The organism is Burkholderia latens, from assembly GCF_902499045.1.
In the GTDB taxonomy this organism is placed as follows: domain Bacteria; phylum Pseudomonadota; class Gammaproteobacteria; order Burkholderiales; family Burkholderiaceae; genus Burkholderia; species Burkholderia latens.
In genome coordinates, this window is sequence record NZ_CABVPL010000016.1 from 1 (window position 1) to 57094 (window position 57094).

The 57094-nt window shown below is 67.8% G+C and carries 48 protein-coding genes and 3 pseudogenes (1 of these 51 cut by a window edge); 34 read left to right on the forward strand and 17 right to left on the reverse strand.

The features are described from left to right. Together BSE24067_RS13560 and hpnA are read right to left on the reverse strand one after the other, a co-directional pair. Positions 1–223: pseudogene (locus BSE24067_RS13560) on the reverse strand (phage tail protein); the annotation flags it as partial. Between the two features lie 108 nt (positions 224–331). Continuing rightward, complete coding sequence (gene hpnA, locus BSE24067_RS13565; protein ID WP_151065038.1) at positions 332–1339, reverse strand: hopanoid-associated sugar epimerase; 1008 nt, start codon at positions 1337–1339, stop codon at positions 332–334. A gap of 354 nt (positions 1340–1693) precedes the next feature. On the opposite strand from hpnA, the gene BSE24067_RS13570 reads away from it, so the two are divergent. From BSE24067_RS13570 to BSE24067_RS13580, 3 genes are all read left to right on the forward strand, one after another. Continuing rightward, positions 1694–1990 carry an acylphosphatase gene (locus BSE24067_RS13570; protein ID WP_060108687.1) on the forward strand — a complete coding sequence of 99 codons (297 nt, stop codon included), beginning with the start codon at positions 1694–1696 and terminating at the stop codon, positions 1988–1990. Positions 1991–2004: 14 nt separating this feature from the next. Further along, a complete protein-coding gene (gene rarD, locus BSE24067_RS13575; RefSeq protein ID WP_151065037.1) occupies positions 2005–2904 on the forward strand; it encodes an EamA family transporter RarD in 900 nt (299 codons plus the stop codon). 392 nt (positions 2905–3296) lie between these two features. Next, positions 3297–4421, forward strand: coding sequence for an OpgC domain-containing protein (locus BSE24067_RS13580; protein WP_151065036.1), 1125 nt, complete (start codon positions 3297–3299; stop codon positions 4419–4421). Between the two features lie 63 nt (positions 4422–4484). Here the strand turns inward: BSE24067_RS13580 and BSE24067_RS13585 are convergent, their stop codons facing one another. Both BSE24067_RS13585 and BSE24067_RS13590 read right to left on the reverse strand, forming a co-directional pair. Further along, positions 4485–4691 carry a hypothetical protein gene (locus BSE24067_RS13585; protein WP_151065035.1) on the reverse strand — a complete coding sequence of 69 codons (207 nt, stop codon included), beginning with the start codon at positions 4689–4691 and terminating at the stop codon, positions 4485–4487. 120 nt (positions 4692–4811) lie between these two features. Continuing rightward, complete coding sequence (locus BSE24067_RS13590) at positions 4812–6335, reverse strand: peptide MFS transporter (protein ID WP_151065034.1); 1524 nt, start codon at positions 6333–6335, stop codon at positions 4812–4814. 498 nt (positions 6336–6833) lie between these two features. Here BSE24067_RS13590 and BSE24067_RS13595 point away from each other — a divergent pair, with 498 nt between their 5' ends. From BSE24067_RS13595 to BSE24067_RS13625, 7 genes are all read left to right on the forward strand, one after another. After that, the gene (locus BSE24067_RS13595) at positions 6834–7412 is read left to right on the forward strand and encodes a cupin domain-containing protein (protein WP_151065033.1); all 579 of its coding nucleotides are present in this window, start codon (positions 6834–6836) and stop codon (positions 7410–7412) included. A gap of 178 nt (positions 7413–7590) precedes the next feature. Further along, on the forward strand, positions 7591–9204 hold the full coding sequence (locus BSE24067_RS13600; RefSeq protein ID WP_151065032.1) for a peptide ABC transporter substrate-binding protein: 1614 nt from the start codon (positions 7591–7593) through the stop codon (positions 9202–9204). A gap of 11 nt (positions 9205–9215) precedes the next feature. After that, positions 9216–10154, forward strand: a complete 939-nt coding sequence (locus tag BSE24067_RS13605; protein WP_151065031.1) for an ABC transporter permease subunit — start codon at positions 9216–9218, stop codon at positions 10152–10154. Between the two features lie 13 nt (positions 10155–10167). Continuing rightward, the gene (locus tag BSE24067_RS13610; RefSeq protein WP_151065030.1) at positions 10168–11070 is read left to right on the forward strand and encodes an ABC transporter permease; all 903 of its coding nucleotides are present in this window, start codon (positions 10168–10170) and stop codon (positions 11068–11070) included. A 1-nt stretch (position 11071) separates the two neighbouring features. Further along, entirely contained in the window at positions 11072–12064 is a 993-nt protein-coding gene (locus BSE24067_RS13615; RefSeq protein WP_151065029.1) for an ABC transporter ATP-binding protein, read from the forward strand. After that, on the forward strand, positions 12061–13083 hold the full coding sequence (locus BSE24067_RS13620; RefSeq protein WP_170297480.1) for an ABC transporter ATP-binding protein: 1023 nt from the start codon (positions 12061–12063) through the stop codon (positions 13081–13083). The genes BSE24067_RS13615 and BSE24067_RS13620 overlap by 4 nt, the downstream gene beginning before the upstream one ends. 171 nt (positions 13084–13254) lie before the next feature. Then, positions 13255–14727, forward strand: coding sequence for an OprD family porin (locus BSE24067_RS13625; RefSeq protein WP_151065027.1), 1473 nt, complete (start codon positions 13255–13257; stop codon positions 14725–14727). Between the two features lie 66 nt (positions 14728–14793). On the opposite strand, the gene BSE24067_RS13630 is transcribed toward BSE24067_RS13625, so the two are convergent. The 3 genes and pseudogenes from BSE24067_RS13630 to BSE24067_RS13640 form a co-directional block, all read right to left on the reverse strand. Beyond that, the gene (locus tag BSE24067_RS13630; protein ID WP_151065026.1) at positions 14794–15786 is read right to left on the reverse strand and encodes a DedA family protein/thiosulfate sulfurtransferase GlpE; all 993 of its coding nucleotides are present in this window, start codon (positions 15784–15786) and stop codon (positions 14794–14796) included. Positions 15787–15949: 163 nt separating this feature from the next. Next, positions 15950–16219, reverse strand: a complete 270-nt coding sequence (locus tag BSE24067_RS13635; protein WP_151065024.1) for a hypothetical protein — start codon at positions 16217–16219, stop codon at positions 15950–15952. Between the two features lie 237 nt (positions 16220–16456). Further along, a pseudogene (locus BSE24067_RS13640) lies at positions 16457–18762 on the reverse strand (phosphocholine-specific phospholipase C). A 482-nt stretch (positions 18763–19244) separates the two neighbouring features. Between BSE24067_RS13640 and BSE24067_RS13645 the strand changes: the two are divergent. Beyond that, a complete protein-coding gene (locus BSE24067_RS13645) occupies positions 19245–19745 on the forward strand; it encodes a GNAT family N-acetyltransferase (protein WP_151065023.1) in 501 nt (166 codons plus the stop codon). Between the two features lie 528 nt (positions 19746–20273). Continuing rightward, entirely contained in the window at positions 20274–21869 is a 1596-nt protein-coding gene (locus tag BSE24067_RS13650; protein WP_151065022.1) for a thioredoxin family protein, read from the forward strand. A 52-nt stretch (positions 21870–21921) separates the two neighbouring features. On the opposite strand, the gene BSE24067_RS13655 is transcribed toward BSE24067_RS13650, so the two are convergent. Then, positions 21922–22173 carry a DUF4148 domain-containing protein gene (locus BSE24067_RS13655; RefSeq protein WP_151065021.1) on the reverse strand — a complete coding sequence of 84 codons (252 nt, stop codon included), beginning with the start codon at positions 22171–22173 and terminating at the stop codon, positions 21922–21924. A gap of 272 nt (positions 22174–22445) precedes the next feature. Further along, the gene (locus BSE24067_RS13660) at positions 22446–23849 is read right to left on the reverse strand and encodes a GntP family permease (RefSeq protein ID WP_151065020.1); all 1404 of its coding nucleotides are present in this window, start codon (positions 23847–23849) and stop codon (positions 22446–22448) included. A gap of 327 nt (positions 23850–24176) precedes the next feature. On the opposite strand from BSE24067_RS13660, the gene BSE24067_RS13665 reads away from it, so the two are divergent. The 5 genes from BSE24067_RS13665 to BSE24067_RS13680 all read left to right on the forward strand — a co-directional run bounded on the left by BSE24067_RS13665 (position 24177) and on the right by BSE24067_RS13680 (position 29944). Continuing rightward, positions 24177–25664 carry a sigma-54 interaction domain-containing protein gene (locus BSE24067_RS13665; protein ID WP_151065019.1) on the forward strand — a complete coding sequence of 496 codons (1488 nt, stop codon included), beginning with the start codon at positions 24177–24179 and terminating at the stop codon, positions 25662–25664. A 66-nt stretch (positions 25665–25730) separates the two neighbouring features. Then, positions 25731–26270, forward strand: a complete 540-nt coding sequence (locus BSE24067_RS13670) for a BON domain-containing protein (protein WP_151065018.1) — start codon at positions 25731–25733, stop codon at positions 26268–26270. Between the two features lie 61 nt (positions 26271–26331). Beyond that, positions 26332–26616, forward strand: coding sequence for a hypothetical protein (locus BSE24067_RS32510; RefSeq protein ID WP_244122218.1), 285 nt, complete (start codon positions 26332–26334; stop codon positions 26614–26616). 102 nt (positions 26617–26718) lie between these two features. Continuing rightward, the gene (locus BSE24067_RS13675; protein ID WP_151065017.1) at positions 26719–27015 is read left to right on the forward strand and encodes an H-NS histone family protein; all 297 of its coding nucleotides are present in this window, start codon (positions 26719–26721) and stop codon (positions 27013–27015) included. A 571-nt stretch (positions 27016–27586) separates the two neighbouring features. Continuing rightward, on the forward strand, positions 27587–29944 hold the full coding sequence (locus BSE24067_RS13680) for a GNAT family N-acetyltransferase (RefSeq protein WP_151065016.1): 2358 nt from the start codon (positions 27587–27589) through the stop codon (positions 29942–29944). Between the two features lie 713 nt (positions 29945–30657). Here BSE24067_RS13680 and BSE24067_RS13685 read toward each other — a convergent pair. Then, on the reverse strand, positions 30658–31209 hold the full coding sequence (locus BSE24067_RS13685; RefSeq protein WP_151065015.1) for a hypothetical protein: 552 nt from the start codon (positions 31207–31209) through the stop codon (positions 30658–30660). Positions 31210–31516: 307 nt separating this feature from the next. Continuing rightward, entirely contained in the window at positions 31517–32341 is an 825-nt protein-coding gene (locus tag BSE24067_RS13690; RefSeq protein WP_420883493.1) for an IclR family transcriptional regulator, read from the reverse strand. A 479-nt stretch (positions 32342–32820) separates the two neighbouring features. Between BSE24067_RS13690 and BSE24067_RS13695 the strand changes: the two genes are divergently transcribed. Next, positions 32821–33669, forward strand: coding sequence for an ureidoglycolate lyase (locus BSE24067_RS13695; RefSeq protein ID WP_151065014.1), 849 nt, complete (start codon positions 32821–32823; stop codon positions 33667–33669). A 187-nt stretch (positions 33670–33856) separates the two neighbouring features. Here BSE24067_RS13695 and BSE24067_RS13700 read toward each other — a convergent pair whose 3' ends face one another. After that, positions 33857–34240, reverse strand: a complete 384-nt coding sequence (locus BSE24067_RS13700) for a VOC family protein (protein ID WP_151065013.1) — start codon at positions 34238–34240, stop codon at positions 33857–33859. Between the two features lie 232 nt (positions 34241–34472). On the opposite strand from BSE24067_RS13700, the gene BSE24067_RS13705 reads away from it, so the two are divergent. Further along, positions 34473–35129 (forward strand): CGNR zinc finger domain-containing protein, encoded by a 657-nt coding sequence (locus tag BSE24067_RS13705; RefSeq protein WP_151065012.1) that lies wholly within the window; start codon positions 34473–34475, stop codon positions 35127–35129. Positions 35130–35191: 62 nt separating this feature from the next. Here the strand turns inward: BSE24067_RS13705 and prpR are convergent, their stop codons facing one another. After that, positions 35192–37183, reverse strand: coding sequence for a propionate catabolism operon regulatory protein PrpR (prpR, locus tag BSE24067_RS13710; RefSeq protein ID WP_151065011.1), 1992 nt, complete (start codon positions 37181–37183; stop codon positions 35192–35194). Positions 37184–37353: 170 nt separating this feature from the next. On the opposite strand from prpR, the gene prpB reads away from it, so the two are divergent. The 7 genes and pseudogenes from prpB (at position 37354) to BSE24067_RS13745 (ending at position 45404) form a co-directional block, all read left to right on the forward strand. Further along, positions 37354–38247 carry a methylisocitrate lyase gene (gene prpB / locus BSE24067_RS13715; protein ID WP_151065010.1) on the forward strand — a complete coding sequence of 298 codons (894 nt, stop codon included), beginning with the start codon at positions 37354–37356 and terminating at the stop codon, positions 38245–38247. 107 nt (positions 38248–38354) lie between these two features. Further along, positions 38355–39527: a bifunctional 2-methylcitrate synthase/citrate synthase gene (gene prpC, locus BSE24067_RS13720; protein ID WP_040138846.1), complete on the forward strand. Its 1173-nt coding sequence runs from the start codon at positions 38355–38357 to the stop codon at positions 39525–39527. An 85-nt stretch (positions 39528–39612) separates the two neighbouring features. Continuing rightward, entirely contained in the window at positions 39613–42207 is a 2595-nt protein-coding gene (acnD, locus tag BSE24067_RS13725; RefSeq protein ID WP_151065009.1) for a Fe/S-dependent 2-methylisocitrate dehydratase AcnD, read from the forward strand. Between the two features lie 27 nt (positions 42208–42234). Beyond that, positions 42235–43425 carry a 2-methylaconitate cis-trans isomerase PrpF gene (gene prpF, locus BSE24067_RS13730; protein WP_151065008.1) on the forward strand — a complete coding sequence of 397 codons (1191 nt, stop codon included), beginning with the start codon at positions 42235–42237 and terminating at the stop codon, positions 43423–43425. A 282-nt stretch (positions 43426–43707) separates the two neighbouring features. Then, positions 43708–44760 (forward strand): CaiB/BaiF CoA transferase family protein, encoded by a 1053-nt coding sequence (locus BSE24067_RS13735; protein WP_151065007.1) that lies wholly within the window; start codon positions 43708–43710, stop codon positions 44758–44760. Positions 44761–44945: 185 nt separating this feature from the next. Further along, complete coding sequence (locus BSE24067_RS13740; RefSeq protein WP_244130503.1) at positions 44946–45125, forward strand: type II toxin-antitoxin system Phd/YefM family antitoxin; 180 nt, start codon at positions 44946–44948, stop codon at positions 45123–45125. Then, positions 45122–45404 (forward strand): annotated as a pseudogene (locus BSE24067_RS13745) (type II toxin-antitoxin system RelE family toxin). The gene BSE24067_RS13740 and the pseudogene BSE24067_RS13745 overlap by 4 nt, the downstream one beginning before the upstream one ends. Positions 45405–45475: 71 nt before the next feature. On the opposite strand, the gene BSE24067_RS13750 reads toward BSE24067_RS13745, so the two are convergent. Then, positions 45476–45919 (reverse strand): PaaI family thioesterase, encoded by a 444-nt coding sequence (locus BSE24067_RS13750; RefSeq protein ID WP_151065006.1) that lies wholly within the window; start codon positions 45917–45919, stop codon positions 45476–45478. A gap of 312 nt (positions 45920–46231) precedes the next feature. Here BSE24067_RS13750 and BSE24067_RS13755 point away from each other — a divergent pair, with 312 nt between their 5' ends. Continuing rightward, positions 46232–47866 carry a methyl-accepting chemotaxis protein gene (locus BSE24067_RS13755; protein WP_151065005.1) on the forward strand — a complete coding sequence of 545 codons (1635 nt, stop codon included), beginning with the start codon at positions 46232–46234 and terminating at the stop codon, positions 47864–47866. On the opposite strand, the gene BSE24067_RS13760 is transcribed toward BSE24067_RS13755, so the two are convergent. After that, a complete protein-coding gene (locus tag BSE24067_RS13760; RefSeq protein WP_151065004.1) occupies positions 47839–48948 on the reverse strand; it encodes an AGE family epimerase/isomerase in 1110 nt (369 codons plus the stop codon). The two genes, BSE24067_RS13755 and BSE24067_RS13760, sit on opposite strands and share 28 nt — an antisense overlap. 112 nt (positions 48949–49060) lie before the next feature. On the opposite strand from BSE24067_RS13760, the gene BSE24067_RS13765 reads away from it, so the two are divergent. From BSE24067_RS13765 to BSE24067_RS13790, 6 genes are all read left to right on the forward strand, one after another. Continuing rightward, entirely contained in the window at positions 49061–49759 is a 699-nt protein-coding gene (locus BSE24067_RS13765; RefSeq protein WP_151065003.1) for an MgtC/SapB family protein, read from the forward strand. 104 nt (positions 49760–49863) lie between these two features. Continuing rightward, a complete protein-coding gene (locus BSE24067_RS13770; protein WP_151065002.1) occupies positions 49864–51285 on the forward strand; it encodes a flagellar hook-length control protein FliK in 1422 nt (473 codons plus the stop codon). 174 nt (positions 51286–51459) lie between these two features. Next, the gene (locus BSE24067_RS13775; RefSeq protein ID WP_170297478.1) at positions 51460–51615 is read left to right on the forward strand and encodes a hypothetical protein; all 156 of its coding nucleotides are present in this window, start codon (positions 51460–51462) and stop codon (positions 51613–51615) included. Positions 51616–51757: 142 nt separating this feature from the next. Next, positions 51758–52237, forward strand: a complete 480-nt coding sequence (locus tag BSE24067_RS13780; RefSeq protein WP_151065001.1) for a GNAT family N-acetyltransferase — start codon at positions 51758–51760, stop codon at positions 52235–52237. A gap of 192 nt (positions 52238–52429) precedes the next feature. After that, on the forward strand, positions 52430–52756 hold the full coding sequence (locus tag BSE24067_RS32970; protein WP_341826497.1) for a L,D-transpeptidase: 327 nt from the start codon (positions 52430–52432) through the stop codon (positions 52754–52756). A 1-nt stretch (position 52757) separates the two neighbouring features. After that, positions 52758–52994, forward strand: a complete 237-nt coding sequence (locus BSE24067_RS13790; RefSeq protein ID WP_151065000.1) for a hypothetical protein — start codon at positions 52758–52760, stop codon at positions 52992–52994. 61 nt (positions 52995–53055) lie between these two features. On the opposite strand, the gene BSE24067_RS13795 is transcribed toward BSE24067_RS13790, so the two are convergent. Further along, positions 53056–55887 (reverse strand): heavy metal translocating P-type ATPase, encoded by a 2832-nt coding sequence (locus tag BSE24067_RS13795; protein WP_174904780.1) that lies wholly within the window; start codon positions 55885–55887, stop codon positions 53056–53058. 268 nt (positions 55888–56155) lie between these two features. Further along, positions 56156–56329, reverse strand: coding sequence for a hypothetical protein (locus BSE24067_RS13800; protein ID WP_170297567.1), 174 nt, complete (start codon positions 56327–56329; stop codon positions 56156–56158). On the opposite strand from BSE24067_RS13800, the gene BSE24067_RS13805 reads away from it, so the two are divergent. Beyond that, positions 56268–57094: the 5' portion of a DUF1254 domain-containing protein gene (locus BSE24067_RS13805; RefSeq protein WP_151068733.1), read on the forward strand. Its footprint extends 613 nt past the window's final position; only the first 827 of its 1440 coding nucleotides appear in the window; its start codon is at positions 56268–56270; its stop codon lies off the right edge, out of view. The two genes, BSE24067_RS13800 and BSE24067_RS13805, sit on opposite strands and share 62 nt — an antisense overlap.

Sequence of the window (57094 nt, forward strand, 5' to 3'; positions counted from 1 at the left end):
GCTGTGCGGCTTCGGCGTCGGCGGCTGCGGCCGTGTGGCGCTGCGCGGCGGCCTGTGCTTCGGCCTCGGCGGCGGCGTGACGCGCGGCGGCGGCCTGGGCTTCCGCTGCAGCGGCGCGCGCGAACGCTTCCGCGCTGCGTGCCGCCTGCTGCGCGGCGTGGTGATCGTGGAGGAGCTGATCGACGCCCGCGTTCAGCGAATCGATCTGATCGTTCAGGTTCATGCGTGTCTTCTCTGCGTAAGACCCGCGATTTTAACCGTTGCGCCGGTGCCGGTCCGTCGCCGACGTGTAACAAAGTGCGCAAAGCGGCGCGGTTTGCGCCGCTTTGTGTTACTTCAGGTAGCCCGCCGAGCCGAACCAGTCGAGCGCGTCGCGCAGCCCTTCGCGGTACGGGCGCGCACGGTAGCCGAGTTCGCGCTCGGCCTTCGCCGACGTGAAGTACATCTTGTTCTTCGACATCCGCAGCCCGTCGACGGTCACGAACGGCTCCTTCTTCGTGAACTTCGCGACGGCCTCCGCGCCGACCGCGAGCGGGTAGAGCGGCCAGCGCGGCAGCGCGATCGTCGGCGCCTTGCGGCCCGTCATCTGCGCGATGTCGGCGAGCATCTGCTGCAGCGGCAGGTTCTCGCCGCCGAGGATGTAGCGCTCGCCGATCCGGCCGCGCTCGAGCGCGAGGAAGTGGCCGTGCGCGACGTCGTCGACGTGCACCAGGTTCAGCCCCGTGTCGACGAACGCGGGAATCTTGCCGAGCGCGGCTTCGACGATGATGCGGCCCGTCGGCGTCGGCTTCACGTCGCGCGGGCCGATCGGCGTCGACGGGTTCACGATCACGGCCGGCAGCCCTTCGTCGGCGATCATCCGCTCGACCGCGCGTTCGGCCAGCACCTTGCTGCGCTTGTATACGCCGATCGCCTGCTCGGCGGTCAGCGGCCGGTTCTCGTCGGACGGGTCGCCCGCGCTCGTGACCTTCAGCGTCGCGACGCTGCTCGTGTAGACGATCCGCTCGACGCCTTCCGCACGGGCGGCGCGCATCGTCGCGACCGCGCCTTCGAGGTTCGCGCGCTCGATCTCGTCCGGATCCGGCGCCCACAGCCGGTAGTCGGCCGCCACGTGCAGCAGGTAGCGCACGCCGCGCAGCGCGGCGCGCATCGACTGCTCGTCGCGCATGTCGCCGGTGACGATCTCGGCGTCGAGATCCGCGACGTTCGTGCGCGGGCTGGTCGGGCGCACCAGCACGCGCACCGCATAGCCCTTCTGCTGCGCGATGCGTGCGACGGCCGAGCCGACGAAACCGGACGCGCCGGTGACGAGAACGAGATCGCGGGTGGTATCAGTCATGCGTTTCCTTCAGTGCCGCGCGCGGCGCGGCGGTTGTGCGTCGGCGAGATTGTACGTGGTCGGCGCGCACGGCGACGCGAGCGCCGTGCTCGGGCTCGCAGGCACCGGCGAGCAGCCAATGCGCGCGCGCGTCGCGGCCGCACCAGGAGCCGGACTGAATGCCGGGGGCCCCGCCGCGGCGGGTTGCGCCAACTGCGGTTTCCGGTGCCGCGCGCTCGCGACGGTCGTCCCGCGCGATGGTGCGGGCCCGGGCAGCGACGCCCGCGCGCGCCAGACCCGCCGGCCCGTGTGCGAAGCGGCCGACGCGACTACAATGCCGGGCTTGAACGGAATGCACGACGGGAGGGCGACGCGATGAGCCGCAATGAACTGGACGAACGGATCGAGACCTACTACGTGCGGGTGCGCGGCGTCGTGCAGGGCGTCGGTTTCCGTCACGCGACGGTGCGCGAGGCGCATGCGCTGAAGCTGCGCGGCTGGGTCGCGAATCTCGAGGACGGCAGCGTCGAGGCGATGATCCAGGGCCCCGGCGCGCAGATCGACCGGATGCTCGCGTGGCTGCGTCACGGGCCGCCGTCCGCGCGCGTGACCGAAGTCACGTTCGAGGAGCGCCGGATCGAAAAGCGCTTCGAGCGCTTCCAGCAGCAATAAGGTAAAAAAACGACATGACGGGGTATCCGGAGGCCGGGCGCGGGATCGCGCTGTCGGTGATCGCGTCGACGCTGTTCGCGCTGATGTCCGCGTACGCGAAGCTCCTCGCGCCGCTCACCGGGCTCGACATCTTCGCGTGGCGCATCCTGTGGACGGTGCCGGGCGCACTCGCGCTGATCGCGCTGCGCGGCCGCTGGCCGGCGCTCGTCGAACTCGTGAGGCGCGGCCTGCGAGACTGGCGGTTGCTGGTTGCGCTGCCGGCGAGCGCGGCGCTGCTCGGCCTGCAGCTGTGGCTGTTTCTGTGGGCGCCATTGCACGGGCGCATGCTCGAAGTGTCGCTCGGCTACTTCCTGCTGCCGCTGACGATGGTGATCGTCGGCCGCTTCTACTATCACGAACGGCTCGATCCGCTGCAGTGGATGGCGGTCGCATGCGCGGCGCTCGGCGTCGCGCACGAGGTGTGGGCGACCCGCGCGTTCGCGTGGCCGACGCTCGTCGTCGCGCTCGGCTATCCGCCGTATTTCGTGCTGCGCCGCCGGATCAACGCCGATTCGCTGGCCGCGTTCGCGCTCGAGATCGTGCTGCTGTGCCCGGTCGCGTTCGCGATGGTGTCGGCGAGCCCGACGGCGGTCGCCCATCGTCCGCTGCTGTGGGCCGTGCTGTTGCCGGGCCTCGGCGTGCTCAGCACGCTCGCGCTCGCGAGCTACCTGAAGGCGAGCCGGATGCTGCCGATGGCGCTGTTCGGGATCCTCGGCTACGTCGAACCCGTGCTGCTCGTCGCGGTGTCGCTGCTGCTGCTCGGCGAAACGCTGAGCATCGCGCAACTCGCGACTTATGGCCCGATCTGGGTCGCAGTTGCATTGACCGCGTGGCACAGCGCGATGCTGATGCGGCGTCTGCCCGCGCGGGGCTGAACGCCGCCGCGCACGACGCAAGCGCGACAGCCATGCCGTGCGAAACGCGTCGCGCATCGACATTCGCGCGTTCACTCGCGCTGCTGACACCGGACTGGCATCGCGCTGACGCCAGTCTGGCTGCCCCGCCAATTCTGTATCGCCGTTGTCACCGGTGTAATCGAACACAAGATTCCGTTGCACTTTGTTACTTAGGGTATCCCCCAATCGGCCATAGACTGATCTGACCGTCTTCTCTTCGTATGCAGCTTTTCCATGAACGGTCATCTCCGTGCCCGGCCGACCGGGTTGGCGCGATGCGGGCATACGCGTATCGCGGCTGACCGCGCTCGCCTTCTCCTTGCCGGATTTTCAAGCGGTGCATGCTGCACCGTCGTCGTGCAGGTGCGGCCATGTCGTTGAACGCGCCGCCTGCCGTCCCGATGCCGCCGGCCCGCGGCGCTCGCCTGATCGAGGTCGACTTCTTCCGCGGCATCGTGCTGCTGATGATCGTCGTCGATCACATCGGCGCGAGCCTGCTGTCGCGCGTGACGCTGCACACGTTCGCGCTGTGCGACGCGGCGGAAGTGTTCGTGTTCCTCGGCGGCTTCGCGACCGCGAGCGCATACGGTGCGATCGCCGACCGCCACGGCGCGCGCGCCGCGCAGCGTCGTTTCGTGCGCCGCGCGATGCAGATCTACCGCGCGTTTCTCGCGACGTCGACGCTGATGCTCGTCGTGTCCGCGGTGCTCGACCATTACGGGATCGACGCGCCGAATCTCGCGCTCGACGACGTCAGCGTGATGCTCGCGTCGCCGCTCACGGGCGCGGCCGAGCTGCTCACGTTCCAGCGCCAGCCGTATCTCGCGTCGGTGTTGCCGATGTACGTGCTGTTCGCGCTCGCGTCGCCGGTCATCGTCCCGTTCGCGCGCCGCCATCCGTGGCAGCTCGTCGCGTTCAGCGCGGCGTCGTGGCTCGCGGCCGGCTGGCTCGGCCGCGAGCTGCTGGACACCGACGCGTTCCGCTGGAGCTTCAACCCGTTCGCATGGCAACTGATGTTCGTCGCCGGCGTGCTCGCGCGCTGCCAGCCGTTCTACCGGCACGTCGCGCTCGGCCGCTGGGGCGCCGCGGCGACCGGTCTCGCGTGCGCGATCGTGCTCGGCTGCGCGAGCTACAAGCTGTTCTCGGGCTTGCCGGTGCCGGAAGGCGTGCTCAAGCGCGATCTCGCGCTGCCGCGCATCGTGAGCTTCGCCGCGATCGCATGGCTGATGGCCGATTGCGTGCGCTACGGCTGGATCGCGCGCATCGCGCAGGCCGTGCAGCCCGTCGTCGCGGTCGGGCGGCGCGGGCTGATCTGCTTCGTCGCGGGCGCGGCGATTTCGCTCGTCATCGATTCGCTGCTGCATCCGGTCGCGAACGACGCCGAGCTGCGGCACATCGGCGTGGGCGTCGCGGCCGACGCATGCGCGGTCGGGCTGATGATGGCCGTGGCCGGTTCGGGAGCGTGGTTCGCGCGCTGGCGCGGCGCGGCCGCGTGAGCGGCGCGCGAGAATGGACGAGCGCACCAGCGGCGTGCGGGGCGCCGCGCGGCGCCGGTGCGGTCAGTGAGGTGAGCCGATACGGGAGCGGGGGGCGGTGGTCGGGTCGTCGGATTCGGCTTCGTCGCGCTCGTCTGACTTCGGCTCGTCCTGCTGCGCGAGCACCGCGTCGGCTTCGGCCGCGGCCCGGGCTGCGCGTATCGCGGTGCAGCGCTGCGCGTGCCGGATGTCCGACAGAATCCTCAACAGCCGAGTCGTTTTGCTTTTCATGACCTTCTCCCGCCAGTGCGCATCGAGACGGAGCGGATGCGCCGTTGCAACCAGTGTAGGACGTGCTGGCCGCGCCGGCGGGAGAATGTGGCGTGCACGCCGCACGCCGAGGGATAGTACTTACTGCGCCGACGCCATAGCCTGCGCCTGCACCGCTTCTTCGTCGCGGCGCTCTTCCGCGCAGCGTTGATGCTGGCGCGACAGGCGGTTCATCATCGGCAGCAGCAGCAGCGCGAGCAGCATGCCGATCGCGGCGAGCCAGCCGAGCTTTTCGAACAGCGACAGGTAGAGCGGCAGCGATTCGGTGGCCGGCAGTTCGTGCGACGGCATCTGCGCGAAGTTCGCGACGACGCTGCCCAGATACTGCGACACGCCCGTCGCGACGAAATACGCGCCCATCATGAAGCCGCTCATGCGCGCCGGCACGTAGCGGGCGATCATCGCGAGGCCGAGGCCGCTCACCAGCAGTTCGCCGAGCGAGTAGAGGCCGTAGCCCCACACCATGAACCACGACGACACGCGGCCGTCCACCGCGTAGCGGCCGCTGATCGTGAACACCAGGTAGCCCGCGGCCACCGCGCCGAAGCCGAGTGCGTACTTCGCGGCGACCGGCAGGTCACGGCCGCTTTTCGACACCGCGTTGTAGATCCACACGAGCACCGGGCTCAGCATCATGATCCAGATCGGGTTCAGTGCCTGGAACTGCGCGGCGCTCCACGTGAACAGCGTCGTGCCGAACAGGATGAAGCGCGGATCGACGTTGCGCAGCGCGAACAGCGTCAGCGACGTCGACATCTGCACGTAGAAGATGAAGAACAGGATCACCTGGCCGATCAGCACGAGCGCCGCGATCAGGCCCGCGCGCTCCGAGCGCTCCGACTTCGCGATCATGTACGCGAAGATTGCGAGGATCGCGAACGCGGCCGTCCACACGCTCGCGACCGCGAGCTGCTTGTGCTGCAGCACGTACAGCGTGACCAGCGCGAGCGCGACGCCGCCAGCCGCCACCGCGCCGAGGCGCTTCCAGCGGATCGGCTCGTCGTCCGGCTGCGAGCCGATGTGCGCGAGCGTGCGGTGCATCAGCATGAAGTTCAGGATCGCGAGCAGCATGCCGGCGCAGCAGACGGCGAACGCGGTGTGCCAGCCCCAGTGATCCTTGATCCACGGCGTCGCGAGCATCGACACGGTCGAGCCGATGTTGACGGCCATGTAGTAGATCGTGAACGCGCTGTCGATGCGCGCATCGTCGCCTTCGTAGATGCGGCGTACGAGGTTCGCCGCGTTGGCCTTGAACAGGCCGTTGCCGACGACGATCACGCCGAGTGACGCGTACATGTACGCGAGCGCATCGTTTGGCACCGCCAGCATTAGGTAGCCGGCGCACAGCACGGCCGCGCCGATGATCATCGTGCGACGGGCGCCGAGCACCTTGTCGCCGATCCAGCCGCCGATCGACGGCGACGCATAGACGAGCGCGGTAAACGCGCCCCACGTCAGGTTCGCATGGCTGTCGGTGAAACCGAGCCGGTCGACCATGAAGAGGACCAGGAGCGCGGCCATGCCGTAGTAGCCGAAGCGCTCCCACATTTCGATGAGGAAGACCGTCGTAAACGATCGGGTTTGTGAAACAGGTGCGTGCATCATCAATCTCGTTTGAAACGGACGGCGCGGATCGCGCGTCGCCTGGGGGTCGAACTGGCGCCGGAGCACAGTGGCCGGGTAGGCTTTGCGTCGGCGATGGAGCAGTCGGGCGGGTTAGCCCGGGCCGGGGTCGGACTCCGCGTCGAAAGGCGGGGCGAGCCCCCGACCGGCGCGCGAATGGTAACGTTTGCCGGTCCGGTGCGTCGGGTCCGCGCCACTCAGGGAAACTCCTGATATGGCAGCAGCTTTCAGGAACATTCGTCTCATCATTTACTTGTAAGCTTCGCGCCGGTTCTCCGCAGATTCCCGGAGAGCCGCTTGCAGCTTGCCTGTGAAGCCGGCGAGTCTGGCAAGATAGCGCGTCGTTTCGCTCGCTTCGGGCCCTGTTTAGTGCACCGGGCTCAATACCGAAGACGTGTGCGAAGCCGAAGATTAAGCTATCTCGGATTAACTTAGTTACTTTCCATCAAACATTTTTTGACGACCACTTTTCGGCCTGCTATGGTTCCCCCCACTGAAAACTCGCGAGCGGCAGACGCTGTCGCACTCGGCAGCAAGATTCGCGCGTTGCGCCAACGACTGAAGCGCACGCTCGACGACACGGCTACCGCCGCGGGGATTTCGAAGCCGTTTCTGTCTCAAGTCGAACGCGGGCTCGCGTCGCCGTCGCTGACGTCGCTGGCCGGTATTGCCCACGCGCTCGGCGTGACGGTGCAGTACTTCGTGGATACGCCGAGCGAAGAGCGCTCGGTCTGCAGAGGCGAGCAACTGCGCTTCTTCGGATTCGCCGATTCGGCGAACCTGTTCGCGAGGCTGACGAACGTGTCCGAAGGGCGTCAGCTCGAGGCGATCCTCGTGCGGATGCCGCCGGGGCAGAAACGGTCGGAAGTGACGACACATGCGGGAGAGGAGTTCCTGTATGTGATTGAAGGGGAAGTGTCGCTGACGCTGGAAGGCAAGACGTTCGTCCTGCAGGCCGGCGACAGTTCGCACTACCAGTCGACGGTCCCGCACAGCTGGGTCAACACCGCGAAGATCGAGTCGGTGGTGGTCTGGGTCGGTACGCCGCGGCTGTTCTAACGCACGGGTATTCCTTCGTTTCCGCGACGGGATGCCTGTCGAAAGAAACGTAAGGAATACTAAGATGCAATACGAGAATCACGGGCCTCCTCAATCGCTGCACCCGTCAGCGTCTCACGCGTAAGCCGCGGCATCCGCCGCGCGACGCTCACCGAACAACCTTCTCAAGACTGCCACGATGAAATCCTTGCATGCCATGTCGGCCGTGCTGGCCGCGCTCGCCCTGACGACGCCCGCCGCTCACGCCGTGACCGTTCCGTCGAACGTCGCGCTCGCTCCGCAACAGGACCTGACGCGACAGGTGCCGGCCGAAGTCGAGTCGCTCGACCCCGCACACATCGAGTCGTGGACCGGCAACACGATCGGCCTCGACCTGTTCGAAGGGCTCGCGCGCATCGACGCGGCCGGCCAGGTCGTGCCGGGCGTCGCGCTGTCGTGGGAGCGCAAGACGCCGCAGACGTGGATCTTCAAGCTGCGCCACGATGCGAAGTGGAGCAACGGCCAGCCGGTGACGGCCGCCGATTTCGTCTATTCATGGCAGCGCCTCGTCGATCCGAAGACGGGCTCGAAGTACACGATCCTCGTCGAGTTCATCAAGAACTCGAAGGACATCATCGCCGGCAAGGCCGCGCCGACGACGCTCGGCGTGCGCGCGCCCGACCCGTACACGCTCGAAGTGACGACCGACGTGCCGGTCGCGTTCTTCCCCGAGCTGACCGCGATGGCGCCGCTCGCACCGGTGAACAAGGACACCGTCGCGAAGTTCGGCGACGCATGGACGCGCCCCGGCAACATCGTCAGCAACGGCGCGTACCAGCTCGTCGACTGGCAGCCGAACAATCGCATCGTCGCGACGAAGGACGCGAAGTACTGGAACGCGTCGAAGGTCGTGATCAACAAGGTCACGTATCTGCCGATCGAAAGCGACGAAACCGCGATGCGCATGTACCAGGCCGGCCAGATCGACTACAGCTACTCGATCCCGTCGGGCATCTTCCAGCAGGTCAGCAAGCAGTTCGGCGGCGAATTGCGCCCGGGCCTGCAGCTCGCGACCTACTACTACTACCTGAACAACAGCGATGCCGCGCTGAAGGACAAGCGCGTGCGGCAGGCGCTGTCGATGGTCATCGATCGCGACGTGCTCACGTCGAAGCTCACGCAGGCCGGCGAGAAGCCGATGTACGGGCTGATGCCGAACGGCACGAAGGGCGTGCAGCCGTTCACGCCGGAATGGGCGTCGTGGCCGATGGCCAAGCGTGTCGCGACCGCGAAGGACCTGCTGAAGCAGGCCGGCTATTCGGACGCGAAGCCGCTGTCGTTCACGCTCACGTACAACACCAACGACCTGCACAAGAAGGTCGCGCTGTTTGCCGCATCGGAATGGCGCACGAAGCTCGGCGTCAACACGAAGCTCGAGAACGTCGAGTTCAAGGTGCTGATGAAGGAGCGGCATGACGGCAAGGTGCAGATCGCGCGCGACGGCTGGTTCGCCGACTACAACGACGCGATGACCTTCTTCGACCTGATCCGCTGCGGCAGCTCGCAGAACACCGTCGGCTACTGCAACAAGCAGATGGATACGCTCGTCGAGGAAGGCAACCAGAAGCTCGACGACAAGGCGCGCGCCGCGCTGCTCACGCAGGCGCACGACATGGCGATGAAGGACACGCCGATGGTGCCGCTGTTCCAGTACTCGGCCGACCGCCTCGTGAAGCCGTACGTGGGCGGCTACTCGCTGAAGAACGTGATCGACATGCGTGCTTCGCAGGACATGTACCTGATCAAGCACTGAGCGGAGCGATCATGCTGGCCTACGCATTGAGGCGCACGTTGTGGGCGGTGCCGACGATCCTCGCCGTCATCACCGTCTGCTACCTGCTGCTGCACTTCACGCCCGGCGGTCCGTTCGATACGGAGAAGCAGCTGTCCGCGGCGACGCTCGCGAACCTGAACGCGAAGTACCACCTCGACGAGCCGCTGTGGAAGCAGTACCTGCTGTATCTCGGTTCGCTGCTGCAAGGCGATCTCGGCCCGTCGTTCCGCTACGTCGACTGGTCGGTGAACGATCTCGTGAAGAAGGCGCTGCCCGTGAGTCTCGGCGTGGGCGGCGTGTCGATCCCGATCTCGATCGTGGTCGGCGTGCTGCTTGGCACCGTCGCGGCCGTGCGCCGCGACAGCGTGATCGACCGCTTCGTGATGCTGATCGGCAACTTCGGCAACGTCGTGCCGCCGTTCGTGCTCGGCCCCGTCATGGTGTGGATCTTCGCGATCCTGCTGAAGACGTCGGAAGGCAACGGCTGGCTGCCGGCCGGCGGCTGGGGCGACGGCGGCTGGCGGTACCGGCTGCTGCCGATCGCGCTGCTGACCCTCATCAACGTGTCGCTGCTCGCGCGCGTGATGCGCGGCTCGATGATCGAGACGCTGTCGAGCAACTACATCCGCACCGCGCGCGCGAAGGGCCTGCCGGGCTCGACGATCGTGCTGCGCCACGCGCTCAAGCCCGCGCTGATGCCGGTCGTGTCGCTGTTCGGCACGGTCTGCATCACGTCGATCACCGCGGCCGTCGTCACCGAGTCGGTGTTCGCGCTGCCGGGGCTCGGGCAGCTCGTCGTGAACGGCGCGATCAACCGCGACTACACGCTGGTGCTCGGCCTCGTCGTGCTGACGACCGTCTGCGCGGTGCTGTTCAACCTGCTGGTCGACCTCGCGTACGCGTGGCTCGATCCGCGCATCCGTTATTGAGCGAGGCACTGCGATGACTCCGACTACTCCCGTCGTCAGTCTGCCCGTGCAGACCGACTCGCCGCCGCGTTCGCGCTCGCCGCTCGCGCTCGCGTTCGCGCGCTTCCTTCACAACCGCGCGGCCGTGTTCAGCCTCGTGCTGCTCGCGCTGATCACGCTCGCGTGCTTCGTCGGCCCGTGGCTGCTCGCGGCCGACCCTGCCGCGAGCGACTGGGCCGCGATCAGCCTGCCGCCGACGCTCGCGAACCAGCACTGGTTCGGCACCGACGAGCTCGGCCGCGACCTGCTCGTGCGCACGCTGATCGGCGGGCGCGTATCGATCGAGGTCGGCCTGCTCGGCACGCTGGTGTCCGGCCTGTTCGGCGTCGCATGGGGCGCGACCGCCGGCTTCGCGGGCGGCCGCGTCGACTCCGCGATGATGCGCGTCGTCGACATGATGTACGCGATCCCGTACCTGCTGATCGCGATCCTGATGATGACCCTGTTCGGCCGCTCGTTCATGCTGGTCGTGCTGACGATCAGCGCGTTCTCGTGGATCGACATGGCGCGCGTCGTGCGCGGCCAGACGCTGTCGCTGCGCAACCGCGAGTTCGTCGATGCGGCGCGCGCGATCGGCGTGTCGCCGGCGTCGATCGTGCTGCGCCACGTCGTGCCGAACCTGCTCGGCGTGGTCGTCGTGTACGCGACCGTATCCGTGCCGAACATCGTGCTCACCGAGTCGGTGCTGTCGTTCCTCGGCCTTGGCGTGCAGGAACCGATGACGAGCTGGGGCGTGCTGATTCAGGACGGCGCGCAGAAACTCGAATCGATGCCGTGGCTGCTGCTGGCGCCGGCCATCATGCTGTGCGTGACGCTCTACTGCGTGAACTTCGTTGGCGACGGCCTGCGTGACGCGCTCGACCCGAAGGATCGCTGACATGACCGCTCTGCTGGAAGTTGAAAACCTCGGCGTGCGCTTCACGCGCAAGGACGCCGCGCCGGTCGACGCCGTGAGCGGCGTGTCGTTCTCGCTCGAAGCCGGCAAGACGCTCGGCATCGTCGGCGAGTCGGGCTCGGGCAAGAGCCAGACCGTGATGGCGCTGCTCGGCCTGCTGGCGGCCAACGGCACGACGACGGGCGCCGCGCGCTATCGCGGCGAGAACCTGCTCGACATGGATACGCGCGCGCTGAACGCGGTGCGAGGCGACCGGATCGCGATGATCTTCCAGGATCCGATGACGTCGCTGAATCCGTTCCTGACGATCGAGCGGCAGATGACCGAGACGCTGCAGCTGCATCGCAAGCTGTCGCGCAAGGAAGCGACGAAGCGCGCGATCGACGCGCTCGAATCGGTGCGGATTCCCGACGCGGCGCGCCGCATCCGCATGTATCCGCACGAGTTCTCCGGCGGCATGCGCCAGCGCGTGATGATCGCGATGGCGCTCCTGTCCGAGCCGGAAATTCTGATCGCCGACGAGCCGACCACCGCGCTCGACGTGACCGTGCAGGCGCAGATCATCGACCTGTTGCGCGAGCTGAACCGCGAGCGCGGCACCGCGATCGTGCTGATCACGCACGACATGGGCGTGGTCGCCGGCCTCGCGGACGACGTGATGGTCATGTACGCGGGCCGCACCGTCGAATATGCGCCGGCCGAATCGATCTTCGCGGCGCCGTCGCATCCGTACACGATCGGCCTGCTCAACGCGCTGCCGCGGCTGACCGACGCCGACGACGCGCCGCTCGTCGCGATTCCCGGCAATCCGCCGATGCCCGGCAGCGCGCCGTCCGGCTGCGCGTTCGCGAAACGCTGCACGTATGCGGAGGAGCGTTGCGGCACCGCGCGCCCCGCGCTCGAAACCTATGGCGCGGCGGGCGCGGTGCGCGCGTGCCACCGGCCGCTGGCCGATCTGACGGAGGGGCTGCGATGAGCGTCGATGAACGCCGCCATGCCGGCGCGACGGACGACACGCTGCTGTCCGTCGATGATCTGAAAGTGCATTTCCGCGTGCCGCTCGGCGGCTATCCATGGTCGCCGAAGGGCACGCTGCGCGCGGTCGACGGCGTGTCGTTCGACGTGAAGCGCGGCGAAACCGTCGGGCTCGTCGGCGAATCGGGCTGCGGGAAGTCGACGCTCGCGCGCGCGCTGATCGGCCTCGTGCCGATGACGGCCGGCACGGTGCGCTGGCGCGGCGAAGCGGTCGCGCCCGACCACCTGCGCGGCACCGCGATGCGCCGCGAAGTGCAGATGATCTTCCAGGATCCGCTCGCGTCGCTCGATCCGCGCATGACGATCGAACAGATCGTCGCGGAGCCGCTCGTCACGCACCATGCGGGCCTCGGCCGCGCCGAAGTGCGGCGCCGCGTGCTGACGATGCTCGAGCGCGTCGGCCTCAACGCGCACCACCTGCTGCGCTATCCGCATGAATTCTCCGGCGGGCAGTGCCAGCGCGTCGGTATCGCGCGTGCGCTGATCAGCGAGCCCAGGCTCGTGATCTGCGACGAGCCCGTGTCGGCACTCGACGTGTCGATCCAGGCGCAGATCGTGAACCTGCTGCGCGATCTGCAACGCGAACTGTCGCTGTCCTATCTGTTCGTCGCGCACGATCTGGCGGTGGTGAAGGCCATCAGCCAGCGCGTGCTCGTGATGTATCTCGGCCGCGTGATGGAGTTCGGCACGCGGCATGACGTGTACGGCGTGCCGCAGCACCCGTACACGAAGGCGCTGCTCGACGCGGCGCCGACGCCGGAGCCGGCGCGCGAGCGTGCTCGCCGTCCGATGCTGCTGGCGGGCGAGATGCCGTCGCCGCTCAACCCGCCGTCCGGCTGCGCGTTCCGCACGCGCTGCCCGGTCGCGATCGACGCGTGCGCGCACGACGTGCCGCTGCCGGAAGTGCGGCACGGCTCGGCGGCGCGCGTCGCGTGCATTCGGGCGGGTGCGGCGGCGTGAAGTGAACCGCAGTGACGCAGCAAACATAACAAAGGCAGGTCAACAGGGGCAGGTGCGGCGCGAACCAGCTTCGCGCCGCGGGTAAAGGCGCGTCCGTCACCGGGCCCGCCGGGAGGGCCGGAAGCAGATCGCAACCGGCGTGGACGACATCAACACAAGACGAGAATTACGATGAAAAAGCAGAAGACGATCGGGACGGCATCGAAGATGCTGCTTGCATGGGGCCTGCCGGCACTCGCCGGCGTATCGCTGAGCGGCGTCGCGCATGCCGACGACGCGGCCCCCGCACCGCTGACGGTCGCGCAGGCCGCGCCGTCGGCCGGCGCCGGCACATCCGTTGCGCAGGCAACGACCCCGAACGCCATTGTCAACGCGGAAGCGACGCAGGCGGTCACGCCGCCGGAAGAGCCGTCGGCACAGTCGAAGTCGAACGGCTTCATCGCCGACAGCCACCTGAACTTCCTGTTCCGCAACTACTCGGACGTGCTCGACAACAAGGGCGGCCCGCATCGCCATGCATGGGTGCAGGGCGCGATGGCGAACTTCGAGTCGGGGTTCACGACCGGCCTGATCGGCATCGGGTTCGACGCGTCGCTGTATGCGGCGCTGAAGCTCGACGGCGGCGCGGGCGCCGGCAGCATGGTGCACATCGCGAAGGGCGGCGGCGGTTCGAACCAGCTCGCGTGGGCGTATCCGGGCATTTACGACGTGAAGGCGCGCATCTCGAACACGGTGGTCAAGTACGGTCTGCAGGCCGTCGACAACCCGTTCATGGAACAGCACGACAACCGCGCGTTGCCGCCGACGTTCCTCGGCGCGACGATCGTCAGCAACGAATTCAAGAACGTGATGCTCGAGGCCGGCAGCTTCACGAAGACCGATGCGCGCGGCCATACGACGCTCACGAACCTGACGACGCAGTACGGTGGCACGCGCGTCAATCGCCTGACCTACGTCGGCGGCACGTGGGACTACTCGCCGAACGGCGAAGTCGCGCTGTACGCAAACCAGGCCGACGACGTGTGGCACCAGTACTACGCGTCGGTGAAGCACAGCATCGGCGATACGAAGTCGATCAAGTGGACCGGCTTCGGTAACGTTTACTCGACGCACGATACCGGCGACGCCCTGCAGGGCAAGATCAACAACAACGCGTACAGCCTGTCGCTCGCCGCGCAGCACGGCCCGCACGAACTGCTGGTCGGATATCAGCAGGTGCTCGGCGATCAGTTCTTCGATTACCTGAACGAAACGAACGGCATCTTCCTGACCAACTCGATGGACGTCGACTACAACGCGCCGCACGAAAAGTCGCTGCAGCTGCGTTACACGTTCTACGGCAAGGAAGCGGGCCTGCCGGGCTTCAAGGCGATGATCTGGGGCGTGACGGGCTGGGGCGCCGACGGCAGCGCCGGGGCCGCGAACGATCCGAGCAAGTCGAGCATCTACTGGAGCAACGGCGCGCCGGTGCAGGGCCGTCACCACGAGTTCGGCTTCATCCCGTCGTACACGTTCCAGAGCGGCAAGCTGAAGGACACGAAGGTCACGTTCATCGCGATGTGGCACAACGGTTCCGCGCACTACTCGGACGCGACCAACAAGGAGTACCGCCTGGTCGTCAACGTGCCGCTGCACGCGTTCTGATCGAAGGGACGCGCAACGCCCCCGCCGCATTTTCCGGTTTCGCGCGGCCGGCCTGGCGTGGTTCGGTCAGGCCGGCTTGTGCAATCCCGCCACCGGATCGTTCGCGGCGGGCATCTCTTCGACCAGCGACGTGAGCTGGCGCCCGGTGTCGCGCCACGCATCGAGGCCGCCGCGCAGCGGCAGCGCATCGGTGAAGCCGGCGTCGAGCAGGCGCTTGGCCATCAGCGCGGCCGTCACTTCGTTCGGGCACGAGCAGTACACGACGAACTTCTGCGACAGCGGATAGCGCGCGACGATGTCCGCGATGTCCCGCTCGTCCGCGAACTGCGCGCCCGGAATCGTGAACGGGTCGAGCTTGCGATGCTCGGGCGAGCGCACGTCGAGCACCACCGGCGCGGCCGGATCGTTCAATAGCCGGTCGAGCTCGTCGACGCCGATGCGCGCGCTCGCGAGCTGGCGGATCAGTGCGCGGCGCCGCATCCAGCGCACGGCCGCATAGACCGCCAGCAGCGCGACGATGACCAGCAGTACCGCGCGGCCGAGCCGGCTTGCGCCGGCGAACAGCCAGTCGATCTGCCGATAGAACACCAGCCCGGCGACGAGTCCGACGATCGTCCACAGCGCGGCGCCGAGCGCGTCGTAGCCGGCGAACGTGCGATAGCGCGTGCCGAGCGCGCCCGCCATCGGCACCGATACCAGCGACAGCCCGGGAATGAACCGTGCTACCGCGAGCACGCGCACGCCGTAACGGCCGAAGAAACGTTCGGTCTTCTTCACGCACGTATCGCGCGACAGCGACAGCCGGCAGATCGTCTTCAGCGTCGCGCCGCCATAGCGCCGCCCGGCCACGTACCACACCGTGTCGCCGATCAGCGCGCCGAGCACCGACAGCGCGATCACCGTCACGAGCTGCGAGCCGATCATTGCCGGATGCATCGCGGCCATCGCGCCGAACAGCACGAGCGTCGGCATCGCGGGCACCGGCAGGCCGACGGCCGCCGCCAGCACGTTGGCGAACACGAGAAGCGGCCCGTATTGGGCGACGAGGTCACGGAGCATGGCGGCTGGCCGAAAAGGAAGCGCGTGGGCAGGATGCGCAGATGCGCCGATTATCGGCGATTTTCGAGCCGGCGGCGGGGAATGACGGAAAGCGCCTGGCGGCGTCAGGGAGATACGGGCGGGGCGGTGAGCCGGTGCGCTGCGTTCGGCTCACCGGTCGACATCAGGAGGGCGTGCGTGCGAGCGACGCGGCGCCGTGGTTTTCGCCGGGCAGCTCGGCGCCGTGCGAGCGGATCGCCGCGATCAGTTCGGCCGGCGTGATCTCATAGCGGACTTCGCGGTGAATGCCGGGCTTGCGTTCGTCGATCTCGATCAGCAGCACGCTCTTGCCGTCGCCGGTCGATTCGAGCCGGAGCGAGCGCAGTTCACGGCCGTCGGCCGCGTCGTGTTCGGTGAGCAGGGTCATTGCCCCGGATGAGCCGGTAGTGCGCATCGAACCTATCCTCGTTGTCGTGTGTGCCAGTTGGCGAAGATGTCGTTGTTGAATGCAGCTTGACGAAGTTTAACGCGAACGGGCCGCGACACCGAGCATTTTCGTGGGCGCGAAATGAGGGCTGCACCACCTATCCCTCTGATGTTTGAGCCGCACCGGGCGGGCGTTTCAGCCGGATCGGGCCGCGCCGCGCCCGGCGCCCGGCCCGTGTCGCGGGCCGGGCCGGCGCGCGCGCCGTCAGAAGCGGTCGGCGAGCCCCATCGCCGGATCGCTGACCGAGTGCCGGCCCGTTTCGACGCGGCCGGCGATGCGGCGAGAGAAGCTCGCGTCGCTGTCGGCGGTCACGATGAAGTCGTACCAGTGGCCGGTCGAGTCGAGCTTCCAGTGCAGTTCCGATTGCTCGCCGGCGCGCACCGTGACCGTCCATGTCGTGCCCGCGTCGTTGCCGTGGCCGCGATCGTCGTTCGCGCCGCGGGCCGGCAGCGGGCCGTACACCTTGTTCGACTTCACCGTGAAGCGCACCGTGCCGCCGCCGTGGTTGCGCAGCCGCAGATGCAGGTTGCCGCTTGCGCCCGCGTAGCCGACCCGGATCTCCGGATGCGGCGCGCGCCGGCGAGCCGGGCCAGGTCGCCGGTGAAGCGGCGATGAAAGCCGTTCGGGCCGAGCACCCACAGGTCGTATTTGCCGCCGTCGTCCGCGCGTGCCGCCCAGTCGCCGTGCAGTGCCTTGCCCGGCTCGACGACGTAGCGGCGCGGCACGCGGTCGAGGTGCAGCTTGTCATAGACATGGAACACCGCCGCCGCGCGGCCGGTGTTCGAGAACTTCAGCGTGACGATGCCGTTGCCCGCGTCCGCTTGCGCGCTCGCATGCAGCTCGTACGGCAGCGCACGCGACGGACGCACGCCGATCGCCTGCGCGGGCAGCGACGGCGCGGCGGGCGGCGTGATCTTCGGCGCGGCCTGCTGCGCGGCGCTCAGCGCGTCGACCTGGCTCTTCGTCGTGCGGCCCGCGAGTGTCGGCAGCGGCTCGTGGTTCGGCGCGCGGAAGTTGAACGCGCTCGTCAGGTCGCCGCACACCGCGCGGCGATACGCGCTGATCTGCGGCTCGACGACGCCGAAGCGCTTCTCGAGGAAGAGCAGCGTCGACGTATGGTCGAACACCTGCGAGTTGACCCAGCCGCCGCGGCTCCACGGCGACACGACCCACATCGGCACGCGCGGGCCCGGGCCGTACGGACGGCCGTCGGCCGCGGGCTGGCTCGGCGTCGCCGGTGCGAAGTCGTGGTACTCGACCGCGACGTCGGCGGCCGCGAGCGTATGGCCGCCCGCGAGCGAGCCGTCCGCGTTACGCGACGGTACGGCCGGCGACGGCATGTGATCGAAGAAGCCGTCGTTCTCGTCGTAGTTGATCAGCAGCACGGTCTTGCTCCATACGTCCGGATTCGCGGTCAGCGCGTCGAGCACCGCCTGCACGTACCACGCGCCCTGTGCGGGGCTCGACGGCCCAGGGTGTTCGCTGTACACCGACGGCGGGATGATCCACGACACCTCGGGCAGCTTGCCGTTGCGGATGTCGTCGCGGAACGTTTCGAGAAAGCCGTACGGCATCGTGTTGCCGAAGCCTTTCGCGAGCGGGCTCAGCGGATCGTCGATTGCCGGATCGTAGAACGCGCCGGCCGCCGTCACCGGCTGCGTGATGTCCGTCGACGCGACATACGCGGGCCGGCGCGCGGCCGGCATTTGCTCGATGGCCGCGCGCCAGTGGCGGAAGCTCATCATCTCGTTGCAGCCGAAGTTGTCGATCAGGCTCTGGTACACCTTCCAGCCCACGCCGGCTTGCTGCAGCCGGTCGGCGTACGTCGTCCACGTCCAGCCCTGGCTCGACGGGCCGATGTCGTTGCCGCCGTTGAACTGGTTGTTCAGCGCGGCGACCTTCACGCGGCTGCCGTCGGCCGGGCTGATGCCGTTCGGGCCGTTGGTGCCGCTCCAGTAGAACAGCCGGTTCGCGATCGTGCCCGTGTGCATCCCGCAGTGGTAGTGGTCGCACAGCGTGAACGCATCGGCGAGCGCGCGCTAGAACGGCACTTCCGCCGCGTCGTAATAGCCCATCGACAGCGGCGTCTTCGCGTCGGGCCAGCGGTTCATCCGGCCGTGGTCCCACGCGGCCTGCGCGTCGGCCCACGTGTGCGGCGTGCCGCCCGCGCGCTGTGCGTTGCCCTGGCTCGCATCGAGGTGGTAAGGCGTGAAGGTCGTCGCGGGCGTCGTTTTCGTGTAGGTCTGGTGGAACACGTCGCGGCCGTTCGGCGACGGCACCGCGAAGCGGTCGCCATAACCGCGTACGCCCCTGAACGTGCCGAAGTAGCCGTCGAATGCGCGGTTCTCCATCATCAGCAGCACGACGTGCTTGACGTCGTTGATGGTCCCCGTTTCGTGAAACGCGGGAATCGCGAGCGCGCGGCGGATGCTCGGCGGAAACGCGGACAGTGCCGCGGCGGCGAGGCCGGAGGTGGCGGTCTGCTGGAGGAACTTGCGGCGTGACGTCATGACGTTCTGATCCTTTGAGAGGGGAGCGGTCTGGTTGTGCCCATGCGTCGCGTGCGTTCGAATGCGTCGGCCGTTGTCGCGGTCCTGCGCGCTGCATGCTCGTGATGCGCGGGGCAGGACGTCGGCACACGCGGGCCGGCGAGTGCCGGGCAGGGCGGCGCCCAGTTTAGGGAGCGCAGATGACGTCGACGTGATACGGAAGCGACATGACGTACCACGGTTGTTACGTTGCGTGCGCAACTAATTCAAGATGTGGCGTGACGAACCGGAACGGTCATGAATTACCGGTTTTCGCCGAAGCGACCCGGAAGGAATTGCCGATTGCGTGAAACTCGCGTGACGCCAGTTGGTTGCATGGGCAACGGCATCGTGTCGCTCATCGGTCATGTCTCGTTCGCTTGAAATCGGATAAGCTCGTTGCGTTATCCGCCGCGTTGCGGCGGCAACATCCGTCGTCCCGATATTTTCCACTCTACCCAGTGATGACCGATATCACGATCCGGCACAGCGAGACGCACGACGTCGACACGATCCGGCGAATCGCCGCGCAGCCCGCGGTGTATATGAATACGCTCCAGCATCCTTTTCCGTCGCACGAGAAATGGCTGCAGCGGCTCGAGCGCCTGCGCGAGCACGGTGTGAGCCTCGTCGCCGAAATCGATGGCGCGGTGGTCGGTCACCTCGCGCTGCACCCCGAACAGAACCCGCGCCGCCGCCATGCGGCATCGCTCGGGATGATGGTCGATGCGTCGCATCACGGGCGCGGCATCGGCAGCCGGCTGCTCGCGGCCGCGATCGATCTGGCCGAGAACTGGCTGAACATCACGCGCGTCGAACTGACCGTGTTCGTCGACAATTCCGCGGCGATCGCACTCTACGAAAAGCACGGCTTCCGAATCGAGGGCGAAGCGCCGGACTACGCGCTGCGCGACGGTGCATATGCGTCGGTATTTCAGATGGCGCGGATCAACGGAAGGCAGTAGAGCATGCGTGCGTGCGGGGCGCAGGCGTTGCGCGTCAGCGGCGGCATGTATGGCGATGCCGTGCGTCGTGCGCTGCGGCATCCGTGCGTGGAATCGCTCGGCAGGACGGAACGCTGTCGATGAAGTGCGGATGGCGCGCCGTGCGTCGTCGTGCCGGCCGGATATGCGTGCGGGTCCGCAATACCGAGCGTCATATCCATTCGAAAATTCGTTCGTTTTCAACCGGCCGCACGAATCGTATCGTCGAGCGATGTGCGCGTAGCAGCGATCGTCGCGGTTCACGCGGTTGCGCGGGGTGCGTCCTGCGCAGCGCAGGCAGGTCGCGCGTTCCAGTGTCGATGCGTGCGTGACGACCAGATCGATTCCGCGCCCGCGTCTCGCGCTCGCCGACGCCCGTCGCCGTCTCGTTGCTTCGTCGTGTTTTCGCTTCGCCGCTTCGCGCCGGCCGGTGTGGCGCCGCTGCGTGCCGCGTCGAACCGTCGCGCGACGCCGCTTCCCGCAACCGTCTCTTTCAACGGAACCCTGTCGATGAAAATCATGCTCCGGAACCTGACCGCCGCCTGCCTGCTCGCCGCCGCCGGTGCGGCGCTTGCCGCCAACGCGCCGCAGAGCGCTGCCGTATCGAGCCCGTCGGGCGATGGCGCGCATCTGCCGCCGGGCATCGCGTGGCAGCACGGCGACGTCGATGCCGCGTTCGCGCTCGCGAAGCGCACCGGCAAGCCGCTGCTGTTGTACTGGGGCGCGGTGTGGTGCCCGTCGTGCAACCAGGTGAAGTCGACGATCTTCAGTCAACAGGCGTTCAAGACGCGCTCGTCGTTCTTCGTGCCGGTGTATCTCGACGGCGATACCGAGAGCGCGCAGAAGGTCGGCGAGCGCTTCAAGGTGCACGGCTATCCGACGATGATCCTGTTCCGCCCGGACGGGACCGAAGTGACGCGGCTGCCGGGCGAAGCCGATCTCGACCGCTACATGCAGGCGTTGTCGCTGGGGATGACGGCCACGCATCCGGTGCGGCAGACGCTCACGGCCGCGCTGAACGGCGGTGCGGCGCTGACGCCGGACGAATGGCATCTGCTCGCCGACTATTCGTGGGACACCGACGGCGCGCTGCCGGTGCCGGCCGATCGTGTCGCGGTGACGCTGCAGACGCTGTCGCAACGTGCGCGTGCGGCCGGCGCTAAGGCGGATGCCGCGCGTTTCGCGCTGAAGTCGGTGGTGGTCGCGTCGTCAGACGATCCCGCGCAGGCCGGTGCGATCGACAAGCCGGCGCTCGCCGATGCGCTGCGTGCGGTGCTGCGCGAACCGGCGCTCGCGCGGGCCGACTCGGACGTGCTGGTCGCGGCGCCCGCGCGTGTCGTTGCGTACCTCGGCAGCGACACCGCGCAGCGCGCGACGTTGCGCGCCGCGTACGACACCGCGCTTGCGCGTCTGTCGACCGATACCACGCTATCGTCGATCGATCGGCTGATGGCGTTGCACGGCCGCGTACTGCTTGCGCGCGGCGGCGCACCCGGCGGCGCGCCGCTCGATGCGCCGGCGCTCGTCGCCACCGCCCGCAAGCAGATCGCCGCGTCGGTGCAGGGCGCCGCGAATGCGTACGAGCGGCAGGCGCTCGTCAGTGAAGCCGCGGACACGCTGACCGACGCCGGGCTGTACGACGAATCGGACGTGCTGCTGAAGGCCGAACTGCCGCGTTCGTCGACGCCGTATTACTTCATGTCGGGGCTGGCCGCGAACGCGAAGGCCCGCGGCGACAAGGCCGCGGCGCTCGACTGGTATCGGAAGGCATACGAATCGGCGAGCGGGCCCGCGACGAAGCTGCGTTGGGGCGCGACCTATTTCGCGAATGCGGTGGCATTGGCACCGGACGACTCGGCGCGGATCGAAGGGATCGCCGCAAGCGTGTTCGCGCAGGCCGGCAAGACCCGCGACGCGTTTTACGGGGCGAACCTGCGCGCGCTGACCAAGGTCGTCACGCAGTTGAACCGCTGGCGCGATGGCGGTGCGCACGACGCGTCGGTCCGGTCGGTCGTGAAGCAGTTCGACGGGGTGTGCGCAAAGCTGCCGGCGGGCGACCCGCAGGCAGCCGTATGCACGAAACTGATTCAGCCGGTGAAGGCGTGATGGTGTGAGGGCGCGCGGCCGGGGCAGCCCGACGCCGCGTTGCTGCGAAGGCTTACCGGCTCGATTCCGACGATGCGCCGCGATCGTTGCCGTATCCGGCATTCTGCTGGCGCGCGATCTTCGCTTCGGCGGACACGATGCTGGCCGGATAGAACCAGTCGCTCGGCTGGAAGCCGGCTTGCTTGAGCGCCTTCACTTCGGCGCGGACCTGTGCGCGCGTCAGCGGCGGGTTCGACTGCGCGTGCGCGGCGAGCGGCGCGGATACGGCCAGGGCGATGGCAATTGCAGGGATCAGGCGCTTCATGATCGGGAACCTCCATGTGTCCGTCTGCGCGGCCGGCCTTCGTTCGACGTCTTCGCCCGACGAAGCGGCAGCAGGTGGAGCCAGTGTAGGCCCCGCCACGCGCGGGAAAAACGCGATCGCTCCCAACGCAGTGTTCTGCGGGCGGTAACAATGTCGGGAGTGGCGAATGGCCGTGACGAGCAGAGGAAGACAGGAGGAACCGAGCGCCAGCCGCGTTGATGCGGCCGGCGAAGCCGGGCGGCGCTCATCGGAGCGCCGCCCAATGCCGGGACTTACACGAGACCCGTCGTGTAGTACACGGCGATCACGAAGAACACGGCGACCGTCTTGATCAGCGTGACCGCGAAAATATCGCGATACGACTCGCGGTGCGTGAGGCCCGTGACCGCGAGCAGCGTGATCACCGCGCCGTTGTGCGGCAGCGTGTCCATGCCGCCGCTGGCCATCGCGACGACCCGGTGCAGCACGTCCAGCGGAATGTTGGCCGCCTGCGCACCCTTGATGAACAAGTCCGACATCGCGGCGAGCGCGATGCTCATGCCGCCCGATGCCGAACCGGTGATGCCCGCGAGCGAACTCACCGACACCGCCGCGTTGACGAGCGGGTTCGGAATGCTCTTCAGCGCATCGCTGACGACGAGGAATCCCGGCAGCGCGGCGATCACGCCGCCGAAGCCGTATTCCGACGCGGTGTTCATCGCGGCGAGCAGCGCGCCGGCGACGGCGGCCTTCGAGCCTGCCGCGAAGCGTCCGCTGACGCGCTTGAACGCGGTCAGGATGACCAGCACGATGCCGAGCAGCAGCGCGGCTTCGACGGACCAGATCGCGACGACCGTCTTGATCGACGTCGTGACGGGCGCGTGCACGCCGGGCAGCACTTCCGGCGCGACCGTATACGACGCCGCGCCGTACCACTGCGGGATCAGCTTCGTGAACGCGAAGTTCGACACGCCGACGAGGATCAGCGGCAGGATCGCCAGCGCCGGATTCGGCAGCGACTTCGCTTCGACGCGCTCCGGTTCGTTGACGAGCGACGTGCCGTAGCCTTCGCCCTTCGCCATCGCCGAACGGCGGCGCCATTCCAGATATGCGAGACCGACGACGATGATGAACAGCGAGCCGATCGTGCCGAGCGCGGGCGCCGCCCATGCGGTCGTCTTGAAGAACGTGGTCGGGATGATGTTCTGGATCTGCGGTGTGCCGGGCAGCGAATCCATCGTAAACGAGAACGCGCCGAGCGCGATCGCGCCGGGCATCAGCCGTTTCGGAATGTTGCTCTGCCGATAGAGCTCCGCCGCGAACGGATAGACGGCGAACACCACGACGAACAGCGACACGCCGCCATAGGTGAGCAGCGCGCACACCGCGACGATCACCGCATTCGCGCGCGAGCGGCCGATATAGCGGATGGCCGCATGAACGATCGACTCGGAGAACCCGGACAGTTCGATCACCTTGCCGAACACGGCGCCGAGCATGAACACCGGGAAATAGAGTTTGACGAAGCCGACCATCTTCTCCATGAAGATGCCGGAGAAGACCGGTGCGACAGCGGCGGGTTCGGTCAAGAGGACGGCGCCGAGCGCGGCGATGGGCGCGAACAGGATCACGCTGTAGCCGCGATACGCGGCAAACATCAGGAACGCCAGCGCGGCGAGGACGATCACGAAAGACAAGGGAGTCTCCTAAAAGCTTGGAATGGCTTTGGTTGTTGTTCGATCGCGGAGCGCGCCGCGGACCGGCTCGGGTTCGTGCAGGTTTCGTGCCATCGGCCGCAATGCGCCGCCGGACGCGGATCGGGCGCGGGCGCCGTTGCCGCGCGCCGGCCAATGTCTGACGATTCTACATAAATCGTCTCGATCCGGAGACGAATTGGCCGTCAGGACATCCGTCCGCATCGGGCAGGGCTTTCCCGGACAAGGCATTCCGGCGTGTCTCCAAAGTGAGATAATTCGTCCCGTTATGGAGACACCCGGCCAAGCATACGCGGAGACGACGACACGATGATGAACGACTGGGTCCGCCTGCCCGTCAATTACGGCGACGTGCTGCGGCGCGCGGCGGAGTCGCTGTTTCGCACGTTCGAGGATTCGAGTGCGGGCACGGTGGTCGTCGATCGCGACGCGCGCGTCGTGTGGATGAACGAGCGCTATGCGGCGCGCTTCGGCTTCGCCGATCCGCAGCAGGCGGTCGGGCTCGACTGCGAGGCGGTGATTCCGAACAGCCTGATGCGCGAGGTCGTGTCGACCGGCCAGCCGATCCTGCTCGACATCATGGAGACTGGCCGCGAGCCGCTCGTCGTCACGCGCCTGCCGCTGAAGAACGAGGCGGGCGAGACCGTCGGCGCGATCGGCTTCGCGCTGTTCGATCAGTTGAAGACGCTCACGCCGATCTTTTCGCGTTACGCGCAGCTTCAGCAGCAGCTGATCGCGACGCAGCGCTCGCTCGCGCAGGCGCGCCGCGCGAAATACACGTTTGCGAGCTTCGTCGGCACGAGCGCCGCGAGCCTCGAAACGAAGCGTCAGGCGCGGCGTGCCGCCCAAGTCGATTCGCCGGTGCTGCTGCTCGGCGAGACGGGCACCGGCAAGGAACTGCTCGCGCATGCGATCCACGCGGCATCGGCGCGCGCGCTCCAGCCGCTCGTCACGGTGAACGTCGCGGCGATACCCGACACGCTGCTCGAAACCGAATTCTTCGGCGCGGCGCCGGGCGCGTATACCGGCGCCGATCGCAAGGGGCGCGTCGGCAAGTTCGAGCTGGCCGATCGCGGCACGCTGTTTCTCGACGAGATAGGCGACATGCCGCTGCCGCTCCAGGGCAAGCTGCTGCGCGTGCTGCAGGACAAGGAGTTCGAACCGGTCGGCTCGAACCGGATCGTGCGCGCGGACGTGCGCATCATCGCCGCGACGTCGGCCGACTTGCCCGCGCTGGTCGAGGCCGGCCGGTTCCGCGCGGATCTGTACTACCGGCTGAACGTGCTGACGATTCATGCACCGCCGCTGCGCGAGCGTGCGTCCGACATCGCGGCGCTCGTCTATGCAATGCTCGAAGAGCTGGCTGCGCAGCACGGCCGCGCCGCGCATTGCGAGCTGACCGACGATGCGTTGCGGATGCTGTGCGCGTACCCATGGCCGGGCAACGTGCGAGAGCTGCGCAACACGCTCGAGCGTGCGCTGATGCTGTCGGATCGAGCGGTGATCGACGCGGATGCGCTGGCGCCGTTTCTCGGTCCGGTGCGCGTGGCGCCGGACGGCGTGCCGGCGGGCACGCGCGCAGCGACGTCGCAGGTTGGCCGCCACGCGGACAGCGTGCCGGATGCGCATGGGACACCCGTCGTTTCGTATGCCGATGCATTGGCCGCGTGGGAGCGCCAGTTCCTGACCGACGCACTGGCCGCCTGCGACGGGAAGGTGGTCGACGCGGCCGCGCGCATCGGCATCGGCCGGGCGACGCTGTACAAGAAAATGACCGCGCTCGGCATCGATCGATAGCGTCGCGCAACGGGCGCGGCCCGACCCGATGGGCGCCAATGGTGACGTGCCTGACAGGAGACAACGATGAAGCGACTCGGCATCGCCGGATGGCTGGCCGTAGTGGTGGCGACGTCCTCGTTCGCGCAACCGGGCGTCGCGGACGCGCCCGCGGCGCGGCGCAACTGGTACGGCGATCCGTTCGTCGCGCTGTCGCAGGACTTCGCCGAGTGCCCGTTGCCGCTGGGCCCGTGGATGACGCGCGCCGAAATGGAAGACGACGCGCATTACCGCGTCGAGCGCGGGACCACCTGCTGGCTCGCCCATCGCTGCACGAAGCCGAATTCCTATATGTATGACGCGCCGATCGCCGCGGCCGCGAAGGCGCATTTCGCCGGCACCGATCGTCTGCACGGCACGAGCCTGTGGATCACCGTACAGCGGCGCTTCATTTACGTCGAAGGGTGCGCCGACCCGGCGTTCGACCGGCAGGCGCTGGCGCGCGAACTCGGCGCGCTTCCCGACGTCGAGCAGGTGTTCGTTCGCATCACCGACGATCCGCATCGCACGCTGCCGTACAAGACGCGCGGACAGCCGGAGCGTACGCCCGACCGTCCGTCCGACTGAACGCGGGAGGATCGCCCGTGGCATACTCGCGACATCAAAAAATCGGTTGACGGAAAGAATAATGAAACACATGCTTGCGTCGGTCTGTCGGTGGCCTCGAACGCATTGGCGTCGGGCCGGATTGTTGGCCCTGGTTGCGGGGCTCGGCGGGTGCGGTGGCGGGGCGCCGCTGTTCACGTCGGACGGGCGCCCGACTACGCAGGTGCAGTGCACCGGTAGCGACTGGAGCAATTGCACGGACAACGCTCGCGCCATCTGCAACGGGGAATTTGATGTCGTCCAGCAATCGACCGATGACGCCGTGCGAAATCTTCTCTTCGCATGCAAGAAGAAAAGCGGTTATTGATCCGACATGACTGGATGAGGAGATCATGATCGGGTGAAGCGCTTTTCTATTCGCTTGGAGTCGGCTATTTTTCATGAATAACACTCACGGAGTCCCATCCATATGGCGACCTACAGGCAACTGACAGCGCAGCTCGAAAGACTTCAGCAAAAGATCGAAAAGGAACGAGAAAAGGCGATTGCCGATGCGATTGCCACCATTCGGGCGAAAATCGAGGAATACGACATTACGGCCGAAGAGCTCGGGTTTCTTCCGGCGGGCAAGGCCGCTGCCGCTAAACCGAAGCGTCCGTTGCCGCCGAAGTACCGCAACCCGAAGACCGGCGAAACGTGGAGTGGCCGCGGCCGTGCGCCGGCATGGCTCGGCAAGAACCGCGCGCGTTTCCTGATCAAGGACTGACTCCCGAAAGTCCTCACCTTTCGTGCGCTCACTGACGGTGCGACCGGCCATGCGGCCGTCGCACCGTTTCGTTTTTGGGCCGCCGCGCCGCGACGGCGCATCGCAAATTGAATGCCAATGGCGCACGGTTAACGGATGCCGTTTTGCAAATTCGCTGCGATCAGACCGGATATCACGGTGAATTACGGTAAACAGCCGGCCAATTGCGCCGGATGCGTGTATTGGCATTCGCGATGCTGGCGGTGCTGGCCGATTGCCCGCTGCCATCACCTTTCGCGTATTGCGCCCGTGTGCCGGGTAATTCCCGAAAGTGCTCACCTTGGCTCCTGTAAATCCTCACCGTTGAACAGGCGGCAGGGTTGCCGCATCGTGCGACGTTCGCCGGTTGCAACGAGCGAAGGCGTCCGTGACGAGCCCATGTTGACGGCGCTGATGCACGTCGCACAGTCGGCCGTTCGGCATATAGGCAGCGGCATCCCGTTCGCCTATGCTTGGAGTTCGCATTGCCCCGCGCACGGCTGACCCGCCCGTGTGCGGGGCAGGCCGTCTTTCGATACCGTAGGGAGCCGATGTGACCGTTCGCCATCTCGATGCGTTGTTTCAGCCCAGGTCCGTTGCGGTCGTCGGTGCATCGTTGCGGGCGGGAAGTATTGGGGCGATGGTGTGGGCGCGCGTGCTCGACGGCGCGTTCGAAGGGCCGGTGTGGCCCGTCAATCCGAAGCACCGCGAGCTGAACGGGTATGCGGTCGTGCCCGACGTCGACCGGCTCCCTGCGCCGCCATCGGTCGCGGTGATCTGCACGCCGCCTGCCACGTGGGCCGGCATCGTTCGCAAGCTCGGCGAACTCGGCACGCGCGTCGCGGTGATCGTCGGCGAGGCGCGCACCGGCGCCGATCGCGCCGCGCTCGATCGCACGCTCAAGGCCGCGAAGCCGTTCGTGCTCCGTATCGTCGGGCCGGGCAGTCTCGGCGTGCTGTCACCTGCGCGGCGAGCGCACTTCGGCGCACCGGCCTATACGATCCGATCGGGCGGCGTCGCGTGGGTGTCGCAATCGAACGCGCTGACGAACGCCGTGCTTGGCTGGGCCGATGCGCGAGGCCTCGGCTTTTCGCACGTCGTCGCGCTCGGCGGCGAGGCCGACGTCGACGCGGGCGACGTGCTCGATTACCTTGCGAGCGATCCAGGCACGCGCGCGATCCTGCTCGAACTCGACACCGTCTGTGCCGCACGCAAGTTCATGTCCGCGGCACGCGCGGCAGCCAGGAACAAGCCGGTGCTCGCGTTGCGCACCGGGCGCGCGGATCCCGGCGACGCGCTTTATACCGCGGCGTTCCAGCGCGCGGGGATGGTGCGGGTCGATGCGCTCGATGATCTGCTCGACGAGATCGAGACGCTCGGCGTCGGGCGCGTCGCCGCCCGCGGCGCGGCGACGCTCGTGACGAGCGACGCCGGCGTCGCGAAACTCGCCGTCGATGCGGTCGCGGAGGTGCGCGACGTGCTGGCCGACTGGCCGGCCGCGGCAACGTCGGCGGTCGCTGCCGCGCTGCCGCATCTCGCAGTGCCCGGCAATCCGCTGACGCTCGGTGACGATGCGCTTCCCGAGCATTTTGGCGCGGCCATCAAGGCGCTCGCGCCGTTTCCGCAAACGGGCACGTTATTCGTCGTGCATTCGACGTCCCACAGCGCGCCCGCGGAAGCCGTCGCGCGCACGCTGATCGAATCGAAGCAGTACGCGTATCGCGGCATCCTCGCGTGTTTCTTTGGCGCCGTCGAGCCGGCAACGCGCGACGCACTGCATGCGAACGGCATTCCGGTTCATACGACACCGCAGCGGCTCGCGCGAGCATACGCACGACTCGTCGACTACAACCTTGGCCGCCAGTTGCTGATGCAAACGCCTGAAGGCACACCGCCGCAGCCGGCCGAGTGCGTTGCGTCTGCTCAAGCAGAGGCGCGCCGCATGATCGACGTCGGCGAACACGAACTGGCCGGTGCCGAGGCGTTGCGCTGGCTCGCTCACTTCGGCCTGCATGGCGAGCCGGCCGAGGCATCGGCGAGTGCGCGGGTCGTCGACGTCACGGTCGACATGTACGACGATTCGAACTTCGGCCCGGTGTTCCGTTATGTCGTGCCGCCGGCGGACGGTGTATCGGCACCGTTCGTCGTATTCGGGCTGCCGCCGCTGAACACGGTGCTCGCCCGTGCGGTGATGGAGCGCTCGCCGTATGCGCGCCGCGCGCCTGTGGAGCCCACGCTCGACGCGCTGACGGCGTTGTCGCAAGTCGTATGCGACGTGCGCGAAGTCGTCGCGATGTCGGTCACGCTGCGTGTGCTGTCCGATCGCGCATACGTCGTCGCGCCGCGCATCACGCTGGCGGCGGGGCGCAGCCGGCTCGCGATCATGCCGTATCCGCGTCATCTGGAGCAGACGCTCGAATGGCGCGGCGAGACCGTCACGATCCGCCCGATCCGTCCGGAAGACGAGGAAGCGCACAACGAACTGCTTGGCGCGATGACGCCGGACGATCTGCGGATGCGTTTCTTCGGTGCGGTGCGCAGCTTCGATCATTCGCAGGTTGCGCGCATGACGCAGATCGACTACGACCGCGAGATGGCTTTCATCGTGTCGTTCACCGACGTGTCGGGCCGGGCGCACACGCTTGCGGTGGCACGGGCGGTGGCCGACCCCGACAACGAGGTGGCGGAGTTCGCGATCGCGGTGCGGCCCGATCAGAAGGGCAAGGGACTCGGGCGGCTGATGATGACCCGCATCATCGAATATGCGCGATCGCGCGGTACTGCGTGGATGGTCGGCGAAGCGTTGCGCGAGAATACGGCGATGATCGGGCTGGCGAAGTCGTGCGGTTTCGCGGTGTCGACGACCGAGGAGCCGGGCGTCGTCGGGTTCAGGATGAAGCTGCAACCGTAGCCGCGTTCGCGCGGACGTTCGAGCGCGCGGCGATGTCGCGGTTGTTCGATACGTTACGCCCAACGCAGCCTCGCGACGACGCAGCCTCGCGACGACGCAGCCTCGCGACGACGCAGCCTCGCGACGACGCAGCCTCGCGACGCTTCGGGCTGCAAACAAAATCGCACGGAACGATTACACAGCGTCGCGACCCGCAGTGTCCGGCGAGAAATGGCCGAACGCCAGCAACATGGCAGCCGCGCGGAGCGTATGGCATGTACGGACCACTTCCCGCGTCGGCAGGGACTCGCCCAATATTCGGCCACGCTGCCCGGCGCATGCCACGCCCCGGCATCGGACACGACGCAAAGGTGAGATTTTTCGGGAGCGGGAAGTGAGCCTTTCCGGGAGCGGCAAGGTGAGGCGATACGGGAGCGACTGGTGAGCCTTCCCGGGAGCTACCGGTGAGCCGTTGCGGGACGCGCTGGTGAGCCTTTCCGGGAGGGCTTGGTGAGCGTCTGCGGGATACGTCGGTGAGGACGTTCGGGACGCTTCGGTGAGTCCTTCCGGGAGCTCGAGGTGAGCTTTTCCAGGATCGACTGGTGAGGGCTTTCAGGAGCCTTCGGTGAGATTTTTCGGGAGCCTGGGAACGAAGCGCTCGGGCGGGCGCGGCGCGGGCGTTTGCCGGCGTCCGCGCCATCACGGGCACGCATGAACCGTGCCCGCGGCGGGTTTCACGCCGCGAGTTTCGACGCTGCGTCGTTCACCTGTTCGCGCGAAATCGCGAGTTCCTCGAGGTGCGCGTCCGCATACACGCCGCCGGTTTCGCGCTCGAGTCGCGCGATCGTCAGCGCGCAACGTGCGGTGTCTTTCGGCATCGCGATGAAACGCTTGACCGACTCGCCGGACGTAAATGCATCGAACAGCGCACTGCGCACATCGTCCGGAAGCGTCTTGGTCCATTGGTACGGCTTGCCGTTGAACGTGATCGACGGCGGCAGCGCGCGTTCCTTCTTGGTGGCCGTGATCAGGCCGTAGGTGCGTGCGGCGTCGCCGATCTGCTCGGGCGAGAAGAGTTCGTCGGGCGTGATGTCGAACTGCTCGATGTAGTTCTCGATCGCGAGCATCGCCGCGGCACGGTCGTCGCGCTTCTTCTGCGCGCGCGCGACGATGTCGCGCAGCTCGTCCGCTTCTTCGGGCGTGATCGTGAAGCTTGCCTGCTTCTGCTGAAGTTCGGAGAAACGCTGGAATTCTTGATCGTTCAGAAGTTTGGCCATGACATCCATCGGATACGACGGCCGCGACAGCCGGCCGCCGTAGTTTTTGAGAGGGCCGCTATTCTAGCGTAGCGCCGCAGGCCCGGCGCTCGCGCATCCGCGAACGACCGCGAACGACCGCGAACGACCGCCGAACCATTCATCGAACGACCGCCGAACGTCGCGCCGCGCCCGCGCGCGATGCCGCAATGGTTCGGATGCCGCGGCGGCCTCGCCGCAGCCGAGTCTCGTTGGCCAAGAAAATCGCGAAAGCCCGCGCCCGCTCAAGCGACCGACCCACCGCCCGACCGGCCGGCTCCAGCGTGCTGCCGCGCGTTCAGCAGGCCTGCACGCGGCACATCGACAACTGGCCTGCCGTATCGCGCAGCCCCGCGACGACGATGTCGATAGACGGCGCCATGTGCGCGTCGATCCGGCGCATGTACGGGCAGGTCAGCACCGCGATCGCGTGGCCGGCCGGGCCGAGGATCGGCGCGCTGAGGTCGGTGACGCCATACGCCTGGCGGCTGTCCTGGCGCACGTAGCCGGACTGACGGATCGACTGGCACGCGTACGCGAGTTCCTGCTCGTTTATCGGCGTTTCGCCCTTGACCTTGCGATGCTCGGCCAGCATGTGCGCACGCTGCTCGGCACTCTGGAACGACAGCATCACGCGGCCGGACGCGGTGTCGGCGAGCCCGACGCGCGAGCCGAGCCGCACCGACACGCCCCACGGGCCGGGGCCGTCGACCTGCGCGATCACGAGCAGGTTGCCGCGATCGTAGACGGTCAGATGGCACGACTGTTCGGCGGCATCCGCGAAGCGCTGCATCAGCGGCAGCGCCTCGGCGATCAGCCGGTTCATCGGCGGATGCCGGTGCGCGAGCGCGAACAGTTTCAGGCTGAGCGTGTAGCGGTCGCCGCCGCTCGAGCGCATCACGTAGCGGCGCGCGACCAGCCGTTCGAGCATCCGGTAGATCTCGCTCGCATTGCGGCCGAGCTCCTTCGTGATTTCGGTGCGCGTGAGCCCTTCCTTCTGTTCCGACAGGAGTTCGAGGATGTCGAGACCCTTGTCGAGCGCGGGCGCGCGGTAGCGGTCGGCTGCGCCCGGCGATTCCCGTGCGTCGCTGCCGGGAAGCGGAGTATTGGTTGATTGCATCATGGATATGAGGTCCGGGAATGGCCGATCGGTGGCGACGCACGCTGGCCTTCTGCACGCTGGCCGGTGACGACCGCATCCGATGCGGCCGCCATCCGCGCGAGCTTATCAACAAACTTCCAGTGTGCAATGCAGCGTCTTTTTACCGATCGTTACCGAGCAAGAACGGATCAGATGTCGTTCTCGATGACAGGGTCGCAACGAATATTGTTTATTCACGTTCCGATGTCGACCAGCGATGCAACCCGGCATCCCGCGATTGGCGCAGCCAGCCCGATGCCGCTGTGCAATCCCCGCAGGCGCACCAATAGTCGGTATCCGTCGCGCGCCATTTCACGGCGCGCCGCCGATGGTACAAAGAGCAGCGGGCCAACGACGGCGCCGACCCGCGTCAACGACGATCGGCATTCAGTCCGGCGCGTGGCCGCAGGCGGCTGCGTCGGCCGGTATCCTGTCACATTCGACAACAGAGGTTGAGCACGATGAAACTGCTTCGCTATGGCCCGTCCGGCCAGGAAAAGCCCGGGATTCTCGACGCGGACGGCCGCATTCGCGACCTGTCCGCGCACGTGCCGGATCTTGCCGGCGACGTGCTGTCCGACGCCGGCCTCGCCCGCCTGCGCGCGCTCGATCCTGCTGCGCTGCCGCTCGTCCCCGGCGAGCCGCGCATCGGCGCGTGCGTCGGTCGCGTCGGCAAATTCATCGGCATTGGCCTGAACTATGCCGATCACGCGGCCGAGGCCGGCATGCCGGTGCCGAAGGAGCCGGTAGTGTTCGGCAAGTGGACGAGTTCGATCTGCGGCCCGAACGACGGCATCGAGATCCCGAAGGGCTCCGTGAAGACGGACTGGGAAGTCGAGCTGGGCGTCGTGATCGGCGCGACGGGCAAGGACGTCGACGAAGCGCGCGCTCTCGATTACGTTGCCGGCTACTGCGTCGTCAACGACGTATCCGAGCGTGAATGGCAGATCGAGCGCGGCGGCCAGTGGGACAAGGGCAAGGGCTTCGACACGTTCGGGCCGATCGGCCCGTGGCTCGTCACGCGCGACGAGGTGCCCGATCCGCAGCGTCTCGGCCTGTGGCTCGAGGTCGACGGCCACCGCTATCAGAACGGCAACACGCGCACGATGGTGTTTACGGTCGCGCAATTGATCGCGTATCTGTCGCGTTGCATGACGCTGCAACCGGGCGACGTGATCACGACCGGCACCCCGCCCGGCGTCGGGATGGGCATCAAGCCGGCGCCAGTGTTCCTGAAGGCCGGCCAGACGTTGCGCGTCGGGATCGACGGACTCGGCGAGCAACTGCAGCGTACGCGCAACGCGCAGTAAGCGCCGACGCGCTCAGGCCGACGCCGCGCGGGCGTGCGCTCGCGGCCGGCTCCGCGGCCGACCCGCCGCCCGAGCGACGCAACGGCGTCTGTCGCGCACCGACCGCCGATCCGCTAGATACGAGAGCCCGATTCCGCGCGATGCGGAATCGGGCTCTGGTCGTTCATCCGCATTCGCCTTTCGCGAATCAGACGACGTTGTCCAGCTCGCAATGGGCTTCGAGCCGATATCCGTCGGGATCGACGACGAACGCCGCGTAATAGCCGGGACCGTAGCGTTCGCGCTTTCCCGGCCCGCCATTGTCCTGTCCGCCATGCTCGAGCGCGGCGCGGTAGAACGCATCGACTTCCACCGGCGACGCCGCGCGGAACGACACGTGCAGCCCCGAATCCGGATCGGCGACGACAGGGCGCTTCGCGTGCTGCAGCCACAGCACGGGTTCGGTGGTGCCGTAGCCGAGCGATGCGTCGTCGCTATGCAGCCGCTTGTAGCCGAGTGCGCCGAGCGCGCTGTCGTAGAAAGCGCGGCTGCGGTCGATGTGGGCAACGCCGAAGGAAAGATGATCGATCATTTGTGGCTCCTTGAACTGAGACGGGGTGGCAGCGCAAAACCTGTTCCAGTCGCCTGGCGCATCGTGCCGAGCGTGCTGTCTTGGAGCGTGCGGCTGCGGCCGGTGTGGACAACTCCGCACGAAAGTCGATTGTTCGTCTGTGGCGCTCTGAATCGAACGCGCGTCAGTGGCAAGCCATTCATAACCACCATGCAGGTTATGTTAGGAACCGCGCCGATGCTTGTCAACCGGCATGGTGGTTAGATACGATCGCGTCATGACTAGAACGCAACCTTCCGTCACTACCGACTGCCTGATGCCGGCGCCGTCCGAAACGTTGAGCATCGATTTCGCGAACACGCTGTACTGGCGCGGCGCGGATACGCCGACGGAGACCTTCCGCACGCTGGACGAGCTGTTCGCGTGGTGCCGCGAGCAGGCGGGCGTGCCGGCGCGCGTGGCCGACGCGTGTCTCGCATATGAAAAAGAGAAGAAGGAGCAGGGTGACGAGCCCGCGATCCTGGCGCGCGCGCTCGCGTTGCGCGAGGCGCTGTATCGGCTCTTTCACGCGCAGGCCGAGCGGCGCGAACCCGAGGCCGACGATCTGGTGCTGCTCGGCGGTTTCCTCGCGGAAGCGGCGCCGCGCATCGCGCTCGCGCGGATCGACGGCGCCTATGCATGGCGAGTCCCGGAAGCGGACGTATCGCTCGGGCGGCTGCTGAGCCCGGTGCTGTGGTCGGCGACCGACCTGCTGGGCGGCGCGCGCCTTGCGAAGGTCAAGCGTTGCGCGAACGACGCATGCCAGTGGCTGTTCATCGACGACAGCAAGAACGGCAGCCGCCGCTGGTGCTCGATGTCGTCGTGCGGGAACCGCGCGAAGGCCTACCGCCATTATCACAAGACCGAGTGACGGCAACGCGCGTCCTGCGCGTCACGTCTCCGTCGTCCGAATCCCGCCCGCCGAATCCGACTCTATTTCGCGGACAGCTTCCGCCACAGCGTCGTCTTGCTGATGCCGAGCATCGCGCACGCGCGATCGCGGTCGCCGCCGCACGCGTCGAGCACCGCGCGGATCTCGTCGGCTTCCGCGCGGCGGCGGCGCGCATGGAGCGTCCGCGCGTCGCCGGCCTCGGCCGTATCGAGTGCGTCAACCGGCGCCGCGACCAACTCGGGCGCGATCACCTGCAGCGCCTCGGCCGCGAGCACGGGGCAGGGCGCGTCCGGATCGCGCTCGTCGACTTCCTCGGCCAGTTCAACGGCGATTCGCTCGACGACGTTCTGCAATTCCCGCACGTTGCCGGGCCAGCGATACCGCGCGAGCGTCGCCTGCGTCGCGTCGAGCACGCGCATCGCATCGCCGAGCTCGCGCACGCGTTCGGCGAGCCGCGGCTCGCGCCGTGCGGCCTGCACGAGCAGCGTCGCCGCGAGCGCGGGGATGTCGGTGGCGCGCTCGCGCAGCGGCGGCAGCCCGATGTTCAGGATGTTGAGCCGGTAGTAGAGATCCGCACGGAACGTACCGGCCTCGACGGCCGCGAGCAGCGGCCGGTGCGTCGCGGCGATCACGCGCACGTCGATGCGGATCGGCTCGGTCGACCCGAGGCGGATCACCTCGCGCTCCTGCAGCACGCGCAGCAGCCGGCTTTGCAGCGACGGCGGCATCTCGCCGATTTCATCGAGAAACAGCGTGCCGCGGTGCGCGGCCTCGACCAGCCCCGTCTTGCCGCCGCGTCGCGCGCCGGTGAACGCGCCTTCCTCGTAGCCGAACAATTCGCTCTCGAGCAGTGCTTCCGGAAACGCGCCGCAGTTGACCGCGACGAACGGATAGCTGCTTCGCGCGGACAGCGCATGCAGGCTCTGCGCGATCATCTCCTTGCCGGTGCCGCTCTCGCCGAGCACGAGCACGGTCGCGTCGGATTTCGCGTAGCGGCGCACCAGATCGCGCACGCGCGTCATCGGCGCGGATGTGCCGACCACGTCGTCGAGCGCATAGCGCGCCGCGAACTGCTGCGTGTTCGGCTGCGAGCGCAGCGCGCGGTCGAGCCGCTCGACCGCGCGCGACTCCTGAAACGTCAGCACGCTGCCCGACGTGACGCCGCGGTCGACGAGCGGCCCGCGATGCACGACGTAACGCACGCCGCGCACGGTCGCGAGCGCGTCGCCGTCCTCGCCGCGCAGCGTGCGCAGCTCGGGCCGCAGGTCGACGAGCGCGCGGCCGACGGCCGCCGCCGGTTCGACTCCGAGCGCCGACGCGAGCCGCTCGTTGATCGCCTCGACGCGGCCGCGCGCATCGAGCGCGACCACGCCGTCGCGCAGGTGCTGCAGCAGGTTGTCGAGCCGCTGGCGGCGAAACGCCTCGGCGTGCGTGGCATACGCGACTTCGAGCGCCGTCTCGACCGCCTTGCGCACCGACGCGTGCGAATACAGGAACACCGCGCCCATGCCGGCGCTCGCCGCGAGGTCGGTGACGAGGCCGGGGCCGACGATCGTCTCGATGCCGCGATCGTGCAGGTCGTGCACGCAGGCTTCCGCTTCCTGCGCGGACTGATATGACGCAAACTGCACGTCGAGGCCGTACGCGGCGACGAAGCGGCGCACTTCGGGCGGCGTCTCGCCGGCGCTGACGAGCGCGATCCGCGAGGCGTCGCGCCGCGCGCGCGCGAGCGCCTGCATCACGTCGAAGCCGGTCGGCGACACGACCACGACCGGCACCTGCGCGCGCGTCTTGAGGAAGCCGCCGTTCGAGCCGGCCGCGACGATCACGTCGGGCCGCGCGGTGCCGGCCTCCGCGATCGCGCTCAGCGCGTCTTCGTACGCGCGCGCGACGATGCGCACGTCGGCGCGTTCGTCGAATTCGCCGGCGATCTCGCGAAACAGGTCGCGCAGGCGGCTGATGCCCATCGCCCAGATGCGCGGACGCACCGTGCGGTCGGCCGGGCCGACTGGCTTGGTCGAGGAGAGGTCCATGGCGACCGATTATGCGCGTGCGATTTCATTTTTGAAACATGAAATTGCCGAATTGAAATCTCGGGGTGAAACGCCGTTGACGACGCTTGCTTAAGAATCAGTGAGTTAGCCGGGTTTTGCGAACTGGCCCGGTCCTTGCTGTTCATGGTCATTCCTTCAGGAGGCCGTTCATGAGCAACACGCATCTTCAGAGCGCCGGCGCGAAGTTTCGCGCGGCAGTCGCGGCCGAACAGCCGCTGCAGGTGGTCGGCGCGATCACCGCGTATGCGGCCAAGATGGCCCAGGCCGTCGGTTTCAAGGCCGTCTACCTGTCGGGCGGCGGCGTCGCCGCGAATTCGCTCGGGATTCCCGATCTCGGCATCAGCACGATGGAAGACGTGCTGATCGACGCGAGCCGGATCACCAACGCGACCGATCTGCCGCTGCTCGTCGACATCGACACGGGCTGGGGCGGCGCATTCAACATCGCGCGCACGATCCGCTCGTTCATCAACGCGGGCGTCGCGGCGGTCCACATCGAGGACCAGGTCGGCCAGAAGCGCTGCGGCCACCGTCCGGGCAAGGAGGTCGTGCCGACCGAGGAAATGGTCGATCGCGTGAAGGCCGCGGTCGATGCGCGGACCGACGACCAGTTCGTGATCATGGCCCGCACCGACGCGGCCGCCGCCGAAGGGATCGACGCGGCGATCGAGCGCGCGATCGCCTATGTGGAAGCCGGCGCGGACATGATCTTCCCGGAAGCGATGAAGACGCTCGACGACTACCGCCGTTTCAAGGCTGCCGTGAAGGTGCCGATCCTTGCGAACCTGACCGAGTTCGGCTCGACGCCGCTGTTTACGGTCGACGAGCTGCGCGAGGCGAACGTCGACATCGCGCTGTATTGCTGCGGCGCGTATCGCGCGATGAATAAGGCCGCGCTGAATTTCTACGAGACGCTGCGCCGCGACGGCACGCAGAAAGCCGCGGTGCCGACGATGCAGACGCGCGCCGAGCTGTACGACTTCCTCGGCTATCACGCGTACGAGCAGAAGCTCGACGAGCTGTTCGCGCAGGGCAAGAAGTAACGCGCCCGCGCGCCGGGACACGGTTCCCGGAACGCATTGCATGAAGCCGGGGCGCGCGCCGCAGCGCCGGCCCCGGCCGAGATCGATCCCCATTGGAGAACGGAAACATGAGCGAGACGAAAGACGCAGCAGCACCGGCCGCCGCAGGCGCGTTCAAGCCGAAGAAGTCGGTGGCGCTGTCGGGCGTGACGGCCGGCAACACGGCGCTGTGCACGGTCGGCAAGACCGGCAACGACCTGCACTACCGCGGCTACGACATTCTCGACGTCGCCGAATCGTGCGAGTTCGAGGAAATCGCACACCTGCTGGTGCACGGCACGCTGCCGAACCTGACCGAACTGGCCGCGTACAAGACGAAGCTGCGCGCGCTGCGCGGCCTGCCGAGCGCGCTGAAGGCGGCGCTCGAGCAGATCCCGGCTTCCGCTCATCCGATGGACGTGATGCGCACGGGCGTGTCGGTGCTCGGCACCGTGCTGCCGGAGAAGGACGATCACAACCTGCCGGGCGCGCGCGACATCGCCGACCGGCTGATGGCGTCGCTCGGCTCGATGCTGCTGTACTGGTATCACTTCTCGCACAACGGCAAGCGCATCGAGACGGAAACCGACGACGACTCGATCGGCGGCCACTTCCTGCACCTGCTGCACGGCAAGACACCGTCGAAGTCGTGGGTCGACGCGATGCACACGTCGCTGATCCTGTATGCGGAGCACGAGTTCAACGCGTCGACGTTCACGGGCCGCGTGATCGCGGGCACGGGCTCGGACATCTATTCGGCGATCACCGGCGCGATCGGCGCGCTGCGCGGGCCGAAGCACGGCGGCGCGAACGAAGTCGCGTACGAGATCCAGAGCCGCTACAGCTCGCCGGACGACGCCGAAGCCGACATCCGCCGCCGCGTCGAGAACAAGGAGGTCGTGATCGGCTTCGGCCATCCGGTCTACACGATCTCCGATCCGCGCAACAAGGTGATCAAGGGCGTCGCGCACAAGCTGTCGAAGGAAGCGGGCGACCTGAAGCTGTACAGCATCGCCGAGCGGCTGGAATCGGTGATGTGGGACGCGAAGAAGATGTTCCCGAACCTCGACTGGTTCAGCGCCGTGTCGTATCACATGATGGGCGTGCCGACCGCGATGTTCACGCCGCTGTTCGTGATCTCGCGCACGTCCGGCTGGAGCGCGCACATCATCGAGCAGCGCATCGACAACAAGATCATCCGCCCGAGCGCGAACTACACCGGTCCGGAAGACCTGCAGTTCGTGCCGATCGAGAAGCGCTGATCGCTGCGCCGCGCGCGCCGGCGCCCGTGACGCGGGCCGCCGCCGGCGCGCGCGGCATGTCTCACCCCGAATTCCGCCCCACATCATGAATACCGCCTACCGCAAACCCTTGCCCGGCACGTCGCTGGACTACTTCGACGCGCGTGCCGCGGTCGAAGCGATCGCCCCCGGCGCATACGACACGCTGCCGTACACGTCGCGCGTGCTCGCCGAAAACCTCGTACGGCGCTGCGATCCGGCGATCCTCGCCGATTCGCTGAAGCAGATCATCGAGCGCAAGCGCGAGCGCGATTTCCCGTGGTTTCCGGCGCGCGTGGTGTGCCACGACATCCTCGGCCAGACGGCGCTCGTCGACCTGGCAGGCCTGCGCGACGCGATCGCCGAGCGCGGCGGCGACCCGGCGAAGGTGAACCCGGTCGTGCCCGTGCAGCTGATCGTCGATCACTCGCTCGCCGTCGAATGCGGCGGCTTCGATCCGGACGCGTTCGCGAAGAACCGCGCGATCGAGGATCGCCGCAACGAGGATCGCTTCCACTTCATCGAATGGACGAAGCGTTCGTTCGAGAACGTCGACGTGATCCCGCCGGGCAACGGCATCATGCACCAGATCAACCTGGAGAAGATGTCGCCGGTGATCCAGGCGCAGGACGGCGTCGCGTACCCGGACACCTGCGTCGGCACCGACAGCCACACGCCGCACGTCGATGCGCTCGGCGTGATCGCGATCGGCGTCGGCGGGCTGGAAGCCGAGAACGTGATGCTCGGCCGCGCGTCGTGGATGCGCCTGCCCGACATCGTCGGCGTCGAGTTGACCGGCAAGCGTCAGCCCGGCATCACTGCGACCGACGTCGTGCTCGCGCTGACCGAGTTCCTGCGCAAGGAGAAAGTCGTCGGCGCGTATCTGGAATTCCGCGGCGAAGGCGCGGCGAGCCTGACGCTCGGCGATCGCGCGACGATCTCGAACATGGCGCCCGAATACGGCGCGACGGCCGCGATGTTCTTCATCGACGGCCAGACGATCGACTACCTGCGCCTCACCGGCCGCAGCGACGAGCAGGTGAAGCTGGTCGAGACGTACGCGAAGACGGCCGGCCTGTGGGCCGACACGCTGAAGAACGCGCAGTACGAGCGCACGCTGACGTTCGACCTGTCGAGCGTGGTGCGCAACATGGCCGGCCCGTCGAACCCGCACAAGCGGCTGCCGACGTCCGATCTCGCCGCACGCGGCGTCGCCGGCCGGTGGGAAGAGAAGCCGGGCGAGATGCCCGATGGCGCGGTGATCATCGCGGCGATCACGAGTTGCACGAACACCAGCAATCCGCGCAACGTGATCGCCGCGGGGCTGCTCGCGCGCAACGCGAACGCGAAGGGCCTCACGCGCAAGCCGTGGGTCAAGAGCTCGCTCGCGCCCGGCTCGAAGGCGGTCGAGCTGTATCTGGAAGAAGCGAAGCTGCTGCCCGAACTCGAGAAGCTCGGCTTCGGCATCGTCGCGTTTGCGTGCACGACCTGCAACGGGATGTCGGGCGCGCTCGATCCGACGATCCAGCAGGAAATCGTCGATCGCGACCTGTACGCGACGGCCGTGCTGTCCGGCAACCGCAACTTCGACGGCCGCATCCATCCGTATGCGAAGCAGGCGTTCCTTGCGTCGCCGCCGCTCGTCGTCGCGTATGCGATCGCCGGCACGATCCGCTTCGACATCGAGAAGGACGTGCTCGGCCACGATCAGGACGGCCGGCCCGTCACGCTGAAGGACATCTGGCCGACCGACGAGGAGATCGATGCGATCGTCGCGTCGAGCGTGAAGCCCGAGCAGTTCCGCAAGGTCTACGAACCGATGTTCGCGCGCACGGCCGATGCGGGCGAGCGCGCGGCGCCGCTGTACGACTGGCGGCCGCAGAGCACGTATATCCGCCGTCCGCCGTACTGGGAAGGTGCGCTGGCCGGCGAACGCACGTTGAAGGGCATGCGCCCGCTCGCGGTGCTCGGCGACAACATCACGACCGACCACCTGTCGCCGTCGAACGCGATTCTCGCGAGCAGCGCGGCCGGCGAGTATCTCGCGAAGATGGGCCTGCCGGAAGAGGACTTCAACTCGTACGCGACGCACCGCGGAGACCACCTGACCGCGCAGCGCGCGACCTTCGCGAACCCGACGCTCGTCAACGAGATGGCGGTCGTCGATGGCGCCGTGAAGAAGGGCTCGCTCGCGCGCGTCGAGCCGGACGGCACGGTCATGCGGATGTGGGAAGCGATCGAGACGTACATGAATCGCAAGCAGCCGCTGATCGTGATCGCCGGTGCGGACTACGGCCAGGGCTCGTCGCGCGACTGGGCCGCGAAGGGCGTGCGGCTCGCGGGCGTCGAGGCGATCGTCGCCGAAGGCTTCGAGCGGATCCATCGCACGAACCTGATCGGGATGGGCGTGCTGCCGCTCGAATTCAAGCCGGGCACGAACCGGACGACGCTCGGCATCGACGGCACCGAGACCTTCGACGTGATCGGCGAGCGCACGCCGCGCGCCGACCTCACGCTCGTGATTCATCGCAGGAACGGCGAACGTGTCGAGGTGCCGGTGACGTGCCGGCTCGATACGGCCGAGGAAGTGTCGATCTACGAAGCGGGCGGCGTGCTGCAGCGTTTCGCGCAGGACTTCCTCGAGTCGTCGCAGGCGGCTTGACCCGGTCACACAGGGACAACACACAACATGGCTCACATTCCTCAAATCAGGATTCCCGCGACCTACATGCGCGGCGGCACCAGCAAGGGCGTGTTCTTCCGGCTGCAGGATTTGCCGGACGCCGCGCAGACGCCGGGCGCCGCGCGCGACGCGCTGCTCTTGCGCGTGATCGGCAGCCCCGACCCGTACGGCAAGCAGATCGACGGGATGGGCGGCGCGACGTCGTCGACGAGCAAGACCGTGATCGTGTCGAAGAGCACGCGGCCCGGTCACGACGTCGATTACCTGTTCGGGCAGGTCGCGATCGACCGCGCGTTCGTCGACTGGACCGGCAACTGCGGGAACCTGTCGGCGGCGGTCGGCCCGTTCGCGATCGGCGGCGGCCTCGTCGATGCGTCGCGCGTGCCGCGCGACGGCATCGCGACCGTGCGCATCTGGCAGGCGAACATCGGCAAGACGATCATTGCGCATGTGCCGATCGTGAACGGCGCGGTGCAGGAGACGGGCGACTTCGAGCTGGACGGCGTCACGTTCCCGGCCGCCGAAGTGCAGCTCGAGTTCATGGACCCGGCCGCCGAGGAAGAAGGCGCGGGCGGCTCGATGTTCCCGACCGGCAACCTCGTCGACGATCTGGCCGTGCCGGGCATCGGCACGCTGAAGGCGACGATGATCAACGCGGGGATCCCGACGATCTTCGTCGAGGCTGAAGCGATCGGCTACACGGGCACGGAATTGCAGGACGCGATCAACGGCGACCCGAAGGCGCTCGAGAAGTTCGAGACGATCCGTGCGCACGGTGCGTTGCGCATGGGGCTGATCGACACGCTCGACGAGATCGCGACGCGTCAGCACACGCCGAAGGTCGCGTTCGTCGCGAAGCCGGCCGACTATGTCGCGTCGAGCGGCAAGCGCGTGAATGCGGGCGATGTCGACCTGCTGGTGCGCGCGATGTCGATGGGCAAGCTGCACCACGCGATGATGGGCACGGCGGCGGTCGCGATCGGCACGGCCGCGGCGATTCCCGGCACGCTCGTCAATCTCGCGGCGGGCGGCGGCGAGCGCAACGCGGTGCGCTTCGGTCATCCGTCGGGCACGCTGCGCGTCGGTGCGCAAGCGCGGTTCGAGAACGGCGAATGGACGGTCACGAAGGCGATCATGAGCCGCAGCGCGCGCGTGCTGATGGAAGGCTGGGTGCGGGTGCCGGGGGATGCGTTCTGATACGCGTCGGTTATCGCTCGCGAAGCGGCGGCGACCGGTAATCGATCCCTGCACGGCGTATCCCGCCGTGCAGGGATTTTTTGTTGATGCAGGCGTCGGTGCCGAAAGGTTGATGTGGGTTGGTTGCGAAGCACGGGGGCAGCGTGAATGCCGAAGCGCCAACCTGGGCCGACCGCGAAGCATGGGGCCCACGTAAGCGCTAACGCGCCAACGTGGGTCGACCGCGAAGCATGGGACCCACGTAAGCGCTAAAGCGCTAACGTGGGTCGACAGGAGAATCGTATGTCGCCAGGTGTCCCGCTGTCCGGCGTCCACATCGTCGAATTCGAAGGCCTCGGCCCGGGCCCGCTCGCGGCCTGGATGCTCGCCGGCATGGGCGCCCGCATCACGCTGATCACACGCCCGGCCGGCCGCACGAGCGCACCCGACGCGCTACGGGGCCGCGACGGCGACCTGCTGCGCGAAGGCAAGACGATCGTCGAACTCGACCTGAAAACCGCGGCCGGCCGCGACGCCGCGCTCGCGCTGATCGCACAGGCCGACGCGCTGATCGAAGGCCTGCGGCCCGGCGTGATGGAGCGCCTTGGCCTCGGTCCCGACGATTGCGCACGCGCCAATCCGACACTCGTGTACGGACGCATGACCGGCTGGGGCCAGGACGGCCCGCTCGCGTCGGCTGCCGGACACGACCTCAACTACGTCGCGCTGACGGGGCTGCTTTCGTTGTCCGCGCCGCGCGACGGGCGGCCGGGCGTGCCCCCGACCGTCGTCGGCGACGCGGGCGGCGCGCTCGGGCTTGCATTCGGGATCGTCTGCGCACTGTTCGACGTGCGCGGCGGCGGCGCGGGGCGCGTGGTCGACGGTGCGATCGTCGACATCGTGTCGATGCTCGGCTCGCTCGCGCTGTGGGCGCGTGCGAACGGACAGCTCGACGGCGCGCAGCCGAGCCTGTTCCACGACGCGCCGTTCTACGATGTCTATCGCTGCGCGGATGGCGAATACGTGACGATCGGCGCGCTCGAGCCGCCGTTCTATGCGCTGCTGATCGAGCGGCTCGGGTTGACCGACGTCGATCCGGCGTCGCAGTACGACCGCGCGCGCTGGCCGGCGCTGAAGGCGCGTTTCGCGGATGTGTTCGCGCAGCAGCCGTCCACATACTGGCGCGGGCTGCTCGAAGGGACGGACGCGTGCTTCGCGCCAGTGCTGAGCATCGCCGACGCAGTCGCGCATCCGCACAATTCGGCGCGCGGGATCTACCGCACCGATGCGGCCGGCAACATCCGGGCGCGCGTGGCGCCGCGGTTCATGCCGTTGAAGGCGGATGGAGCGGAATAGGTCCGCGTCGGCATCGGTCCCGAACACTCGACACGGTGCGGCGAGACGACGAAAGACACCAAATATGGTGCTGAATTTGGTGCTAAATAGAGCAAAATCGGGCTTCGATCGATGAAGGCGCCGATGTGCGTCACACTATCCGAGCCAACGTTACGGCGAGCGTTTCGGAGCTGAAGCGCAATCCAATGGGCGCCGTCGCGGCGGGCGAGGGCTTTCCGGTCGCGATTCTGAATCACCACGCGCCCGCGTTCTATTGCATTCCGGCGAAGACGTGGGAAGCGATGGTCGAACGTCTCGAAGTCATCGAAGGCAACGCAGTCGCCAACGCGCGAGCCAAGCAAGGTCGTCAACGTCAAGCCGAATGACCTTTGAGCTGGCCTTTCTCGAACCTGCGCCGAGAGAGTGGAAGAAGCTCGATCGCACCATCCGCGACCAGTTCAAATCTCGACTTGCCGAGCGGCTCCAGAACCCTCGCGTTCAGTCGGCCAAATTGCATGGCCATCCAGACCGCTACAAGATCGAGCTGCGTAGCGCCGGCTACCGACTCGTCTGCGAGGTGCGGGGTGTGGAAGTGATCGTGCGTGTCGTTGCAGGGGGGGCGACGCGATCGCGACGCCGTCTATCTTGCTGCGATGAAGCGATAGACCGGGCCGGCGCGAAATCGCATTGCCTGTGGCCGGTCACGTGATCACCGGCGTGCCGGCCCCAAAGCAATTCACGCCTTTTCCTCCGGCGCATCCGGCATCTTCCCGTCGCCGACGCGATTGATCGTGCCTTGCGCGATCGCGACGAGCCGCTCGTGATCGCCGTCGATGACGAACACATGACACTGGCAGGTCGCCTGGTGCCGCCCCGCGTAGACGACCTTCGCGCGCGCGACGAGCGTGCCGTTCACGGCCGGCCGCAGGTAGTTGATCTTGTATTCGGCGGTGATTACGCGCGGGCCGAGCACGAGCGCGCCGGCGAACGTCAGCGCGTTGTCGGCGAGATAGCCGATCACGCCGCCGTGCACGAAGCCGTGCTGCTGCCGCAGTTCGTCCCGCACGGGCAGGCACAGCGACACCTCGTTGTCGCCGATATGCATCAACTGCGTGCCCAGCAACATGCTGAACGGTTGCGCGCGCAATGCGCCGCGCGCGTGGTCCGTGATGTCCGTCATCGAGTTGCCTCGCAATGCGTGTCCGCTTGCGCTGAACTCTAGGAAGGGGGCTGCGGATAAGCAAGGAAATTCGTCCGCTTTTCGTGCAATTGCCGACGCGATGCGACGCGATTATTGCGTCGAACGTCGGAGTTGTCCTCGTTTGACGGCGATTCGACAGGAATGACGCGGCAGCAGCACCGATACGCACACCCTTGCCGGCAGCCCCAGCCGGGCGTATGCAACCGGGCACACTAAAGTCCGACGAAGAAATGCCGCTAATGCCGGGGCATTCCTCATTGCACCATCGTCGGCTCTCCAGGAAATCTTCCCATGTTCGGAAAAATCAAGCTCGCGTCGGGTCTGCTCGGCGTGTTGACCGTGTTTTGCCTCTTTCTGTTCGCGATCGAGGCGCTCGGCTTCTGGGCGCTCGCGTCGACGCGCAGCGGCGTCGACGATCTGTCGAACGTCGCGATCGCGCAGGTCGACGCGGCGAGCCAGGCCACCGAGCGCCTGCTCGACGCGCGCGTGAACCTGTCGCGCGCCGGCACGCGGATGGTCCGCGGCGGCCCGAAGCCCGACGAGATCATCCGCCATGCGAGCGCTTCGCTCGCCGAAGCGGACAAGGCGTTCGCGTCGCTGACGGCCGCGCAGGCCGTCGACGAAACCAACCGCGCGCGCGTCGCGGCGCTCGCCGAGCGCTATCGCGCACTGCGCGGCGCGCTCGGCGAACTCGTGCAGTTCCTCGATGCCGACAACATCCAGGCGTTCCTCGACCAGCCGACGCAAGGCTTCCAGGACGCATACATCGCCGAACTGCATCGTTTCACGGACTACGGCGGCGCATCGAGCCGCGCCGCGCTCGACACGATCGACGGCGGGATCCGGTGGTTCAAGTGGGTCGGCATCGTGCTGCTGGTGGCGATGCTCGCGGCGAGCGCGGCCATCTACGCGGCCGCGCGGCGCGCGGTGGTCGCGCCGCTCGACGAAGCCGGCCGCCATTTCGAGCGGATCGCGCAAGGCCGGCTCGACGAAGCCGTGCGGGCGCGCGGCGTGTTCGAAATCGACCGGATGCTGCGCGGCCTCGCCGCGATGCAGGCGAGCATCGCGGACACCGTGCGCACCGTGCGTCAGGCGTCCGACGCGATCCACCTCGGTGCGGGCGAGATCGCCGGCGGCAACGCGGACCTGTCCGCGCGCACCGGCACGCAGGCCGCGTCGCTCGAGGAAACGGCCGCGAGCATGGAGGAGCTGACCGCGACCGTCCGCCAGAACACCGACAGCGCGCGCGCAGCCAGCGCGCTGGCCGACGCGGCGCTCGACGCGACGCGTCACGGCGGCGGCGTGGTGGACAGCGTGATCGACCGGATGCGCGGCATCGCGCAGAGCTCCGGGCGGATCGCGGAGATCATCTCGGTGATCGACGGCATCGCGTTCCAGACCAACATCCTCGCGCTGAACGCGGCCGTGGAAGCGGCGCGCGCCGGCGAGCAGGGCCGCGGCTTCGCGGTGGTCGCGGGCGAAGTGCGCTCGCTCGCGCAGCGCAGCGCGCAGTCGGCGAAGGAGATCAAGGCGCTGATCGAGGAATCGGTCGCGCAGATCGACGGCGGCTCGGAACTGGTCGAGCGCGCCGGCGACGCGATGCGGACGGTCTCGGCGTCGATCACGCGCGTCGTGCAGACGATGTCGGAGATCACGGCCGCGTCGGTCGAGCAGAGCGTCGGCATCGAGCAGGTGAACCAGGCCGTCACGCAGATGGATCAACTGACGCAGCAGAACGCGGCGCTGGTCGAGGAAGTCGCGGCGGCGGCCGCGTCGCTGAACGAGCAGACCGCGCACCTGATGCAGGCGGTGTCGGTGTTCGAACTGGGCGACGCGCGCAGCGGCAGCGGTGCGCGCGATGCACGCGCGTCGTCGCCGTTTGCCGACGCCGCTGCGGATTACGAACCGGCGGGCAGCGCCGCGTAGGCAGTCGCGAGGTGGTAGGGCGTCGTCGACGGCATGTCCGCGCGCGACACCTGCCCGTCGGCCGCCTTGCACTCGAACCAGCCGCGCGGATGCAGGAAGCGCGTGGCGAAGCGCTCGATCTGCTGCGCGAGCGGCGCGGACGCCGGCGTGCCGCCGTGCGTCGCGAGCGCGCGCAGGTATTCGGTCTGCGCCCAGATCCGCTGTGTGCCGTCGATGCATGCGCCTTGCGCGTCGAGCGCCGCGCATACGGCGCCCGTCTGCGGATCGATGCCGTGCCGTTCCGCGAACTCGAACGCGCGCGACAGCGCGCCGCGCAGCCCGGTGTGCGCGAGCCGCGCGCCGGCCGCGTCGACCAGATAGAACCATTCGAACTGATGGCCGGGCTCGAAGCGGTTGCCGGCCGCGCCGAGCGGCAGCTCGGCGACGCAACCGGTCGCCGGATCGACGAACGTGCGCTCGACGGCTTGCGCGGTGCACGCGAGCGCATCGTTAAACGCCGCGTCGCCGAACGCGTCGGCCGCGGCGAGCCACGCTTCCGTCAGATGCATCAGCGGGTTCTGCAGTGCGCCGCTGCCCGATGACGAGAAATCGGCGTGACGCGCGGCGTCGAGCAGCGCGTCGCCCGGCTGAGGCGCGAAGCGGTCCTGGATCAGTGCGGCGGTGTCCTCGGCGACCGTGCGCGCGGCGGCGTCGCCCGACGCCGCATGCCATGCGGCGCACGCGAACACGACGAACGCGTGCGTGTAGAGATCTTTCGTCGTGTCGAGCGGCGCGCCTTGCGCGTCGACGCTATAGAACCACCCGCCGTGAATCGGGTCGCGGAAGCGGCTGCACAGCGAATCGAACAGCGTGGCCGCGTGCGCGGTGTGGCCGGCCTGCGCGAACACGAACAGTTGCCGTGCGCACGCCATTGCGCGATAACGGGTGACGGGCAGCGGTGCGTGAGTGGCCGGATCGACCGCCTCGAACGGCAGCCGCAGCGTGTGGTCGAACCCTGAACCCTGCCAGATCGGCAAGATGACGTGCGCAAAATGGTCGCGCAACTGGGCGGCCTGGGCGGAAGCGGATTCGGATACGGACATGGCGGAGTTGTACGGTTGATCGGAACGTGTCGGCGCGGCCCGGACAATCGGCGCGGCCGGGCCAAGGATAAAACATTCCGCAGCGCCGACACCAAAAAAGGAGATAAATCGGATGCTCAGCAATCTGGAACTCGTGATGCGGCTGGTTCTCGCGGCGGCGCTCGGCAGCGTCATCGGCTTCGAGCGCGAGCGCCTTTCATGGGCGGCGGGCCTGCGCACGCACATGCTCGTCTGCGTCGGCTCGACGCTCATCATGATCGTGTCGGCGTTCGGCTTCGCCGACGTGCTCGGCAGCAGCGATCACATCGTGCTCGATCCGTCGCGGATCGCCGCGCAGGTGGTGTCGGGCATCGGTTTCCTCGGCGCGGGCTCGATCCTGCTGCGCGGCGAGATCGTGCGCGGGCTGACGACGGCCGCGAGCCTGTGGTCGGTGGCCGCGATCGGCCTCGCGGTGGGCGGCGGCCTCTACGTCGCGTCGATTTCCGCGACGGTGATCATCCTCATCATCCTGGCCGGCATCAAGCCGCTCGAGCGCCGCTACTTCACGGTGCGCCAGCGCCGCCAGTTCGCGCTGACCGTGGTGAGCGGCGCGCTGACGTTCGATTCGCTGCATGCGGCGCTCGGTCCCGACAGCGCGCGCGTGAAGCAGTTCATCGTGCAGCGCGCCGACGAGACCGGCGAGCACGACGAGGTGCGCATCGCGCTTGCGCGCGTGTCGGATCTCGAATATCGCGCGATCTGCGACAAGCTGCGCGCGCTGCCGTGCGTGACACGCTTCGATGAAGGCAACGGCGTGGCCGGCGACGAATAGACGGCATCCGACCGGCCGGGTCGGCGATCGGTCATGCGACAATGGCCGGTCACCGATTCCGTTCGACATCCGGTTCCGCGTGCGCGGGCCTGTAATCCGACTCCATGACCGAATCCGTCTCCCAGCCTCGCTCGCGTTCCCGTTCCCATCGTTCGTCGGCCCGTTCGCGCTCGCGCTCGGTCGCGGCCGCCGCGGATACCGCCGCCAGCGCATCCGCGCGGCCCGGCCACGTGCCGGCTGGCGATGCGCAGCGGGACGAACGCACGCTCGACCTGTTCGGCGATCCGGTGTTCGAGCCCGATGCGCGTGCGGCGGGCGTTGCGCGTGACGATACCTTGGCGGACATGCAGGCGGCCGCTGCCGTGGCGGACAGCGAGCACGCCGCCCGGCAGGCGACGCTGGACGGGTTCGATGCGCCTGCTGCGATCGTGGTGTCGGATGGCGGCGTTGCGATGTCGGCGGAAGCGGGACCGGCGGCAGGACATCGCGATGTGCGCGACGCGAATGTCATGCGCGCGTCCGATGCCGACGCAACCAAGGCAGTCGACATGGAGCAGCCCGGCGGCATCGGTGCGACTGCGCTCGGCGAGCCGGTGGTCGGCGGCGCGCAGCCGAAGGCCGGCGGCGTGCCGGAAGCTGCCGACGATGCCGGAACGGATGCCGCGCTGGCGGCGGCGAGTGCGATTGCGGTCGCCGGTGCGCCGGGCGCGGTCATCGGAGATCGGTCCGTGAAACCGGGCAGCGATGTGGCGGGCCCCGGTGCGCCGGGCAAACGCGATGAAGCAGCGCGCACGCCCGGCGGGGCAGCGAAGGCGCGCCGGGCGTCGTCAGGCGGCAAGCGGCGTGCAGCGAACGGCGCGCACGACATGGCAGCGGGGCGCGGTGAGCCGCAAGCGGATGCGGTTGGTGCGAACGCAGAGCCGGCTTCGGTTTCTGCATCATCGACGACCGAGCAGCCGGTGCGATTCGATGAGCCGCAGGCGTCCGTTGAACAGGCGAAGCCCGTTCCGCCGACCGTTGCGGCGACCGCCGGCGATGCGGCGCGCGCCGCAGTGCCGGCGTCGCCGGCCGTGCAGCCGGTGGCGTCCGCGGCGTCGTTCGTGACGAAGCCGTCGGCCGATCGCCCGCAACCGGCCTCGCCGAGTGCGTCGGCCTTCGATCCCGACACCCATCTGCGTCCGCTGTCCGATCGGCTCGCCGCGTTGCAGGCGGACATGGCCGGCGTCAAGCACGCGGCCGATCGCGAGATGCGCCGCGTCAACCGGCTGCTGCTGGCGCTGGCGGTCGTCGTGTTCGCGGGGCTCGCCGCGCTGGTGCTGCAAACCCGGCAAATCGCACACCTGAAACAGGAACTGGACGTTCGCCAACAGCGGATCGACCGGTTGGCAGCCGATCTATCGACGCAGCAGGCGACACTGATGACTCTCGCGGACCACCACGACGCGCTGCTGTCGCAGGTCGACCGGCTCCAGCGCAATGCGAATCGTGAGGCGGCAGTCGCGAAGCGCGCGCGTCGAACTCGCTAAAAGGTCGGACCCTACCTGCAACGTCCCGCCGGGCAAGGATCGTCGTCTTCTGGCGTCGCGAGACGACGGCATGGGCGCGGCAAACTGATGCGGCATGCTGGCAGAGTTCAGGGAAAACCCTTAAAATGGAGTCCATCTAAGGGAAAACCCTAGCGCCTCTGTCAGGAGTCTCAAATGAGCTTCATTCTCGCCCTGCTGCAAAAGATCGACGACCTGTTCGTCTCCCCGCACCTGCCGCTCGACTCGGATTATTCGTATGCTGCCCGTCACGCTGAAGTCGAGCGTATGCGTCGTGCGAACCTCGTGCCGATCGTCCTGTACCGTCGCTGATTCGCTGATTCGCTGATTCGCTGATTCGCTGATTCGGCGCGGCGCTCGCCGCACCTGCGTGCCCGTTGTCGGCTGCCGCGTCGCGCGCCGGTGCGACCGTCCCGCTACACTGGAAGTCCGACTTCCCTCGCGACTCCGGGCCATGCTGCAGATGCGGCCGATGACGGCCGGCGAATTCCACGCATACCGCACGCGCGCCATCGATGGCTACGCGCGCGACCTCGTGTCATCCGGGCAGAACGCGATCGACGACGCGGCGGGCCGCGCCCGTGCCTGCTTCGATACGCTGCTGCCCGACGGCCTGCTCACTGCCGGCCAGACGCTCGTCCAGCTGATCGACACCGCCACCGGCGATACGGTCGGCGATCTCTGGTACGCGATCGTGACCGAAGGGCCCCACCGCACGCTGTTCATCTACGACCTCGACATCGCCCCGTCCCGGCGCCGCCAGGGCTGGGCCACGCGCGCGCTCGATGCGCTCGAGGCCGAGGCGCGCCGTCATGGCGTCACGGAGATCGGGTTGTCGGTGTTCAATCACAACACGGCTGCCCGCGCTCTCTATCGCGCGTGCGGCTTCGTACCGATCACGACGACGCTGATCAAGCCGGTCGTTCAGGGCTAGCGGCCAAGATCCCCACACCATCGGCTCGGCATGTGCGGTTCGACGCGTTTGCGCATGAGGGTATGCGTGAGTGGTGGCGTCCCGTGGATCGGGCTCGAGAGCCTGGTTCAACCGCTTGAACACAGTGCGTTCCGATCTGCATAGCGACCGAAATCCAGCGTAGCCCCGCTATGATGGAACGCCACTCACCTGGTGTGCTCAATCGGCAACCGCCATCAGGCGGAAAATGTTGGTCCTATACCACCTGGTCGATATCGGGTTCAGCCTCCCCAAATGTGGACGAATCGCTGGTACAACCCAACTTCGCGCGCAGCATGGGGCGATCACCGACTGACCATTCACGTCATGCCCGGTACACAAACGTTCGGTCGCGGCGGATTCTTTATCGACGGCGGTACGCATGCCGGGTCTGCGGGATGCATCAATCTTCATGCCGGAATGGAAGATTTCGTTCGAGAGATCGAGGACGCGACAAAAGGTGCGCCCGAGTGCCATGTTCCGCTGACGGTTCAATGCTGACATGCGAAAACGCCCATTGCGCAACTTGATCGGTGTGGCGCTCCTGACGGCTATCCTGCTCGCTTGCGCGTTCAACGCAATCAGTCTCAATGAGGCGTACGGCGACGGTCCGCCCTACTACGCGCGCACCACCAACATGGACAAGTGGACGAACCCGCTCCCGTTGCTGGGTATGGTTGACGGCGCGATGTTGGCCGCGATCGCCGCGTATTGTTTGTGGATTCGTCGAAGCCGTTGAATCCTGCACGCAGTGCAAAGCGGGCGGATCGTTGTCCCACCCGCTTTCGCACCGCGCCACCTCATCGCGCACTGCCTTTCCATCTCCTCAACAGCAACGCGTTCGTGACGACGCTGACGCTGGAAAACGCCATCGCCGCCCCTGCGATCACCGGATTCAGCAAGCCGAACGCCGCGAGCGGCACGCCGATCAGGTTGTACACGAACGCCCAGAACAGGTTCTGCTGGATCTTCCGGTAGGTCCGCTTCGAGATGTCGATCGCATCGGCGACGAGCGCCGGATCGCCGCGCATCAGCGTGATGCCGGCCGTATGCATCGCGACGTCGGTGCCGGTCGCCATCGCGATCCCGACGTCGGCCGCGGCGAGCGCGGGCGCATCGTTGATGCCGTCGCCAGCCATCGCGACGATGCCGCCGTGCGTGCGCTTCAGTTCGGCCACCACGCGCGCCTTGTCGTCGGGCAATACCTGCGCATGCACTTCGCCGATCCCGAGCGACGCCGCGACGGCCGCCGCGCTGCCGCGGTTGTCGCCCGTCACGAGCACGCTCGCGACGCCGCGCGCCGACAGCGCCGTGATCGCGTCGCGCGCGCCCGGCTTCACGGTGTCGCCGAACGCGATCAGCGCGAGCGGCGCACGCGGCGCATCGGCACGCACCAGCCACGAGATCGTGTTGCCGGCGCGCTCCAGTTCCGCGGCGCGCGCATCGAGTTCGGGCGGCACGACGATTCCGAGTTCATCGCGCCAGCGCGTGCTGCCGAGCGCGAGAAGCTGTCCGTCGACGCGCGCTTCGACGCCGCGTCCGGCCACCGCGCGGGCATCGGCGACGACGACAGCACCGGCAGAAACGGCGACGGCGCCGGCACGCGCGGCGACGTCGGCATCGTACGCGGCGACCACGGCTCGCGCGAGCGGATGGTCGCTTTGCCGCTGGACCGCAGCCGCGAGAGCGAGTGCTTGCTCACGCGGGATGCCGACCGCGTCGAACGCGGTCACGGACGGCTTGCCCTCGGTCAGCGTGCCCGTCTTGTCGAACGCGATCACGGTCGTGCGCTGCGCGAGTTCGAGCGCCTGCGCGTCCTTGATCAGCACGCCGTGGCGCGCGGCGACGCCGGTGCCGGCCATGATCGCGGCGGGCGTCGCGAGGCCGAGCGCGCACGGGCATGCGATGACGAGCACGGCGACCGCGTTGAGGATCGCCGTTTCGGCGCCGGCGCCGGCGATCAGCCAGCCGATCAGCGTCAGCACGGCGATGCCGAGGATCGCCGGCACGAACACTTCACTGACGCGATCGACGAGCCGCTGGATCGGCGCTTTCTCCGCCTGCGCGGATTCGACGAGGCGGATGATGCGCGCGAGCGTCGTCTCGGCACCGATCGCGGTGGTTTCGACGACGAGTGCGCCTTCGCCGTTGATCGAGCCGGCCGTGACCGGATCGCCGTCGTCCTTCGGCACCGGCAGGCTTTCGCCGGTGATCAGCGATTCGTCGACGTGCGAGCGGCCCGACACGATGCGGCCATCGACCGGCACGCGTTCGCCGGGACGAATGCTGACGATCGTACCGACGCGCACCTGCGCGAGCGGCACGTCGCGTTCGACGCCGTGCTCGACAACGCGCGCCCGGTCGGGGCGCAGCGCGTTCAGCGCGCGGATCGCGTCGGTCGTCTGGCGTTTCGCGCGTGCTTCGAGCCATTTGCCGAAGCGCACGAGCGTGACGATGACGGCCGACGCCTCGAAATACAGGTGGCCGGGATGGGCGGGGTCGCGCAGCAGCATCCACAGGCTCAGGCCGAACGCGGCCGACGTGCCGAGCGCGACGAGCAGGTCCATGTTGCCGGTGCGTGCCTTCACCGCGTGCCATGCAGCGCGGTAGAAACGCGCGCCGAAGCCGAACTGGACGATCGACGCGAGCACCAACTGCAGCCAGCCGTTCAGCATCGCGTCGATGCCGAACGGCGCGACGAGCATCGGCGCGACGAGCGGTGTGCTCAGCACGGCCGAGCCGATCACGAGATTGCGTTCGCGAATCGCTTCGCGACGCTTGCGCGCGTCCGGCGTTTGCGCCGGATCGGTGGCGCGGGCATCGGTAACGGCCGCAGCAGCGGCTTCCGGAGCGGCGGCGAGCGACGCGCGATAGCCGGCCGTCGTAACCGCCGCGATCAGCGTCGCGGCGTCGAGTGTGGAGTTGCCCTGCACGGACGCGCGCTCGGTCGCGAGATTGACCGACGCGCGCGCGACGCCCGGCACCGCGGCCAGCGCCTTTTCGACGCGGCCGGCGCAGGATGCGCATGTCATTCCGCCGATGTCGAGTTCGAGACCGGTGGACGCGGCGGGCGGCGTGGGGGCGTCGGCGGCGGGCGGCGTGGGGGCGACCGGCGTCGCGCCGTAGCCGGCCTGCTGCACGGCGGCGGCCAGTTGCGGCGCGGACACGTCGGGCGCCGCGTCGACGGTCGCGCGCTCGGTCGCGAGATTCACCGACGCGCGCGCAACGCCCGGCACCTTCGCCAGCGCCTTCTCGACGCGTGACACGCAGGACGCGCAGGTCATGCCGTCGATGTCGAGTTCGATCGTGGCGACGGCCGGCGCCGGCGCCGGTGCTGGTGCCGGCGGCGCGCCGGCGTGTCGCGCCTCCGCCGTTTCAACGATATCGCACGCGCGCTCGCGTACCGTCGCGCGGTAGCCGGCTCTGCCGACCGCATCGACGAGCTGCTCCGGCGCGACCGCGTCGTGCGCGATGACCGTGGCCGCATGCGCGTCGAGATCGACCGTGGCGTCGACAACGCCCGGCACGGCGGCCAGCGCCCGCTGGACGCGGCCGGTGCAGCCGCCGCAATGCATGCCGTCGACGGTCAGCTCGACGGTTTGCAGGGCTGCGGAGGCGAGTGGTTCGTTCATGTCGGAATCCCCAAAAGCGCGGTTCGAACCGCCAATGACGCCAGTATCAACATTCCCATCATGGGAAGGTCAAGGGGGCAATGTCGTCCGGAATGTGCCGACGGGCGGCGCATTCGCGCTCGGCCGCGCCGTCGTCCGGGGAACCGGGTTGCTACCGGATATGGTGCCGAATCGTAGGAATTCGACGCTGGCGCCCGGCCGGCTACCTTCCGATCCGTTATTCGGCATATTGGGGGATGCCCGTAGGCGCTATGATACCGGCCTGACATCAGCGCCCGCCGTAGCGAGACGGCGAACGGGCACGCTGAGGTGCCTTGCTTTCGCCGATCGTGAGTCGAACAAGGCGTTGACTGACAAGAACGATATTCGGCCAGTAATCAATGATTGAAAATCGACGAGAAACAATTTCGCTGCGGCGCGCGGCAGGCGCGTCGCTGGCCATTGCGGCGCTGCTGACAGGCTGCGCGTCGCAACCGGACGCAATCCAGCGGAAAACCGGCTGGATGCGCGCCGAGGTGGCCGACTCCTATGTATACGCGTATCCGCTCGTGCTGATGGACGTCGCGAAGGAAGCCGCGACCGGCGGCGACGGCGCGCAGCCGGGCCAGGCGCCGCTCAACACGCTGCGTCACGCGCAGGCGCTGCCGCCCGTCGGCGCGTTCAATCCGCCGCTGCCGGGCGTCGACACGCTCGACTCGACGGGCTGGCTCGACGTCCGCGCCGAGCCGGTGATCGTCACGCTGCCCGATACCCGTGGCCGCTATTGGGATGCCCGCGCGCTCGACATGTGGACGAACGTGCTGTGGTCGTCGTCGAGCGTGACAGCGCGGGGCGCACGCGGTGCCGCACGATCGCAAACGATTGCCTTCGCCGCGAAGGACTGGCAAGGCACGCTGCCGAAGGGCGCGTTGCGTGTCGACGTGCCGTCCGCGAACGCATGGCTCGAAGTGCGGCTGCAGACGAGCGGCGGCCGCGACCTCACGAACGTGAAGAAACTGCAGCGGGCGATCCGCGTGGTGCCGCTGTCGGTGTACACGGGCGCCACGCGCGGTGCGTCGGTCGCGGTCCATGGGGGCAGTGCGCCGTCGGAAACCGCGAGCGGCGGCACGCCGGCCGAGCAGGTTGCCGCGCTCGACCCGAAGGCGTTCTTCACGCGTTTCGCGCAGGCGCTGCAGGACAACCCGGCGCCCGCCGACGACGCGCATGC

What these genes read in the sequence shown, in the direction of transcription:
- BSE24067_RS13795 (WP_174904780.1), bottom strand. Translation starts at nt 55,887, where the DNA reads ATGAACGAACCACTCGCCTCCGCAGCCCTGCAAACCGTCGAGCTGACC.
- BSE24067_RS13570 (WP_060108687.1), top strand. Translation starts at nt 1,694, where the DNA reads ATGAGCCGCAATGAACTGGACGAACGGATCGAGACCTACTACGTGCGG.
- acnD (WP_151065009.1), top strand. Translation starts at nt 39,613, where the DNA reads ATGAATACCGCCTACCGCAAACCCTTGCCCGGCACGTCGCTGGACTAC.
- BSE24067_RS13580 (WP_151065036.1), top strand. Translation starts at nt 3,297, where the DNA reads ATGTCGTTGAACGCGCCGCCTGCCGTCCCGATGCCGCCGGCCCGCGGC.
- BSE24067_RS32510 (WP_244122218.1), top strand. Translation starts at nt 26,332, where the DNA reads ATGAAACACATGCTTGCGTCGGTCTGTCGGTGGCCTCGAACGCATTGG.
- BSE24067_RS13665 (WP_151065019.1), top strand. Translation starts at nt 24,177, where the DNA reads ATGATGAACGACTGGGTCCGCCTGCCCGTCAATTACGGCGACGTGCTG.
- BSE24067_RS13670 (WP_151065018.1), top strand. Translation starts at nt 25,731, where the DNA reads ATGAAGCGACTCGGCATCGCCGGATGGCTGGCCGTAGTGGTGGCGACG.
- BSE24067_RS13645 (WP_151065023.1), top strand. Translation starts at nt 19,245, where the DNA reads ATGACCGATATCACGATCCGGCACAGCGAGACGCACGACGTCGACACG.
- BSE24067_RS13595 (WP_151065033.1), top strand. Translation starts at nt 6,834, where the DNA reads ATGGTTCCCCCCACTGAAAACTCGCGAGCGGCAGACGCTGTCGCACTC.
- BSE24067_RS13685 (WP_151065015.1), bottom strand. Translation starts at nt 31,209, where the DNA reads ATGGATGTCATGGCCAAACTTCTGAACGATCAAGAATTCCAGCGTTTC.
- BSE24067_RS13610 (WP_151065030.1), top strand. Translation starts at nt 10,168, where the DNA reads ATGACTCCGACTACTCCCGTCGTCAGTCTGCCCGTGCAGACCGACTCG.
- rarD (WP_151065037.1), top strand. Translation starts at nt 2,005, where the DNA reads ATGACGGGGTATCCGGAGGCCGGGCGCGGGATCGCGCTGTCGGTGATC.
- BSE24067_RS13705 (WP_151065012.1), top strand. Translation starts at nt 34,473, where the DNA reads ATGGTGGTTAGATACGATCGCGTCATGACTAGAACGCAACCTTCCGTC.
- BSE24067_RS13590 (WP_151065034.1), bottom strand. Translation starts at nt 6,335, where the DNA reads ATGATGCACGCACCTGTTTCACAAACCCGATCGTTTACGACGGTCTTC.
- BSE24067_RS13600 (WP_151065032.1), top strand. Translation starts at nt 7,591, where the DNA reads ATGAAATCCTTGCATGCCATGTCGGCCGTGCTGGCCGCGCTCGCCCTG.
- BSE24067_RS13675 (WP_151065017.1), top strand. Translation starts at nt 26,719, where the DNA reads ATGGCGACCTACAGGCAACTGACAGCGCAGCTCGAAAGACTTCAGCAA.
- BSE24067_RS13650 (WP_151065022.1), top strand. Translation starts at nt 20,274, where the DNA reads ATGAAAATCATGCTCCGGAACCTGACCGCCGCCTGCCTGCTCGCCGCC.
- BSE24067_RS13625 (WP_151065027.1), top strand. Translation starts at nt 13,255, where the DNA reads ATGAAAAAGCAGAAGACGATCGGGACGGCATCGAAGATGCTGCTTGCA.
- prpB (WP_151065010.1), top strand. Translation starts at nt 37,354, where the DNA reads ATGAGCAACACGCATCTTCAGAGCGCCGGCGCGAAGTTTCGCGCGGCA.
- BSE24067_RS13630 (WP_151065026.1), bottom strand. Translation starts at nt 15,786, where the DNA reads ATGCTCCGTGACCTCGTCGCCCAATACGGGCCGCTTCTCGTGTTCGCC.
- BSE24067_RS13585 (WP_151065035.1), bottom strand. Translation starts at nt 4,691, where the DNA reads ATGAAAAGCAAAACGACTCGGCTGTTGAGGATTCTGTCGGACATCCGG.
- prpR (WP_151065011.1), bottom strand. Translation starts at nt 37,183, where the DNA reads ATGGACCTCTCCTCGACCAAGCCAGTCGGCCCGGCCGACCGCACGGTG.
- BSE24067_RS13780 (WP_151065001.1), top strand. Translation starts at nt 51,758, where the DNA reads ATGCTGCAGATGCGGCCGATGACGGCCGGCGAATTCCACGCATACCGC.
- prpC (WP_040138846.1), top strand. Translation starts at nt 38,355, where the DNA reads ATGAGCGAGACGAAAGACGCAGCAGCACCGGCCGCCGCAGGCGCGTTC.
- BSE24067_RS13735 (WP_151065007.1), top strand. Translation starts at nt 43,708, where the DNA reads ATGTCGCCAGGTGTCCCGCTGTCCGGCGTCCACATCGTCGAATTCGAA.
- BSE24067_RS13775 (WP_170297478.1), top strand. Translation starts at nt 51,460, where the DNA reads ATGAGCTTCATTCTCGCCCTGCTGCAAAAGATCGACGACCTGTTCGTC.
- BSE24067_RS13765 (WP_151065003.1), top strand. Translation starts at nt 49,061, where the DNA reads ATGCTCAGCAATCTGGAACTCGTGATGCGGCTGGTTCTCGCGGCGGCG.
- BSE24067_RS13695 (WP_151065014.1), top strand. Translation starts at nt 32,821, where the DNA reads ATGAAACTGCTTCGCTATGGCCCGTCCGGCCAGGAAAAGCCCGGGATT.
- BSE24067_RS13700 (WP_151065013.1), bottom strand. Translation starts at nt 34,240, where the DNA reads ATGATCGATCATCTTTCCTTCGGCGTTGCCCACATCGACCGCAGCCGC.
- hpnA (WP_151065038.1), bottom strand. Translation starts at nt 1,339, where the DNA reads ATGACTGATACCACCCGCGATCTCGTTCTCGTCACCGGCGCGTCCGGT.
- BSE24067_RS13800 (WP_170297567.1), bottom strand. Translation starts at nt 56,329, where the DNA reads ATGGCCAGCGACGCGCCTGCCGCGCGCCGCAGCGAAATTGTTTCTCGT.
- BSE24067_RS13635 (WP_151065024.1), bottom strand. Translation starts at nt 16,219, where the DNA reads ATGCGCACTACCGGCTCATCCGGGGCAATGACCCTGCTCACCGAACAC.
- BSE24067_RS13690 (WP_420883493.1), bottom strand. Translation starts at nt 32,341, where the DNA reads ATGATGCAATCAACCAATACTCCGCTTCCCGGCAGCGACGCACGGGAA.
- BSE24067_RS13760 (WP_151065004.1), bottom strand. Translation starts at nt 48,948, where the DNA reads ATGTCCGTATCCGAATCCGCTTCCGCCCAGGCCGCCCAGTTGCGCGAC.
- prpF (WP_151065008.1), top strand. Translation starts at nt 42,235, where the DNA reads ATGGCTCACATTCCTCAAATCAGGATTCCCGCGACCTACATGCGCGGC.
- BSE24067_RS13790 (WP_151065000.1), top strand. Translation starts at nt 52,758, where the DNA reads ATGCGAAAACGCCCATTGCGCAACTTGATCGGTGTGGCGCTCCTGACG.
- BSE24067_RS13605 (WP_151065031.1), top strand. Translation starts at nt 9,216, where the DNA reads ATGCTGGCCTACGCATTGAGGCGCACGTTGTGGGCGGTGCCGACGATC.
- BSE24067_RS13620 (WP_170297480.1), top strand. Translation starts at nt 12,061, where the DNA reads ATGAGCGTCGATGAACGCCGCCATGCCGGCGCGACGGACGACACGCTG.
- BSE24067_RS13750 (WP_151065006.1), bottom strand. Translation starts at nt 45,919, where the DNA reads ATGACGGACATCACGGACCACGCGCGCGGCGCATTGCGCGCGCAACCG.
- BSE24067_RS13655 (WP_151065021.1), bottom strand. Translation starts at nt 22,173, where the DNA reads ATGAAGCGCCTGATCCCTGCAATTGCCATCGCCCTGGCCGTATCCGCG.
- BSE24067_RS13615 (WP_151065029.1), top strand. Translation starts at nt 11,072, where the DNA reads ATGACCGCTCTGCTGGAAGTTGAAAACCTCGGCGTGCGCTTCACGCGC.
- BSE24067_RS13770 (WP_151065002.1), top strand. Translation starts at nt 49,864, where the DNA reads ATGACCGAATCCGTCTCCCAGCCTCGCTCGCGTTCCCGTTCCCATCGT.
- BSE24067_RS13740 (WP_244130503.1), top strand. Translation starts at nt 44,946, where the DNA reads ATGGGCGCCGTCGCGGCGGGCGAGGGCTTTCCGGTCGCGATTCTGAAT.
- BSE24067_RS13755 (WP_151065005.1), top strand. Translation starts at nt 46,232, where the DNA reads ATGTTCGGAAAAATCAAGCTCGCGTCGGGTCTGCTCGGCGTGTTGACC.